Genomic DNA, 56,586 nt, shown 5'->3' with positions numbered 1-56,586 from the left:
AGGATCAGCCCGGCGCCGCGCACGACCGTGGTCGCCGGGTCGTCCGTGAGCCGGAGGCGGACGCCGAGGCGGAGCGCTATGCGGCGGGTGACGTCCGGGCGCAGCGCACCGCCTCCGGCGAGCAGGGGGCCCCTGCGCAGGGCTCCGAGCAGCGCGCCGTGCCGGTCCTGGTGCCACATCCCCATGACCATGTCGACGACCGCCCGGACGACGGCGGTGGGCGCCTCGCCGGGTTCCAGGTCGCTGGTTCCCGTCTCCGCCAGGCGCGCGTCACGAACTCTTCCGTCGACGAGGAGGGTCACCTCGGTCAGCTCGGCGCCGATGTCCACGACGAGGAGCGGGCCGCCGTCCTGCGGTCCGGCGCAGGCCGCGGCGGCCCTCGCGCTGTCCACGACGATGACGCTCGACGGGCCGAGCGCGGTGAGGAGGTCCCGGGCGGCGGCGCGGTGTCCGGATCCGGCGAGAACGGGATGGCTGAGGACGATCACCGCGTCGCTGCGGTCGGCGCCCAGCGCGGTGTCGGCGATCCGGCCGAGCATCCGGCCACAGGATTCCGCGTCGATGATGCGTCCGCGCCGGACCGGACGGCCTCCGTGCCCGTAGTCACCGGCGGGGTCCGACCCGGTGTCCGCGACGACGCCCTGCCCGGGGATCCAGGCCCGTGTACGGGAACTGCCGAGGTCGAGCGCGAGCCCGCGGGTGTGACCCCGGTGCTGCGGGTGCTGCCCGTGGTGCTTGTGAACGGAGCGGCCCTGCCGCTGTCCGTCGCGCAAAGAAGGCATCGTCCCTCACCCCCGGCCCGCTCACGCGACCGTTCACACACACCCGTTGACCCGCTGATAGCGAGGCATGGCCGAACCCTCACTATGCAATAGGGAGGCAAAGAAAGCCACTCCCGCACCGAATCGAAGGACGGAGCGCTGAGGGGGGAACGCGGCCCGGGCGGCCGGGTTCCGTGCCCGCGGGCGCCCCGGGACTCCGGACATGAGGGCCGGCGCTCCGGGGCTCCGGCCGCCGGACTGCCCCACGTGTCCGGCGGCCCCGAGCCGTCACGCCTCGGACGGCAGGAATTCCTCGATCAGTCCGGCGAACTCCTCCGGTGCGGCGATCCGCACGCCCAGGTCCTCCGCCTTGGTGCGCTTGGATCCCGCCTTCTCGCCGGCGACCAGGAGCGTGGTGCGCTTGGAGACGCTGGAGGACGACTTCCCGCCGGCGCGCTCGATCAGCTCGTTCATCTGATTGCGCGAGAGCTTCTCCAGGACCCCCGTCATCGCTCCGCTGACCACCACGGTCATCCCGTCCAGCGGCCGCCCCGCCACGCTGCCGCTCGCCGCCGCCTCGTCCTCCTCGCCCGGCTCCGGCGGCGGCGTCGCGCCCGGCTCGGTCATCGAGACCCCGGCGGCGACCAGCTTCTCGATCAGCGGGGCCAGCTCCACCAGCTCCGCGACGACGCCGGCCGCCTTCTCCTTGCCGATGCCGTCGACCCGCTGGAGCGTCTCGACGTCGGCGGCTCTGATCCGGTCCATGTCGGCGAAGTAGCGCGCGATCCGCCGGGACATGGAGCGCCCGGTGCCCCGGACCCCGAGGGCGCAGAAGACCCGGGACAGCGGCTGTGCGCGCGCCGCGTCGATGGCGGCCAGGAGGTTGTCGGTGCTGGTCTCGCCCATCCGCTCCAGGGCGAGCAGCTGGTCGCGCTCCAGGGTGAACAGATCGGCGAAGTCGGCGACCAGTCCGGCGTCGACCAGCTGGACCACCCGGGTCGCCCCGAGGCCCTCGATGTCGAGCTGGTCGCGCCCCGCCGCGTACGAGATGGAGGCCACCAGACGGCAGTCGCGGCCCCGGACGCAGCGCCAGCGCTGCTCGCTGGTGTCGATCTCGGAACCGCACTGCGGACATGCCTCGGGGAAGACGACCGGCTGCTCGTCACCGGTCCGCAGATGGGCGACGGGGGCCTCGATGCGGGGAATGATGTCGCCCGCCTTGTAGACCATCACATGGTCGCCGATCCGCAGATCGCGGCGGGTGATGTCGGCCGGGTTGTGCAGGGTGGCGTAGCCGACGGTCGATCCGTCGATCTCGACCGGCTCCAGCACGGCGCGCGGCGCGATGATGCCGGTACGGCCCACGTTCCACTCGACGCCGAGCAGGCGGGTGACCTTTTCGACAGCCGGCAGCTTGTACGCGATGGCCCAGCGCGGCGCCCGGGTGCCGGAGCCCGCGTCCCGCCGGTCGGCGGCGAGGTCCGCCTTGATGACGATGCCGTCGATGCCGAAGGGCAACGAGGCGCGCAGCGAGGCGACTTCCTCGACCCGCGCCTGGACCTCCTCGACGGTGGCGACGGTACGCGGCGCGACTGCCGTGTCCGCCGCGGTGTGCACGCCGAGGCCCGCCACATGTCCGAGGGTCTCGCTGTGGGGCAGCTCGGCCAGCCTGCCGGTCAGCTCGCCGGAGTCGGGCAGCGCCAGCGCGTCGTACGCGAAGAACGTCATCTCCACCGTGTAGGGCCGGTCCTTGGCGCGCAGGGTGCCCGCCGCGCCGTTGCGCGCGTTGGCGAAGGGCGCGCCGCCGTGCTCCGTGCGGAGCGTGTTGGCCTGCTCGAACTGCCCGGCCGTCATCAGGATCTCGCCACGCATCTCGATGGTGACCGGCTCGGCGAGCTGCCGGGGCAGCCCGACGACGGTGCCGATCGCGTGCGACACGTCCTCGCCGGCGGTGCCGTCGCCACGGGTGATGAGCTGCTCCAGCCGGCCGGCGCGGTAACGGGCGGCGACCGCCAGCCCGTCGAGCTTGGGCTCGACGCTCCAGGCGGTGACCGGCCGGCCGATCCGGCGCTCCAGCGAGGCGGTCCAGGTGACGAACTGCTCGGCAGAGAAGACGTTGTCCAGGGAGAGCATCGGAACCGTGTGCGGCACGTCCCCGACCGCCGCGCCACCGGCCACCTTGCCGGTCGGCGACTCGGCCAGCACGTCCTGGGGGTGGTCCTGTTCGTATGCGGCGATGCCGCGCGCCAGCCGGTCGTACGCATCGTCGTCGAGCGCGCTCTCGCCCGTGGCGTAGTACGCGGCGGCGGCCTGCGAAGCCTCTTCGACCGCGGCGGCGTAGGCGGCGGTATCGGCGAGCACAACAGCTGAGTTCGTCATGCCCCCATCCTGCCGCCCGCCACTGACAACGCCCTGGTCATGACCTCCGTGACCCGCTCCGGGGCAGCCGCGGACCACCGTCCGCCCCCTATGCGGCGCCATCCACCGATACCTCATACGAGAGAGCGCTCTCCCGGCCATGAAGCCCCACAACTAGGTTCAGAAGGAAGGGAATTGCAGGTCCGCGCCTTCTATTGACATGCCTCGGACACGCTTCTACGTTCCTCCGAGAGAGCGCTCTCTCGCATCGCCAAGGAACCCCACTTCCCCCGAACAGGAGTGCCGTGCTCTTCTTCCCTCATCGACGCACCGGCGAAGACAGCCACCGCAGAACCCTTCCGCCCCGGCGGTACCGAACCGCGGCCCTCGTCGCCGCCGCACTCGCCCTGTCCTTCCTCCAGGCCGCCAACGGCAGCGCGTCCGCCGGGCCCGCCACGGCGGCCGCGGCCCCGACCGCTCCCCGGGCGGCCGCCGACGTCGTACGGGTCGCCGAGTTCCTCGCCGAGTGCCCGTACACGCACCGGGCCCCCGACGACCCGATCGTCTTCCCGGGTCTGCCCGGGGCCTCGCACATGCACAGCTTCTTCGGCAACGACTCGACGAACGGCAACTCCGACCTCGCCTCCCTGGAGAGGGCCAGGACCAGTTGCGCCCCCGACACGGACCTGTCGTCCTACTGGGTGCCGACGCTCTACGACGGCGACAAGGAGGTCGAACCCACCGGCACGACCTTCTACTACCTGGGCGAAGGCGTCCGGGACGACGTCATCCGGCGGATCCAGCCCTTCCCCCGCGGTCTGCGCATCGTCGCCGGGAACGCGAAGGCTACCGGCCCCGACGACAACACCATCTCGCGCTGGTCCTGCCTGCACCACGGCGAGGTCAACCCGTCCCACGACTTCGTCAACTGCCCGGCGGGCGCGATGCTGGAGTCGTATCTGGACTTCCCGCAGTGCTGGAACGGCCGGGACCTCGACTCGGCCGACCACAAGAGCCACATGGCGTACCCCGTCGGCGGCGACTGCCCGTCCACCCACCCGGTGCCGGTTCCCAAGCTCCGCCAGGTCCTGCGGTACCCCGTCAACGGTGACCCGGCCCGGTTGCGACTGGCGTCCGGCCGGGGCTACACGATGCACGGCGACTTCTTCAACGTGTGGCCCGAGGCCGAGATGGCGCAGCGCGTCCGCGACTGCATCAACGCCATCGTGAAGTGCGGTGCCGACGGCACCCCCTGACCGCCCGCCACCCACCCGACGCCCGTCCGGGGCCGCGCCCCCGGACGGGCCTTCCCCGAGGAACCCGGAGCTTTCATGATGAAGCCGGCCCGCATCACCGCGGCACTGGCCCTGCTGCTCCTCCTCGCAGGCTGCGCGGCCCCGGCGGACGCGGAGCGGCCGGCCCGGCCGGGCCCCGCCACATCCGCTCCCCCGCTCTCCGTCCCGGCCGATCCGACGGATGCCGCCTGGGTCCAGCTGATGACACCCATGAACGAACAGGCCGTCGCGCTGCTGGCGCTCGCCGGGGACAGGGCCGCAGATCCCCGCGTACGGAGTTGGGCGGCCACCCTGCGTACGGCACAGAACGGCGAACTCGCGCGGCTGCGAGCGCTGTTGTCCCGGATGGGGCTGCCGGACACCAATGTGCACGAGGGCCATGACATGCCGGGAATGGTGACGGAGCACGATCTCGGACGGGCCCGCACCGTCCGCGGCGGGGCCTTCGACCGCTTTCTCCTGGCACAGATCGGCGACCATCTGCGCCAGTCCGCCCAGGTGTCGCGCTCCGAGACGAAGGCCGGAACCCGCCCGGACGCCAGGCAGCTCGCCGCAGCGCTCGTGGCGGCCCGCCGGGCCGGACTCGACCGGCTCGCAGGCCTCTCCTCACGCGTCGGTTGAGCCCCGGCCCCCGTACGGCCACGCTCTTCACGGCCGTTTCCACGCCTCTCGAACCACCCGGTATAAAGACTGCATGACTGCCGACGTGCCCCTGCCCGCCCGTCCCGCCACGCTGGAGGACGTCGCTCTGGTGGCCGGAGTGTCGCGGGCGACGGTGTCCCGGGTGATCAACGGGGCGACGACCGTGGATCCGTCGCTGCGGCGGCTGGTCGAGGAGGCGGTGGGCGCCACCGGGTACGTGCCCAACCGCGCGGCCCGCTCGCTGGTGACCCGGCGCACCGACTCGATCGCGCTCGTCGTGTCGGAGCGGGAGCGGCGCACCGTGTCCGAGCCCTTCGTCGGCCGGATGTTCTCCGATCCGTACTTCGGGCGGGTGGTCAGCGGACTGCTGGAGGTCCTGCGGCCGGCGGGTATCCAGCTGGTGCTCATGCTGGCCGACGACCAGGAGTCCCGCGACCAGTTGCTGTCCTATCTGCGTCACGGGCACGTCGACGGGGTGGTGCTGATCTCGTCGCACGCCGAGGATCCGCTCCCTGGGCTGCTGCACGACACGCGACTGCCCGCCGTGCTCGCCGGGCAGCCCCGCAGGCCCTCGCCGATCACCTATGTCGAGGCGGACCAGCGGGCCGGCGCCCAGCTGGCGGCGGATCACCTGGCGTCGCTGGGCCGCCGGCGCATCGGCACCGTGTCGGGCCCGCAGGACATGCCGGCCGGTCAGGCACGGCTCACCGGTTTCCTGGACGCGCTCGCCGCCCACGGCATCCGGGACGTGGCAACCGCCGAGGGCGACTTCACGCATGCGGGCGGGGCGGCCGCGATGCGGCGGCTGCTCACCGGCCGGCCCGACCTGGACGGGGTGTTCATCGCGTCGGACCTGATGGCCCTGGGTGCCATTCCGGTGCTGCTGCGGGCCGGCAAGGACGTTCCGCGGGATGTCGCGCTCGTCGGCTTCGACGACAGCAGCGCGGCCCTGGCCTGCGATCCGCCGCTGACGACCGTGCGGCAGCCGGTGGAGGAGATGTCCGCGGAGATGGCCCGGCTGCTGCTGAAGCAGATAGGCAAACCGGGTGCGCCGGCACCTTCGGTGGTCTTCCATCCGACGCTGGTCCGGCGGCAGTCGGCCTGACCGGAGCCACCGGGTGCGGTCAGGCCCCCGGGCCGGTGCCCGCCGCCTTCTCCGTCCCGGGGAGGCCGTCACCGGCCTCCCGTACAGGCTCCTTCGCCCGCACCGGAACCTGCGGCCCCGATACCTCGCGCAGCCAGCGCCTCAGGACCCGGTGCACGGCCTCCGCGCCGACCAGTTCGGACGCCCGCCGGCCGTCCTCGGCGGCCGCCTCCAGCGGGTCGGTCATGGCGCGCGGCGACAGCAGGAACGGCCGTGACTGCTCACCGCCGAGCCCGCCGTGGGAGCCGATCTGTTCCTCGAAGGCGTGCACCCTGCCGGTCCCGGGGTCGTACATCGAGTTGACCATCACATCGGCGACGTGCGGGAACGTGTCGGTGCGCCGGACCGCGTCGGCGGCGCCCGGGCCGAAGGGCGCGAGCGGGCCCTGCCCGTCCTTCAGATCCGCCACGGGGATCCGCGCGCCGTCCCGTCCCAGGACCACCGATCCGTCGCGCTCGCTGCGGACGAGGAGGAAGCCGATGCCCGGGTGGTTGGCGAGGGTGCCGAGCAGCGCCGGGTGGCGGCGGTCGATCTCCTCCTGCGAGGCGCGGCCTTCGATGTCGGGAAAGGAGATCAGACCGAGGTTGCCCGAGGCCAGGACGACCGGGTCGGAGGCCTTCGTCGTCTGCTTCTCCTCTCCGTCGGCCACCGGCCGGTGCAGGGCGATACGGACCGCGTCACGCGCCTCGGAACCGCTGCGCGTGCGCTGGGCCCTACGGGGGACCGGCAGCCCGCTGCCCGCCCGCACCAGGTCCTTGAGCGTCAGCCCGTACGCGCCGGCGAAGGTCTCCCCGGGGCTCTGTCCGTGGTCGGACAGGAGCACGACGCGGTAGTCGCGCGGTGTGTGTTCGGCGACCTTGACGATCAGGGCGAGCGAGCGGTCCAGCCTGGCGAGGACCTTCTCGGCGTCCCGGCTGCGCGGGCCCGAGTGGTGGGCGACCTCGTCGTACGCGACGAGGTCGGCGTAGACGGCGGTCCGTCCCCCGAACATGTCGCCGATGACGGCCGACACCACCACGTCGCGTTCGACGACGGTCGCGAAGGCCCGGATGAAGGGGTAGAGCCCGCCGCGCTTGATCCGGGGCGACTCCTTGCGGATCCTGGCCCGGGTCGACTGGCCGATCTCGCGTCCGGCCTCGGCGACGAACGAGAGCGCGGTACGGACGGCGTTGGCGGGGTCCGAGAAGTAGGCGAAGTAGCCGGCCCGGGAGCGGCGGCCCTTGCCCCGCCGGGCGGCCATGGATAGGACGAGGGCGAGCTGGTCGGCGCCGCCGCTGAAGAGGTTGCCGCGGCTGGCGCCGTCGACGGTGAGCAGTCCGCCGTCGTGGGTGCGCGTGATGGCGCGGCGCTGGAGTTCGAGGGCGCTCGCCGGTCTGCTGGAGACCATGATGTCGCCGGTCTCCTTCTCGTACCAGCGGAAGGCGGGGACGTCGTGGTTGCTGCCGTGCAGGATGCCGAGCTGGCTGGCACCGGTCTGGCTGGACCAGTCGGTGCGCCACGGGGTGAGCCGGTGGCCGTCGGAGTCGGCCAGCCAGTGCGCGACGGTCGGCATGACGCCGTCGGCCGCGGCCTGCGCGAGGACGTCGTGGCCGACGCCGTCGAGCTGGATGAAGACGGTGCCGGGCGGTCCTTCGCCGCCCGCACCGCCCGTGCCGCTGCGGCGGCGGCGCCGTTGGGCCAGGCGCGAGAGTCTTCGGCGGTAGGCGTTGTCGTCACGGACGGCCAGTGCCGTGGAGGTCGCGGACGCGACGGCGGACATGACGGCAGCGACGACGACGGCCGTCTCCGGGGCTGCGGCGCCCCGCCCGTCCGGGATGAGCCACAGGGCGATGAGGAGCAGCGAGCCGTTGAGGAAGAAGACCAGCATGCCGAGGACGAAGGCGGGCACGATGAGCAGGGCCCGTACGAGTACCGGCCAGACCAGTGCCGAGAGCAGACCGAACGCGCCCGCGCCCCACGCCGCGGTGAACGCGGTCTTGGTCACGCTGTCGCCGTCGTCCGACTGGAGCTGGAAGTCCGGCAGAATCCCGGCGAGCCCCAGCAGAGTGATCGTCGAGACCGCCCACACCATGATCACTCGCATCAGGGCGCTTCCGGCTGTCCGCCATCGCCCGTCACCCACGCCGCTGCCACCTCACGTCCGGGCCCTGCCGTTCCGGGCCCCGCTCCAGCCTTTCACAGCGGGCGCGGCGAGCCGTGACGCGATGGCCGGTGGGCCGCGCGGGAGGTCAGCAGCCGTCGTATCCGGCGGTCGGCATGGAGAGCCTGCGGTGCACGCTGGCCTTCGTACGGGAGCTGTACCGCGGTTCGTCGAGACCGGCGATCTCCAGGCGGACGCCGCGCCGCTCGCACTCCGCGGCGAACTGCGCAACCGAGGCGACGGCGCGTGCGAGCACCCGGTCGGTGGGGGCGACGAAGAGTTCGACCTCGCCGCCCTCCACGTCGGCCCAGAGCCCGTGGTGGTCGGGGCGCAGTCCGTAGAAGCGCAGCTGCCGGGTGACGACGTAGCCCTGGTCGGCGGCCCACCGGGCGCACATGGCGTGCTGGCTGCGGGTGTCGACGAGGAACGGATCGCTGTCGAGTTCCTCCAGCGGTGTGAGGCTGGCGATGGCCGCCACGCGTACGTCCCCCATTGGCTGTCCCCCGTGCTAGGCGTTCTGCGACCCTACCGGCAGGATTCCCGTTCCAGAAGGCGCACGTCAGGGCGGGAAGGGGCGCCCGTGGGGGCCCGGGAGTGCGCCGGAGGCCGTGGCGGGCGCCGTCCGCCCCGTAGGCTCGTGGGCAGGTCCGACGAGGAGGAGGCGGCACGTGCCGGTGGAGATCACCTGGTGGGGTCATGCCACGTGCACGATCGAGGACTCCGGGGTGCGGGTCCTGACGGACCCTCTTTTCGTACGGCGCTTCGCGCATCTGCGGCGGCGGCGCGGTGAGCTGCCCGGCCCGGCGGCGGCGGTGGCCGATGTGGTGCTGATCTCGCATCTGCACTCCGACCATCTGCATCTGCCGTCCCTGGCCCGCATCGCCCCGGGCGCCCGTCTGATCGTCCCGCTGGGGGCGGTACGGGCGGTGCCGGGGCTCCGGATGCTGCGCAGGATGCGGGGGCTGCGGATCACCGAGGTGGCGGCGGGCGACGAGGTGCGCGTCGGCGCGGTGCGGGTCAGGGCCGTGCCGGCCCTGCACGACGGGCGGCGCCTCCCGGTCGGCCCGCACCGCTCCCCCGCGCTCGGCTACGTCGTCGAGGGCGGGACCCGGACGTACTTCGCCGGGGACACCGGGCTCTTCGACGCCATGGCGGACGCGGTCGGTCCGGTGGACGTGGCCCTGCTGCCGGTCGGCGGCTGGGGACCGTATCTGGGACACAGCCATCTGGACGCGACGCGGGCCGCCGAGGCGCTGGTCCGGATCGCGCCGCGGGCCGCGGTGCCGGTGCACTACGGCACGTACTGGCCGATCGGGATGGACGGGATCCGGCCGCACGAGTTCCACTCGCCGGGTGACGAGTTCGTCCGCCAGGCGGCGCTGCGGGCGCCCGGGGTGGCGGTGCACCGGCTGGAGCACGGCGAGCGGGTACGGCCGGGGGCCTGCGGGTGATACACGAGTTCCTCCGGCAGACGACACAGCTGCCCCCCGAGTCGACGCAGCAGGCCGTCGGATATCCCTCGCTGTTCCTGCTGGTGGCGCTGGGCGCCCTGGTGCCGGTGGTGCCGACGGGGGCGCTGGTGAGTTCGGCGGCCGTGGTGGCCTTCCATCAGTCGTCACCGTTCTCGATGCTGATCGTCTTCGCGGTGGCGTCGTCCGCCGCGTTCCTCGGGGACATCTGCCTGTACTGGCTGGGGCAGCGCGGGGTGCGGTCGAAGAACGGTTCCAGGTGGCTGCGGGCGATCAGCGACCGGGCGGCGCCGGAACGGCTCGCGCAGGCGCAGCGGAAGCTCGACGAGCACGGAGCGATGGTGCTGGTGCTGTCCCGGCTGGTGCCGGCGGGGCGGATCCCGGTGATGCTGGCGTGCCTGCTGGGCCGGATGCCACTGCGGCGGTTCGCCCGGGGCGACGTGCCGGCGTGTCTGGCCTGGGCGGCCACGTATCAGCTGATCGGGATCCTGGGCGGTTCGCTGTTCCCCGAGCCGTGGCAGGGCGTCGTGGCCGCGGTGGGTCTGACGCTGCTGATCAGCGGGGCGCCGGCCCTGTGGCACCGGCTGCGCGGCCGGTCCGGCCGGTGACCCGCGGGGTGCGGGTCAGCCGCTGAGGGCCCGCGGTTCGCTCGTGGTGTCGAGGATGCGCGAGCCGCCGATGGGCAGGTCCCAGAGCCGCTCGCGCGGGTGGCCGGCCCGTCGCCAGGCGGTGCGCAGCCGGGTGAGCGGTTCGAGTACGGGCTCCGCGGAGAGCAGGAAGGTCGCCCAGTGCATGGGCGCCATCGCGTGGGCGCCGAGATCCTCGTACGCCTGCACGGCCTCCTCCGGGTCGGCGTGCACATCGGCGAGCCACCAGCGCGGTTCGTAGGCCCCGATCGGCAGCAGGGCGAGGTCGATGCCGGGGTGGCGGCGGCCGATCTCGGCGAACCAGTGGCCGTAGCCGGTGTCGCCGGCGAAGTAGACCCGCTGCCCCCGGCCGGGCCCGGTGGTGTCCTCGATGACCCAGCCGCCCCACAGCGAGCGGCAGGTGTCGGTGAGGGTGCGCTTGGACCAGTGGTGCGAGGGCACGAAGTCGAAGCGGACTCCGTCCAGTTCCGCCGACTCCCACCAGTCGAGTTCGGTGACGGGGCCGAAGCCTCGGCGGCGGCACCAGCGGCCCAGTCCGGCCGGGACGAACAGCGGGGTGTGCCGGGGCAGCCGGCGCAGGGTGGGTGCGTCGAGATGGTCGTAGTGGTTGTGGCTGATGACGACGGCGTCGATCGTCGGCAGGTCGTCCCAGGGCACGCCGACGGGGGTGATGCGGGCCGGGGTGCCGAGGATGCGGCGGGACCAGACGGGGTCGGCGAGCACGGTCAGTCCGCCGGTGCGGATGATCCAGCTGGCGTGCCCGGCCCAGGTGACGCAGGTGGTTCCGGCCGGGGTGCCGGGGAGCGGCTCGGGGGCGTACGGCAGCCGGTGGATGCCGCGCAGTCCCTCGGCGTTGGGCCGGATGGAGTGTTCGCGGGCCAGCCGGGGCATGCCCGTCAGGCCGGGGAGGGGTGCGGTGAGCCGGTCGGCGAAGCTGCTGGGCCAGGTCCGCACCTCGCCGAGGGGGCGCGGGGTGACGATCTCTCCGCAGGACACCGCGCGCCCGTCTCGGGCGGGGGAGCGCTCGGTCTGTTCCGTCATCGAGGGACTCCCGTCTCACAGAGCGTCGGAGCAGCGCGTCAGCGGAGTTCGTCGAGGGCCGCCCGGAACATGCTCAGCGCTGCCGTGACGTGCGGCAATCCGAGAGGGTCCGGTGAGGTGAGGGACTCCGTCTGCTGCTGCGGTGTCGAGCCGAGCAGCGGTCCGGTGCCCAGCCGCACCCGCAGGGCTCCCAGTTCGTCGCCGAACCGGTGACCGCCGGGGGCCGGGGCCCCGAGGCGGCCCGTCAGGTACTCCTCCAGCTCCAGCGAGTCCGTGACCCCGCGGGCGGCGAGCCGGGAGCGGAGCGGGCCGAGGTCCGCGTACAGGTGACGGCCCGCCTGCGGGGGCCGGGCCAGCGCGCCGGAGGCGAGGACCGCCTGGTGGGCGGCGGAGGCGACCCGGGCCTGGAGGGCGGCGGCCCGGCGGACGCGTGCGGTGACGGCGTCCGGTTCGTGCAGCGCGTGGGCCGCGGCGGCCGCGACCGGGCCCGCGACGAGGGCGCCGAGCGCGGTGAGGATGTCGAGCGTACGGGCGTGGCGCACCGCCGAGCGCTCGGTGTCGGGGAACCGGGCGACGGCGACCGGCCAGGCCGACGGGGTCAGCGCGCCCGCAAGATCGGAGACGACCGTCACGTCGTCGGGGCACATCTCGGCGGGGCTGAGCAGCACCGTGTCGTGCGGCCGGTGCAGGGTGTCGCGCCACGTCTCGTCGCTGACGATGTGCAGCCCTTCGGCGACGGCCGCCTCGCACGCCTCGCGCACCAGTTCCGGCGAGGCGACCGTGGCGGTCGGGTCGTCGGCCACCGAGATCAGCAGCAGCCGCGGCCTGCCGCCCTCGGCGCGCACGCGCCGTACGGTCTCCAGGAGCGCGTAGGGGTCGGGCACGCCGCCGCACTCGGCGGGGGTGGGGACCTGGTAGGCGGGCCTGCCCAGCAGCCGGGCCTGCGGGATCCAGGAGGCGGGGCAGGGGCGCGGCACCAGTACGTCGCCGCCGTGCGCGGCGATCAGGGCGAGGACCAGCGGGGAGGTACCCGGCGCGGCGGCGATGTGCCCGGGGCCGCCGTGCAGTCCGCGCCGGTCCCAGTAGGCACGGGCCGCCTCACGCAGGGCGGCCGAGCCGCCTGCCGGTTCGGGTGCGCCGCGGCCGGCCGCCGCGGCGAGCACCTCGGCCAGTTCGGGCAGCACGGGCAGGCCGGGGTCCGGCGCGGGCGGTCCGTACCGTACGGGCCCGCGGTCCTCGCGGACCCCTGGCCCGCCGTCCCCCTGACGTCCGGTCCGCTCCCGGCCCATCCGGGCCTCCTTCGCCGCCGCTCGGTCACCGTGCCCGTCGACCGGGCCGTGTCCGCCCCTTTATACGAGGGAATGGGGCGGGGCGCCTGCGCTACCGCGAAGCCGTCCGGAGGGAAGGGGCACGGCCCCGGCAGGCGCGCCGGACGGCCGGAGAACCGCACCGCGACACGACGGCCCCATTGACACTCGCCCCGCCGCGTCATTACGGTCACGCCAGGATTTCGAACGAGTGCCGAAATATCGAACAAGTCGAGGGGCAACTCCCGTGCGTATCACCGGAATCAGCACACATGTGGTCGGAACACCCTGGCGCAACCTCACCTACGTGCAGGTCCATACCGACGAGGGCCTCACCGGTGTGGGCGAGACCCGGATGCTCGGCCGCACCGACGCACTCATCGGCTATCTGCGCGAGGCGGAGGCCAACCACATCTCCGGTTCGGACCCGTTCGCCGTCGAGGACCTCGTACGCCGGATGAAGTACGGCGACTACGGGCGGGCCGGCGAGATCGTCATGTCCGGCATCGCGGTCGTCGAGATGGCCTGCTGGGACATCAAGGGCAAGGCGCTCGGCGTCCCCGTCTGGCAGCTGCTCGGCGGCAAGGTCACCGACCGGGTCAAGGCGTACGCCAATGGCTGGTACACCACCGAGCGGACCCCGGAGGCCTATCACAAGGCCGCCTCGGCGGTCGTCGCACGCGGCTACCGGGCACTGAAGATCGACCCGTTCGGCACGGGCCACTTCGAGCTGGGCCAGGAGGAGACCCGGTACTCCGTGTCTCTCATCGAGGCGGTCCGCGACGCCATCGGCCCCGACACCGAACTGATGCTGGAGATGCACGGCCGCTTCAGCCCCTCGACGGCGGTGCGGATCGCCCACGAGATGGCCCCGTTCCGGCCGGCCTGGCTGGAGGAGCCGGTGCCGCCGGAGAACCTGAAGGCGCTCGCCAAGGTCGCGGGCAAGGTCGACATGCCCATCGCGACGGGCGAGCGCATCCACGACCGCGTCGAGTTCCGCGAGCTCTTCGAGTCGCAGGCCGCCGACATCATCCAGCCGGACGTCGGCCACATCGGCGGCATCCTGGAGACCCGGAAGCTCGCCGCCACGGCGGAGACCCACTACACGCTGATCGCGCCGCACAACGTGGGCGGTTCGGTCCTGACGGCGGCCAGCCTCCAGGTCGCGGGCTGCACCCCGAACTTCAAGATCCTCGAACACTTCAACGACTTCGCGGACGCCGACATCAAGAAGGTCGTACGCGGCGCCCCGCAGGTCGACCCCGCCACCGGCTGCTTCGAACTCTCCGACGCCCCCGGTCTCGGGGTCGAGCTCGACGTGGACGCGGCGGCCGAATTCCCACAGCAGCAGGCCCGGTTCGACCTGTGGGCCGACGGCTGGGAGAAGAGGCAGCCCAAGTGAGCGACGGACCCGCCCGCTCGCGGGCGATCACGGTCGACCGGCCGGGCGGGCACCGGCTGACGGAAGGACCGGTCATGGAGCCCGGCCCCGGCGAGGTCCGGGTGCGGGTGGCCGCGGCCGGGATCTGCATGAGTGACCGCGAGGTGTACGACGGCCATCGCGACCCGGGTTACGTGCGCTACCCGGTGGTCCCCGGCCACGAGTGGTCGGGGACCGTCGAGGCGGTGGGCGCGGGCGTCGATCCCGCCCTGGCCGGCCGGCGCACGGTCGCCGAGGGCTTCCGTTCCTGCGGCAGCTGCGAGCGGTGCCGCAGCGGTGAGACCTCGCTGTGCACGGCGGGCTACGACGAGACGGGCTTCACCCGGCCCGGCGCGTTCGCCGACCACGTCGTGCTGCCCGCACGCCTGCTGCACCCGCTGGCCGACGACGCCGACCTGCGGGCCGCCGCGCTCCTGGAGCCCGCGGCCGTGGTCGCGGCGGCCGTACGGGCCGGGGCGCCGGAGCCGGGTGAGCGGATCGCGGTCGTGGGCGCGGGAACGCTCGGGCTGCTCGCGGTCCAGCTGCTCGCCGCGGTGTCACCCGGTGAACTCACGGTGATCGATCCGCGGGACGAACGGGCGCGCCAGGCGCTGCGCTTCGGGGCGAGCGAGGCCCTGGCGCCCAAGGATGCCGCTGAGGTGCACGGCCGGTACGACCTGGTGGTGGAGACGGCCGGGGCAGCGACCACCGCGGCCGACGCCTGCCTGCTCGCGCGGCGCGGGGGCCGGGTCGTGCTCACGGGCATGTTCGCGCCGGGAGCCGTCGGCATCGACCCGGTGCACCTGTCACTGAGCCAGCTCACGGTGCGCAGCGTGTTCGGGGCGTCCTCCGCTTCCTGGTCCTACGCGGTACGGGCGTTCACCGCGGGGCTGCTCGATCCGGCCGCGCTGATCACGCACGAGTTCCCGCTGGAGCGGTTCGCGGAGGCCGTGGCGCTGGTCGGGGGCGGCGGCGCGGGGACGGGCAAGGTGCTGATGCGCCCCTGAGGGCTGCTGTCCCGCGATTCCCCGGCTGGACAGCCCTCACGGCCTCTCGCCCGGATCATGCCGGGTTCACGGAGCCCGGTACGCGCTCCCGGGCTCCGCCTCCGGATCACGTCCGGCTCGCGGGCCCTGCACGCGCTCCCCGGCTCGGCCTCCGGCTCACGTCCGGCTCTCGGGCCCGTCCCGCCCGTCGCTCTTCCACCCGAACCTCGTCCGACCCACCGAACACGAAAGGTCGCTCATGACCTCCGTATCCCCTGCCCCGTCCGGATCCCGCACCGGCGTCCGGCGTCCGGGCGAGCCCGCGCTCAGCGCGGTCGGGCTCGGCGCCCCCGCCGCGGCCCCGGCCGACGCGTCCCCGCACACCTTTCCCGACGGCGGCACCTGGCGGACCGAGATCCCGTCCGTGGAGGGCCCCGAAGCGCTGTCCGTCGTGCTGGAGGAGAGCGCACGGCTCGGTGTCCCCGTCCACCGGATCAGCCAGGGCAGCGGCGTCTGGATGCTCAGCGACACCGAGATCACCGACATGGTCGAGGGCTGCGCCGAACGCGGCATCGAGCTCTGCCTGTTCACGGGCCCGCGCGGCAGCTGGGACACCGGCGCCTCGTTCCGTACCGATTCGGGCGGGGCCGGGCTGCGCGCCCGTGGCCACGATGCCCTGGCCGGCTGTGTCGAGGACGCGCTGCGCGCCTGCGAACTCGGCGTGAAGTGCCTGCTGGTGGCGGACGAGGGCGTGCTGTGGACGCTGCACCGGCTGCGTGAGCAGGGCGTACTGCCCGCCGACACGACGTTCAAGGTGTCCGCTCTGGTCGGGCCGGTGAATCCCGCGTCGTTCGCCGTCTACGAGCAGCTGGGCGCCGACTCGGTGAACATCCCGTCCGACCTGACGCTCGCTCACTTCACCGAGATCCGGCGCGCGTCGGCGGCTCCGATGGACCTGTACATCGAGGCCCCGGACGACCTCGGCGGATATGTGCGGATGTACGAGGCGGCCGAGCTGATCCGGCGCGGCGCGCCGCTCTACCTCAAGTTCGGCCTGTCCAGGGCGCCCGGGATCTACCCGTACGGCGCCCATCTGCGCGATGTCGCCCTCCAGACGGCCCGCGAGCGGGTCCGGCGCGGCCGGCTGGTCCTGGATCTGCTGGCCCGGCACGGCGCCGACGGGAACATGTCGCCGCTCGGCTCCCGGCTGCCGGGCCCCCTGCGCCGCTTCCCGGCGCGGTGATCCACCGCCGGGCGGGTCCGCGATCCGAACCCGCCCGGCTTCCCCGCGGCCCCGCCCCAGCCCGGCCTCAGCCCGCGAAGGCCGTGCCGGGAAGGCCCTGGCCGGCGTCCGGCAGGACCAGCAGCGAACCCGAGAGCGGATGCGGTGCGTCGAGGCCGGTGCGGGCGGTGGAGACGTAGAGATCGCGCAGGTCCCGGCCGCCGAAGGCGCAGGCCGTGGGACGTCGCACCGGCAGTCCGACGACGCGGTCCAGCCTGCCGTCGGCCGTGTAGCGGCGCAGCGCGGCGCCGTCCCACAGGGCGACCCACACGGCCCCTTCCGCGTCCACCGTCAGACCGTCGGGGTAGCCCGCACCCTCCTCCACGGTCGCGAACGGGCGGCGGCCGGTGACCTGGTGGCCGTCCACGTCGAAGACGTCGATCCGGCGGGTCGGCGTGTCGATGTAGTACATCAGCCGGCCGTCCGGGCTCCATCCGGTGCCGTTGCTGCAGGCCACCAGGGGCAGCACCCGGGTGGCCGTGCCGTCGGGGGCGACCCGGGTGAGGCTGCCGCCGACCTGCGACTCGTCGTAGCGCATGGTGCCCGCCCAGAGCGCCCCGTCCGGCGCCACCGCGGCGTCGTTCCCGCGCCGTCCCGGTTCGACGTCGTGGACGAGCCAGCGGAAGGCGCCGTCCGCGTCGTAGAGGCCGATTCCGTCGCGCAGATTGACGACGAGGCCGCCGCCGGCCCGTGGTTTGGCCGCGCCGACGTGCTGTTCGGTGGCCATGACGGTCCGCCGGCCGTCCGCGGGGTCGTAGGTGTGGATCCGGGAGGAGAGGATGTCGACCCAGATCAGCCGTTCGCCGGCCGGGTCCCAGGTCGGACCCTCCCCGAGTGCGGCGTGTTCCCGTACGGCGACATCGAGGCGGGGGCGGCTCACTTCTCCCTCCGGTGGTGTCCGAGCCGTCCGGAGAGCGCCTCGGCACCCTCGGCGGCGAGCGCGGCCAGTTCCGCCTCGCGCTCCTCGCTCCAGCGGATCATGGGGACGGAGACGGAGAGCGCGGCGACGACCCGGCCGGACCGGTCCCGTACGGGTGCGGCGACGCAGCTGACGTCGGGGTTGGACTCCCGGTGCTCCACCGCGACGCCCCGTTCCCGTACGGCAGCGAGCGCCACCCTCAGTTCGTCCTCGTCGGTGATGCTGTCGGGGGTCATCCCCGTGAGTTCGAGTCCTTCGAGGCGGGCGTCGAGCTCCCGTTCGGGGAGGGCCGCGAGCAGCATCTTGCCGACCGACGTGCAGTGGGCGGGCAGCTTGCGTCCGGCGGCCGACACCATGCGGACCGCGTGGGTGGAGTCCACCTTGGCGATGTAGATGACATCCGTGCCCTCCAGGATCGCCACATGGACGGTCTCGCCGCAGGTCTCGGCGACCTGCCGGGCCACCTGCCGGCCCTCGGCCGCGAGGTCGAGCTGTTCGGCGTACCGGCTGCCGAGCTGGTACGTGCGGACGCCGAGCCGGTAGCGGCCGGGCTGGTCGGGGACGGTGACCAGGTACGAGCGGGCGGCGAGCGTGGTCAGCAGCTCATGGACGGTGGTGCGCGGGAGCTGGAGCTTGCGGGTCACCTCGGGCGCGGAGAGCGTACCGTCGCCGTGGAGGAAGAGTTCGAGTACGTCCAGCGCCCGGGTCACCGCGGGGACGAGTCGCCCCATGGTCGTGCACCACCCTCTCGTGTTCGACATTCCGGCCAGTGACCGGCATCACGAACACAGGCTAAGCGTCGCGGACTTGCCGGGGCAATGACGGGGTGATGTGCGGCACCCGATACCTGGATGGGCGAGGTGGTTTCGTCCCGATATATGCACTCATGACCAACGGGTGACGGCGGCGCGCGGGTACCCACCCGCATGGTTCGGGCGCGCCTGCCGGTTCGGCGGGGGCGCGCAGGGTATTCGCTGTTCCATGTCTTCACCGAGCTTCCCCTCACCTCTGCCGCGGCCCGCCGGGCTGCGGGGCGTCCTGCACCGGCGCGACCTGGCCGTCTTCCAGAACCTGGCCGCCCGGCACTGGCCGGCCGCCGGCCCCGTACTGCCGCGGCTCAGCCGCAGTGCGAACCACGGGCTGCTGTGGGTCGGCGCGGCAGCCGGTATCGCCGCGTTCGGCGGCAGCGCCCGGGCCCGCCGGGCAGCGCTGCGCGGAATCGCGTCGCTGGCGGTGGCCTCGGCCGCGATCAACACGGTCGGCAAGGGCGCGGTACGCCGCGAGCGGCCGATACTCGACGCCGTTCCGGTGATAAGGCAGCTGAAGCGCCAGCCCGTCACCACGTCCTTCCCTTCGGGGCACGCGGCCTCGGCTGCCGCGTTCGCCACCGGGGTGGCGCTGGAGTCGAAGGGGTGGGGAGCGGTCGTCGCGCCCGTCGCGCTGTCGGTGGCCGCCTCCCGCGTCTACACCGGTGTGCACTACCCGAGCGATGTGCTGGCCGGTGCCGCGCTGGGGATAGGGGCGGCGTTCGCCCTGCGCGGCGTCGTGCCGACCCGGGGCCAGCTGCCCGCACCGGGCAGGCCGCCCGCCGATGCGCCCGCCCTGCCGGACGGCCAGGACCTGGTCGTCGTCGTCAACCAGGAGTCGGGGACGGCCACGGCCACGGCGTCGCTGGTGCGGGATGCCCTGCCGAACGCGGAAGTGGTGGAGTGCCCGCCCTCGGAGCTCGCGGCGGAGCTGGAGAAGGCGGCCGGCCGCGGCCGGGCGCTGGGGGTGTGCGGGGGCGACGGCACGGTCAACCGGGCGGCGGCGGTGGCCGCCGTGCACGGGCTGCCGCTCGCCGTTTTCCCCGGCGGGACGCTGAACCACTTCGCGTACGACCTGGGCATCGAGACCGTGTCCGACGTCTGCGCGGCGCTCGGCGCGGGCAGCGCGGTCCGCGTGGACGTGGGCAGGTTCCGGCCCGGACCGGACGGGCCCGGCGGCGCCCACGGCTATTTCCTCAACGCCTTCAGCCTGGGCGTCTACCCGGAGCTGGTGCGGACCCGTGAGCGCTGGGCCCCGCGGATCGGCGGCTGGCCGGCCGGTGTCGTCGCGGCAGCCGAGGCGTTGCGCGGCCAGCGTCCACTGGAGGCCGAACTGCAGGGCCGGAGACGGCCCCTGTGGCTGCTGTTCGTCGGCAACGGCCTGTTCCAGCGGGTCGGCCCCGCGCCCGGCCGGCGGCACAACCTCGCGGACGGACTGCTGGACGTACGCGTCGTCCATGGCGGCCGGACCCCCGGGCTGAGGCTGCTGGCGGCCGCCGTCGCCGGCCCCCTGACCCGCTCCCCCATCCATGCGGCGGAGCGGCGCCGGCGCATCCGCATCTCCGGGCTGAAGCCCGGAACCCCGTACGCGTACGACGGCGAAGTGGCGCACAGCACGGGGGACCTGATGATCGACAAGCTGCCGGAGGCACTGACGGTCTACTGCCCGAGACCGGCCTGAGACCGGCCGGAGCCGGGAGGATCCCGGAAGAGCTGAAGGAACGAGGGGCGGCCGACGCCGAGTCGGCCGCCCTTTCGCGTCGGCCCGCCCCGCCACTCACGTCCATATAGCAAGATGGCCATCTCATTATTCGGCATCGGCGCGTACGGTAGCCGTATCGATCAGCACGTCGCGGCCCGTGTCTCGCGGTCCGCGCTCGAGAGAGGATGCACGGTCATGCCGAAGGAGACCGCCGTCTACACCCATGGCCACCACGAGTCGGTGCTGCGCTCGCACCGCTGGCGCACCGCCGCCAACTCCGCGGCCTACCTCATCGGCGAACTCCGGCCCGGCATGAGCGTGCTGGACGTCGGGTGCGGGCCCGGCACCATCACCGCGGACCTGGCGGCGCTGGTCGCCCCGGGCCGGGTGACCGCGGTCGACACCACCCGGGAGATCCTCGCCGAGGCGGCCGACGCCGCGTCCGGACTCGGCCTGGACAACGTCGAGTTCTCCCTGGCCGATGTGCACGCCCTGGACTTCCCCGACGACTCGTTCGACGTGGTCCACGCCCATCAGGTGCTCCAGCACGTCGGAGATCCCGTGCAGGCGCTGCGCGAGATGCGGCGGGTCTGCCGTCCCGGTGGCATCGTCGCGGCCCGCGACAGCGACTACGCGGCCATGAGCTGGTTCCCCGAGTCACCTGTGCTGGACGGCTGGCTGGAGCTGTACCGCCGCGTGGCACGGGCCAACGGCGGCGAGCCGGACGCGGGCCGCCGGCTGCTCTCCTGGGCCCGCGATGCGGGCTTCACCGACATCACCCCGACGGCCGCCTCCTGGTGCTTCGCCACCCCGGAGAGCCGGGAGTGGTGGAGCGGTCTGTGGGCGGACCGCACCATCGGCTCGGTCTACGCGAAGCTGGCGGTCGAGGGCGGCCACGCCACCGCCGAGGAGCTCACCGCGATCTCCGAGGCGTGGCGCGCCTGGGGCGAGCAGGGTGACGGCTGGTTCATGGTGCCGCACGGCGAGATCCTCTGCCGGGCCTGATCGCACGGCCCGGGGGCCCGGCCGCATACGCCGGCCCCCGGACCACCCCGCTCCCTCCACCGAATCGATCACACACCGCTGACCGGCCAACTACCCTGTTCGGCATGGAAATCCTGGGAACCACGCTGCGTATCTGCGTCGACGACCTGGAGGCCGCAGTGGCCTTCTACGAGGACCTCACGGCCAGTCCGGCGCTGCGCTTCGAACGCGGCGGGGTGTCCGTCGCCGCCATCAGCTGCTTCCTGCTGATGAGCGGCCCCGAGTCCGAGCTGGAGATCCTGCGCAAGGTGACCGCGACGATCGCGGTGAAGGACGTCGACGAGGCCCACGCCTCCCTGACCCGGGTCGGCGCGCGGGTCATCGCGGGACCGGTTCCCACCCCGGTCGGCCGCAACCTGATCGCGGTGCACCCGGACGGCTCGGTCTTCGAGTACGTCGACCGCAACCGGGTGGCGGACTGAGGCTGTCCCGCCGTCAGCCCCGCGGCCGCATCCGGTAGTTGTACGTGTCGGGCAGCGGTTCTCCGGTGAGTTCGGTGAGTTCGGCCCACACCTCGTCCAGGACCTCCGCCCCCTCACGCAGATCGGCGACCTCGAATCCGTCGTCGAACACGGCGCGGGCCGCCGCCAGGTCTCCCTCGGCGAGCAGGAGGCGCGCCTCCAGGAGCCGGAAGCGGCCCCGGAGACGGATGGCCGGGAGCAGACCGGACCAGACCGCGCGGGCACCGGCGGTACGGCCCGCGGCCAGCAGGGCTTCGATCGCCTCCCGGCCGAGGGCCGCCGTGGCCGCCGTCCACGCCTCGCCGTCGTCGCGCCGCTCCGCGCACAGGTCGTCGAACGCCTCGGCGTAGTGGTCGGCCGCCCTGTCCCGCTGACCGCTCTCGTGGGCGGCGACGGCGAGACAGCGCAGCAGGGGCCAGCGGGACGGGGCGAGGGCCAGCCCGCGCTCCCAGCTGCGAACCGCCTGGGCCCGGTCGTCGGCATGCCACTGGGCGACGCCGAGGTGGTACTCGGTGAGCGGTTCGGCGGAGGCCGTCTCCAGCATGTCCCGCCAGTGCGGGGAGACGAGGCTGGGCCCGGGCGGTGCGACGTGGCCCGGTTCGGGGAAGGCGCCCTGTTCCAGGAGCTGGAGCCAGGGTTCCTGCTGTTCGCCGAGCGTGGACGGCGCGAACGGGGTGCCGGGCAGCTCGTATCCGGCGCGGCGTACTTCGAGGGCGCCCCAGCCCGAGCCGGTGGCGAGGATCTCACCCGGCTCCGTGTCGGCGCAGCGCCGCCATGCCTCGTACGCGGCGTCCACGTCGGCGCGCGGCAGTGCCGCGGCGAGCCGCTGCTCGGCCTCCGCCCGGGCCGCGGCCCAGTCGGCGCCGTGCACGGCGCCGGGGTCGGCTTCGAGCGGCCCGTACGACTCCAGCCAGCTGAACTCGCCGCCGGGCTCCAGCGGCACGTGCTCCAGCTGGGTACGGGCCAGCCCGGCCTGGATCTCCGCGTAGCCGGTGGTACCGGGTTCGGTGAGCCACTCCTGCCAGCGGCGGCCACCGGGCCCGCTGCCCCAGAGGAACAGCTTGCGGCCGCGCAACAGGTCGGTGGAGGTCTGCACGAGGCCGCGGCCGTGCTCGTCCAGGGAGGCGATCCAGCGGCGGGCGCCGTCGGGCACCTCGTAGAAGTAGTCCGCCGGAAAGTCGCCGCGCAGCGGGTACGTCCGGTCGACGCCACCGGTCTCGGGCATCGGGACCCGGGTCAGCGTCCGTTCGTACCCGAAGTGCCAGGCCTCGTCGGCGGGCGCCAGCACCCGGGTGCGTTCGCCCTCCGGGACGGCGATGTTGGACCACCAGTACACGGGGGCGGGGTGTTCGTGCGGGTTGCGTATCCGCACGCCGACGTGGAGGAAGTCGGAGTCCTCCGGCAGCCACAGATCGACCTGGAACGGCAGGTCGCGCAGCCGCTCCCACTCCCAGAGCCGGACCATCTCACCGCCGTCCGGCGCCGGGACCCGGGCGGCGTGCACCGGGGCGCAGGACAGGGTGGTGTGACCCGTCGCGCCGATGTTCCACTCGATGCCGCCGGAGAACCAGGCCCCGTTGAGCGCGAAGTCGGCGGGCTGCAGCACGGGGTTGGCGTAGACGAGGTCCCGGCCGGACGGCTTGTGGACGAGGGAGTGGATGCGCCCGCCGAGTCCGGGAAGCACGGTGGCCCGCAGCCGGTCGTTCTCGATGACGATCGCGTCGAGGTCCGTGGGGGTGCGCTCGCGCCCGTATCCGTCGAGGATCCGCACGGGAAGGACGGTGGCGAGGGGTTCGTGGCCGATCTGGCGTGCCATGTCCCGGGGCAGCCCCGCCCGGTCCCGGTCGTCGACGACATGCATCTCGTCCAGGGGCCGCAGCGCGGGCAGCGGATTCTCCGGCCCCGTCGCCGCTGCGGGCAGGGTCAGTACGGTGCGTCGTACGGTGGTGGCCACGGCAACCTCGCTCCCTCGCGCGGGCCGCCGCAGGTCCGGGCGCCCCCGATGACCATGGAACACGCTCGGCGCCGCCCGGACCAGGGGATCAGCCGTCAGACTTCGGCAAAAGCCGCGACCACCAGGTCGGTGAGCAGCGCGCCGGCCGTGCCGTCCGGGTCGAGATCGGGGTCGTAGACCGTCACGTTGAGGCCGGCGCAGCGGGGCGAGGCGACCAGTGTCCGCAGCAGAGGCCCGAGTTCGCCGGGCAGCAGTCCGCCGTCGTCCGGGCTGTCGACGGCGGGCATGACCGAGGGGTCGAGCACGTCGGCGTCCAGATGGACCCAGTACCCGCCGAGCGCCGGGCTCTCCAGGCTCCGCACGATCTCGCCCGCCAGTGCGGCGGCGCCCTGCTCACGGATCTCTCCGACGGTCGCCACCGGGATCTTCAGCTCGGCGAGCTCGGCGCGGTCCTCGTCGTAGTCGCGGATGCCGAGGACCCGCACGTCCTCGTCCCGGAGGTACGGCTTCAGCCCTTCCAGTGCGGCGAGGTCGTCCTGCCCCCGCCCGGTGGCGATGGCCAGCTCCTCGCCGGCCGCGGCGCCGACCCCGTCGCCGTTGCCCGTGTGCCGGAAGTCGGCGGACCCGTCGACCGACACCAGTCCGTAGCGCCCGATCCGGCGCAGGGCGAGCGAGGCGCCCAGCTGGATGGAGCAGTCCCCGCCCAGGACGAGGGGGAAGTCCCCGGCGCGCACATGGTGCTCGACGCGGTCGGCGAGGGTGCGGGTGTACCGGGCGATCGCGGCGGCGTTGAAGACCCCGTCGCCCTCCTGCCACGTACCGCGGTCGTAGCGGGGCGGTACGACGACCCCGCCCTCGGCCGCGCCGAGCCGTTGCACGATCCGCTGCTCACGCAGGGCTCCGGCGAGCTTGTAGCAGCCCGGGACGGTGCCGGGGGCGGGGGGCCGGAGCCCCAGGTTGGAGGGTGCGTCGAGCACCACGATATTCCGCATGCGCCCCATCCTCCGCGCCGTAGGCTGGCACCTCAATCGGTTTGCGGAATGCGACAGGAACGGCGGAACACAATGGTCACGCAGCACACGTACCGGGTGATCGTGCGCGGCACGTGGGAAGGGCTGACGGACGAGGCCCGCGAGCGGCTGCTGGCCGAGGTGGAGCAGCACGGCCTGGCCGGGATGCAGTTCAGCGAGGAGGGATCGCTGACCTACGACCGTGTGCTCAAGCACTTCAGCTTCCGGTACGTGGTGGTGTCGGACGCCGAGGACGGCGAGGAGATGGCCGCCGCGATCGCCGAGGACCGCGCGGAGACGGCGCTGCGGAAGGCCGGTCACGGGCACGGCGAACTGCGCTCCACCGCGACGGACATGGACACCATGAAGATCAACTTCAAGGGGCGGCGGGGGTAGGGGGTGGAGTGGCGGCCGGGGCAACTACAGCCACAGGGGCTCTGACCAGGCAGTTTTCCCCTTTCGGCTCTGTCATGGGCTTTCTGGTTCAGCCACCGGATCATCCCTCGAAAGTGCACCGTCCGTGACGTCATCCACCGCTTCAACCAGATTGGGCTGTCCTGCCTGGACCCTCAATGGGCGGGAGGCCGCCCCCGCCTGCTCAGCGATGACGAAGAGGATTTCGTCATCCAGACGGCCACCACCCGCCCCACCAAGCCCGGCAGGCCCTTCACCCGCTGGTAGATCCGCAAGCTCGCCGACCATCTGCGGCGCAACGCCGTCCGTCCGATACACATCGACCGCGAGGCGCTGCGCTGCCTGCTCGCGCGCAACGGCGTGACGTTCCAGCGGACCGAGACATGGAAGGAATCCAACGACCAGGGCTTTGACACGGATCTGGACCGGATCGAGTACGCGTCGACGAGCGCCCCGACCGCACCTTCGCCTTCGGCGAGTTCGGGCCGCTCGGCATGCGCCCGACCGGCGGATCCTGCTGGGCCGAAGAGTGCAGGCCCGACCGGCTGTCGGCGACCTGCCACCGCACCCACGGGGTCACCTATCCTCCGCGGCTGTTACTCAGTCGGGGACGACGCGCTCTGGGGCATCAACCGGCACCGCAAGGGCATCGATCCGACCTGGCCCGCACTCAAGACCATCCGGTCAGCACGCCCCGACGGCGCCCCGATCCACGTGGTCCTGGACAACCCCTCCGCCCACAAGAACGCGCGCATCCTGCGCTGCGCAGCCCAGAACAAGGTCGAGCTGTGCTTCACCCCGACGAACGCGTCCTGGGCGAATCCGATCGAGGCGCACTTCGGGCCACTGCGACAGTTCACCCTCGCCAACTCCCATCACCCAACCACACTGTCCAGAAACGGGAGTTGCGCCGGCAACTGCGCTGGCGCAACCAGAATGCCAGGAACCCCGACGTCTTGGCCGCACAACGACGCGAACGCGCCCGCGTCCGCGTCCGCGTCCGCGGCGAGAAGGGCATCCGCTGAGGCGGAACGTCTCCTCGCCGCCCCAGCTCGCCAGTCGTCGTCTCACACCGTCTTGATGCCGCCACCCTCAACGAAGTAATCAGCACCGGTCACGCTTGCCGCGCGGTCCGAGACGAGAAACGCGACGACGGCCGCGACCTCGTCGGCCTCGACCATGCGGCCAGTGGTCATACCCATCGCCGCGGGCACCCCGGCCACGAAGTCGCGGTGCCCGACACCGTTCACCTCCGCGAGGCGGGCACCGAAGCCGTCGGCGTCCTCCCACATGCCGGTACGCGTCGGACCGGGAGAAACGGTGTTCACACGCACACCTCGAGGGCCGAACTCCTCGGACAGCGCCTTACCGAACGCGTTCAGACCCGCCTTCGCGACGCCGTACTCGATCGGACCCGTGCCCGGCAGGCGGGCACTCATCGACGAGATGTTCACCACCGAACCACGGCGCTCCAGGAGGCTCGGCAGCAGCAGACGGGTGACCCGGACCGTCCCGAACAGGTTGACCTCGAAGCTCTGCGCCCACAGGGCGTCGTCGCTCGCGAGGAACCCGTTCAGGGTAAACGTGTCACCGCCGCCCAGATTGTTGACCAGGATGTCCACGCCGCCGAGTTCCACGAGCGCCTGAGCCCTCAACTCCTCGGCACCTTCCGGCGTGCTCAGGTCGACCGCGACCGGGTGGGCGCCGGCTCCCTTCAGCTCGGCCGTGATCGTGCGGGCCGCACCCACCACGCGGACCCCCTCGGCGACGAGGTGCCGTGTGATCGCGAGGCCCACGCCTCGGCTGGCCCCGGTGACGACCGCGGTCTTTCCAACGAGATCGAGCTCCATGTCAGACTCCTTGAACATATTTGAACTACAGGTACAAAATTAGGCTACAAAAAAGGAGGCCGGCGCCGACCTGTAGTGCCGGACTACAGCGAATCCATCGCCGCGTTCACGACCCGCCTCAACTGCGTGGCATCATCTGCGGTCTTCGCCAGCACTCGCATGCCGATCACTGTCGCGAGCAACCAGGCAGCCACCGCCGCCGCGTCGCGGCCACCGGCGATCTCGCCGGCCCGCTGACCTTCCTCAACGGTCGCCCGGAACGCTCTCTCCGTGCGCGCGAACATCTTGCGCACCGTGTCCGCCGTCCCGGCGTCCGAGGTGGCCAACTCCGCGGCGGTGTTGACCGCCATGCAGCCACGCCGATCCGGGTCACCCAGATCGAGCTCGACGAGCGCCTCCAGCGCACCCCGCAGCCGATCCTTCGCGGAACCGGGGTGATCGAGCAGCGCCTCCAGCCACGCGGCCTGTGAATCGCGGTAGCGCATAAGCGCCCGCTCGAACAAGGCGTGCTTACTGCCGAAGGCGTTGTACAGGCTGCCCTTGCCGATGCCAATCTCATCCACGAGGTCCTGCGGCGTCGTCGCCGCGTACCCCTTACGCCAGAACACGCCCATCGCGCGCTCCACCGCCACGTCCGGATCGAACTGCTTCGGCCTGCCCATGGCGCCACCGTAACACCATTTTTGACCTTGAGGTCAAAAGAAATGGACGATGCTGCTGTCGCGGATCCAGGCGGCCGAGGACACGGCGGGCCAGATCGACTGGGACGTCTCGGTGGACTCGACAGCTGTGCGGGTCCACCAGCACGCCGCCGGCGCGGAAGGTGCCAGCGGTCGCGAAGACATGTTTCACGTGCTGCGTCACACCTACGCCAGCGTCCAGTTGGAGGCCGGCGAATCCATCGCGAGCGTGGCCCAGTGGCTGGGCCACTCATCTGCAAAAATCACACTCGACACCTACGCACACTTCATGCCCGGAGCAGGGCTGCGAGGCGTTGCGGCCATGGACTCCTGGCTCAGCCGATAAGTCCCTCAGAAGTCCCTAGCGCTCCCCCGCAGACCTGATCTGCTCGCATAACGGCAGGTCAAAGCCATCGTTGCCCGTCGCCGCCTGCTGTAGATCAACTTCAAGAGGCGGCGGGGGCAGGGAGTGGGCCCCGGTCAAGGTGTGGACATCAGCTCCGAGGCCTTCTGAGCGCCTCCGGCAGCGGCCCCTGGTGCGGAGGCGCCTGCGGCCTGAGCGGCCTGCCGCTGTTCCGACAACGGCGGGTGGCTGTGCAGCCGTGTCAGTGGGTTCCTCTGCGGTGCGCGGGACGCGATCCTCGACCACCCCGGAGACGCGGTCCGCGTAGCGGTTCCGGGCCGGGCCAGGCATCGCCATCGCGGCGGCCGGGCAGTCGGTCCTGAGTCTCTCGACGGTGTACGCGGCGCGGTCCGTCGCGATCGGACTCGTCATGCTGCCGCGCTGCTTGGCTGTGTCAGGTGATGCCCCAGCCGTCGTCGGGCTTGCCGTTGGCATGGGTGAGCGCGGCCTCGTGAAAGGTCTTGAGCCGGGCGGTTTCCGCAAGAGGTCGCCAGACGAAGCCCCATTCGTAGGGCGGCGCGTCGCTGATCGGGATGTAGGCCACGTCGGGGCGGGCGTAATAGGCAGCGGCGTGGGCCGGGACAGGGTAGATGCCCTGCCCCGCGCCGACGAGGGCGATGAGCTCCTGAATGGTTTCGACGCTCTCGCCGCGTTCGACGGGACGGCCGTTGGGAGTGCGTGCCGGTACGTGGTGATCGTCCCAGTAGGCGGGGACACAGCGGGGCGAGCGCAGCACGGTGTCGCGGGCGAGGTCGTCGAGGCGTACGGAAGTGCGGCGGGCGAAGGGATGGCGGGCCGAGACGGCGAGTGCGTGCGGCTCGCGGATGAGCACCGGCCCAGCAGTCAGGTCAGGCTCCTCGACGGGCCGGGAGCACAGGAGGATGTCGATTTCGCCGCTGCGCAGCGGTGTGTGGGCCTCACTGAACTGCACCTCGCGGATGCGGACCTCGATGTCGGGGTGCCGACGCTGCATCGACTGCGCCACGGCGAGGATGAACGGGCCTCCCGGAGCTCCGACGAACCCTGCCCGCAGCATGCCTCCGACGGTGCGGCCGGCGGTCTCGGCGCGTCTTACGCCTTCGAGGATCCGGTCGTAGCCGGGGCGGATGTCGTCGTACAGGCGCTGTCCCACCGGGGTGAGCGCGACCCGGCGGCTGGTCCGTTCGAACAGCATCACGCCGAGGCGACGTTCCAGTTGCTTGACGGTCTGGCTGACCCGGGCAGTGGAGATGCGCAGCCGTTCGGCAGTGCGCCCGAAGTGCAGTTCCTCAGCAACGGTCAGGAAGATCTCGATGTCGCGACGCTCCATGTCACGCCCCCCTCGCGGCGACGCCCCGCCGCGTTCGTCAACGCTCAGCTTAACGAACTTGCCTGGATCGGGAGTTGGTCAGGGCTCGGCGCGGCCCGAGGCTGGAGGCACGGATCGACGCACCGATCGCAGCGAAGAGACCGAAGGAGTCCCACCGTGCGACATCACGCACCCATGCTGGTTCTGGGCGGCACCGGCAGGACCGGCCGCCGGGTGGTCCAGCGACTCGCAGCACTGCACCTGCCCGTACGGATCGGGTCCCGCTCGAGCGGGTTGCCGTTCGACTGGCAGCAGCCCACCACCTGGCAGCGGGTGCTGGCCGACGTCCGTGCGGCGTACATCGCCTACCAGCCCGACATCGCCGCCCCGGGCGCCGCGGAGGAGGTCGGTCGCTTCGCCCGCCTCGCAGTGGCGTCGGGGGTACGGCGGCTCGTGCTGCTCTCCCGCCGCGGTGAGCCCGAAGCAGAACGTGCGGAGGAGGCCCTGAGACAGTCCGGCGCGGAGTGTGCGGTGGTGCGCTCGGCCCGGTTTCACCAGAACTTCAGCGATGGCCCCCTCCGGGACGCGGTGCTCGCCGGTCGGATCGTACTTCCGGCCGATCATTTTCCCGAGCCGTTCGTCGACGCGGACGACGTCGCCGACATCGCGGCTGCCGCCCTCACCCGGGACGGTCACATCGGGCAGCTGTACGAGGTGACCGGGCCCGAACTGCTGACGCTCGCCGACGTCGCCGCCCGGCTCAGCGAGGCGACCGGGCGTCGCATTGACCACGAGTCCCTCACCGCCCAGCGAGCCACCCCGGCACTCGCCCGGGCGCCCGAGGACATCACCGGCCTGCCCGCATTCCCGCCCACCGCGGCCCTCGACGATCGCAACGCCCACCTCACGGACGGCGTCCGACGCGTCCTGGGACGCCCCCCGCGCGGCTTCGCCGACTACGCCCGCCGCGCCGCCGCTGCCGACATCTGGAACGAGAGGCGACACGCATGAAGAACCTCCAGCAGTTCACCCTGATACTGACCACCCTCGCCACCGGCTTGATGGCCGGCCTGTTCGCGGCCTTCGCCTACTCCGTCATGCCAGGTCTGGCGCGCTCCTCCGACCGCACCTTTGTCGAGGCGATGCAGAACATCAACAAGGCGATCCTCAACCCCTTCTTCATGCTTCCCTTCATGGCCGCGATCCCACTTCTCGGACTTGCAGTGGTCCTGGCCTGGCGCGGCCACGGCCGGGCCGCGCTGCCGTGGCTGATTGCCGCGCTGGTGCTCTACCTCCTCGCCTTCATGGTCACCAGCGGCCTCAACGTCCCCCTCAACGACCAACTCGCCAAGGCCGGCAGCCCCGACCGCATCAAGGACCCTGCGGCCGTACGCGAGAACTTCGAGAGCACCTGGGCCGCCTGGAACGTCGTCCGCGCCCTGCTCCACACCGCCGCCTTCGGCTGCCTGCTGTGGGCGCTGATCCTCTCCGGCGCAGACCGGACGCAGGAGACCGCAGCCAGCGCCTCCCCGACCCGACGAGCGCTCGCCGCGGAGTACCGCAGCAGCAGCACGTACCTCGGCCCCGGATGGGGCACGGAGAGCCGCACGGCGCAGCCGGGGCCGATGCCGCAGAAGCCGCAAGCTCGTTGGGCCGGCGAACGGCGCGGGTAGGCCGTCCGCACCGCCGTGGGCGACAGCAGCGCCGCGCACGCCGCGTCGTCATCCCGGTCGCTTCTGCGATCAGCAGGACCCGGCCCCGCGGCAACGTAAAGGCCCGACGACCGTACCGCCATGGCGTCGGCCGACAGCAGACGGTGGCCGTCTCGGACAGCCCCGTTCAGCGGGCCCGGCCAAGGCTGACCGGCAACGCGGTCAGCCCACGGAGCAGGGTGCTGGTCCGCCAGGTCAGGTCCGCCGGGTCGGCGGCGAAGGCCATCGGCCGGTGCTGTTCCAGGAGCAGCCGCAGGGCGACCACGGCCTCCGCCCGCGCCAGCGGGGCACCCAGACAGTGGTGCAGCCCATGACCGAAGGCGGCGTGGCCCGAGGTGCGGCGCGTGAGGTCGAAGCGGTCGGGGTCCGGGAAATGGAGCGGGTCCCGGGAGGCGGCGGCGAGGGAGACCTGGACCGCGTCGCCGGCGTGGATGCGGGTGCCGGCGAGGTCCAGGGGCTCGGCCGCGAAACGGAAGGCGGTCGCGTGGACGGGAGAGTGGTAGCGGAGCGACTCTTCCACGGCGGCGGATGCCAGACTCGCATCAGCGCGCAGCAGGGCCAGTTGCCCGGGGTCGGCGAGCAGGGCGTGCAGAGTCCCCGAGATCAGGTTGACCGTTGTCTCGTGGCCCGCGACCAGGAGCAGGAAGGCCATGCCGAGGAGTTCCTCGATGGTGAGGCCGGATGAGTCGGCTGCGAGGTCGCTGAGCAGGGTGCCGTCCGGGTCGGCGGCCTTCCGGGCGGTCAGTTCCGTGAGGTAGCCGCTCAGCTCGGCGGCCGCAGCGGCCGCCGCGGGCGGCGAGGTGGGCATGACCAGCTCGTTCGACCAGTCGTGGAAGGCGGAGCGGTCCGTCGCCGGCACGCCCAGCATGTCGCAGATCACGGTGACGGGCAGCGGCAGAGCGTACCCGCGCACCAGGTCGGCGGTCCCCTGCTCGGGCAGTGCGGCCAGCAGGTCCGCCGCGACCGCTTCGATCCCGGGCCGCAGGGCGGCGATCCGTCGTGGTGTGAAGTGCTCCGTCACCAGCCCGCGCAGGCGGGTGTGGAGCGGCGGGTCGCTCTGGAGCATGTTGCGGCCGAGGGCGTGGCCGCCGTCGGTCTGCCAGGACGAGGAGTGCTGTATGTCGTTGCGCAGCCGCGGGTCGGTCAGGGCGGCCCTGGCCGCGTCCCGCGTCACGACCAGCCAGCACTCCCCGCTGCCCGGAACGGTTATGCGGTGCACGGGTCCATTGACCCGCAGGGCTGCGTAGACGGGATACGGGTCCATGGCCAGGTCGTGGCCTTCGGGGGCCAGTTCTTCCAGGGTGGGCGCCTGCACGCTGTGGCCTTTCGGTGGGAGACGGATGCGGGGTTCAGCCGTGCCATACGCCGGCCACGCCGGCTGCCAGTGCCTCGGCCCTGGCGTATCCGGCGCGGGCGGCGGCGGGAACGCGGGCGTTCGCCGTCATGTCACGGCCCATGGCCCGACGGTCGGTGCGGTCGGGGTGCAGCAGGCAGACGCGGGTTCCCTCCGCGGCCAGCTCGGCTGCCTGTCGCTGGGCGCCGGGGTGTGGGCCGACGGCGTCCGGTATCGGCACGACGGCCAGTACCCGGTCATATCCGCGGGCCATGTGGATGTTGGCGGTGGACCGGCTGCCGCCGTCGATCCAGTGCCGGCCGTTGAGCGTGACGGGCGGCCAGACCAGGGGCACCGCGCAGCTCGCGGCGACCGCGTCGACGAGACCGGCCTCCGTGTCCGCGTCGAAAGTTCCCACCTCGCCGCTCACCGCGTCGACAGCGGCGATCCGCAGACCTCGCGCGGGCCAGTCCGTCGCCCCGCACAGCAGGGTCCGTACGGCGTCGAGCATCTCGGGCGCCGGTCCGGTGCGCGCCGCCAGCGCGGCACGGCCGAGGCGCCGCACGGAGCGCTCGGGGTCGCGGGAACCAAGGGCCGCCCAGAGGAAGCGGAGCGTCTGGGCCGCGGTGACGTGGAGATCGATGCGGTCCTCTCCGGCGAGCAGGCGTTCGTACAGCTCGCGGGGCGGCTGACCGCAGGCCAGCCGGGAGCCGAGGATCGCGCCCGCCGAGGTACCGATGACCACATCGGCCCGGCCGAGGTCGATGCCCGCGTCCGCCAGGCCGGCGACCACCCCCGTCAGCCATGCACCGCCGACCGGCCCTCCCCCGCCGAGTACGAGTGCGGTTCCGCTGCTGCTTCCGCTCATACCGAGCCCTCCCGAACGCACGAATGAACACGACGTGGGTAGTGGCCCCTTCCCCCGCAGGGCCACCACTCACGCGAAATGGGGAGTAGTCCCCACTTCGAGGTCGGACGATACCATCAGTACCGGGGAAGACTCCCCGCTTCTCTCGGAGGATGACGATGACCGTCGACGCAGACGATCCAACAGCCCCCCGGCGACGCGACGCGCGCCGCAATCGCCGGCTGTTGGTCGAGGCGGGCCACGAGGTGTTCACCGAGCAGGGGCTACAGGCACCGCTCGACGTGATCGCCCGCCGGGCGGGTGTGGGCAACGCGACGCTCTACCGGCACTTCCCCACCCGCGCCGCCCTCGTCGACACGGTCTTCCGCGACCAGCTGGCAGGTACGACGGAGGCGGGCGAACGGGCCAGGGCGGCCACGGATGCCTGGACAGGCCTGAACGACTATCTCCGGGCCGTCTTCTCCACGCTCGCCGCCGACCGCGGCACCAACGACCTCATGACCACGCACACCGAAGGCACGGGGGCACTGGACGCCGTGCACACGCACAACCGGGAAACGATGCGGCTCCTCCTGGAACGCGGGCGGACGCAGGGGACGATCCGCGCGGACGTCACCACCGAGGACGTCCTGTTCGCACTGGCCGCCCTGGGCCGCGCCGTACCGGCCCTGACGACCGCAACCACCCCGGACGCCTGGCACCGCCCCCTCGCCCTGCTCCTGGACAGCCTGCGCCCGGCCCCCGCGCCACTTCCGGAGCCGCCCCTCACCCCTGCCCAACTCGGCGACACACTGGCACAGTTGGGCCCACACCGGGCGCCCGAACGGAGCGTGAAGGGCCAGTAGACGACCACGTGTGCGGCTCCATGAGGGCCTCCACGAGGGCGCCCTCCTCAACCGCATTTCCGCCCGGGCCTGTTCTCGGGAGCGCTGAAGCGCACGATGGTCCGGCCCGGCCCGAGCTCATGATCCCCGCGCTCATACCGGTCGTCGCGTCGGCGCGTCGTACGACGGCGGGTCATGCCCCCTTGCGGAGGGTACGGGTGACTTCCAGGCCTTCGACGGCGGTGAGCCGCTCCTCGCAGGGGATGCCCAGGGCCGTCGCCAGGTCCCGGCCGTGCAGGTCGACGACCGCTTCGACGAGCTCGGCGAACTCGTGCACCGCCAGCCGGCCCTGCCGCCAGGCTCCGGTCCAGGTGACGGCCGCGATCAGGGCGGCGGGCCACCAGCACAGCGCGGGAAGTACGTACAGCAGCCCCCAGGCGGCACGGCGTGCCGCGCCGGTGAGCGCGGTCCGGGCAGCCCGTATCTCGCCGTGTGCGGTGTCCGGGAGCAGGAGCCAGAGCCTGGGCCAGGCCGAGGCGAGGTCGAGGGCGTAGGACCGGTGGACCCGGGCGTCCGCCGCCAGCAGCCGGTCGCCCATCCAGGTGGGACGGGCCGGGCGGGTGAGGGCGATGAGGTTGCGGGCCTCGCCCAGTTCGACGGTGGTCAAGGCCGTCGAACGCTCCGCCGTGCCGTCGAGGTCCGGGGAACCGCCAAAGGCGTCCGGGGCGAAGGATTCGCGGGTTTCCGCGGCGGCGCGCAGGGCCCTCTCCCTCAGCGCCTGCCGGTAGCGCGCGTCGGCTGCGCTCCACCTCCGTGCGCGACGCCGGGTCAGGGCGCGGGCGGCCGGCCGCAGCGGCCGCGGCCAGTCGCCGAGCCACAGCCTCTCGACGCCGCCACCGAGCGCCCCGGCCAGCCTGCTGACCCCGGCGGAGGCCACGAGGACGAGTGCGGCGACCAGGAACACCGTTCCCGGGGAATGTGTGGCGGGGCTACCTGCCATGGCGTCGATACGCTCGGTCAACAGGCCGTGGCCGAAGGGGTTCCGGTGACCGAGGACCGATCCGGCCGCGGCCACGGCGAGGTAGAGGAGACCGGGCAGCACGAGCAGCGACAGCCAGGTGTCGGCGAGCTTGCCGCCGAGCGTGGCCAGGAACGCGGTCATCGCTCACCACCTCACCAGGCGCAGAGGAAGGGCGAACAGCTCGCACCTGCCGGCGCCTTCGAGCACCACGCGGTCGCACCGGCCCTCCGGGCACACGTGCGCTTCCTCCAGGGGATGCCCGGGCCCCAGGTAGGGAAGAGCGACCCCGCCGGGTGCGCGCAGTTGGCCGAGGCCCCGGGCGATGCCGCACTGGCGGAGCAACTCGTCCACATCCGCAGCGAGTTGTTCCGCATCGCCGCCTGCACGGAGTTCGGTCAGAATCGCCTCAAGCGCCGGCAGCCGTCCACGACGGGCCACGACCTCCTGTACGCCCGCGAAATGGTGGCAGAGTTTGGCGAGTTGGGCTGATTCCGGACCCGTCATCCTGTTTCCCCTCCCGATGTCCGCCTCGCCTCGTACGGTAACTCCTGTGACCGGCACGGGGCGTGACGATCTGGTACGGGCCCTTGGCGCCCGGGTGCTGCTGTACCGGTCCTGCCTGGATCAGGACGCGGTTCTCTCCCCTCAGGCATTGGCCGAGGTTCAGGCGTTGATGCGACTGGTGGCCGACCCCTCGACCGATCCGGAGGCGGTCCGGGCCATAGCGGACCTGCATCTCTGCCGGAGCCTGGTGCTGGGCGCGGAACGCGGCCGGGAGGACGCCGTCGTCGCCGCGGCCCTGGCCCGGTACCTCGGCCCCGGCGGACCGCCGGACGCCGCGGCCGAGGCGGCGGACCGGCGTGTCGCCCTCCTTCATGAGCAGGCCGGTGACCGGGTCGCGGCGGCCGAACGTCACCGGGATCCCGCGCTGTTGGAGCAGGCCCTCGACGCGGCCAGGGCCGCGGTCGACAACACCCCCGTGCAGGCAGGACCGATCAGGGCGTCCGCGCTGGCTCTGTGGGCACTGGCCCTGCGGCTCCGGTACGAGCGCGAGGGCGATCCGCAGGACCTCGACACGGCCATCGGCGCCTTGCGCGAGGCCGCGACGGCAGCGGGCAGCCGGCACCCCGACCGCGCGGGGATCCTCAGCAGGCTCGCGGCGTCACTGCGAGAGCGCCATGAGCGTACGGGGGGTCTTGAGGACCTCCTGGAAGGGGTGCGGACGGCCCGCGCGGCCGTCGAAGCGGGCGGCCCGGCCGACCGCGGGGGCAGGCTGCACAACCTCGGTCTCGCACTCCGGCTGCGCCATGAACGGACCGGGGAGCCGGCGGACCTGGAGGAGGCCGTCTCCGTACACCGCGAGGCCGTCGCCCTCACACCACCCGGTCACCGCGACCACTCCCTGCTCCAGCAGGGCCTGGCCAACGCACTGGACGTCCGGTTCGAACGGACCTCCGCCGCCGAGAACCTCCGGGCGCGCATCGACGCCCTGGAGGCAGCGGTGGGCACGAGCGCCGGGGCGGCCCCGGGAACCGGAGGCGGGGCCGCCGCGGACGCCGGCAACAGGGGTACGGACGACGCCGTTACGCGGGTCGGCGCCCTGGTCAACCTCGCCTCCGCACTGACTCAGCGGTACGGGCTGACCGCCGACGACGGTGACGCGGACCGCGCCGAGAGCCTGCTCCGGACCGCGGCGTCCATCCTGCCCGCCCGGCACGCACGGCACGCCGCGATCCAGTACCAACTCGGCCTGGTACGTGCGGCCCGCGACCGCCCCGAGGCGACTGCCTGCCTGCGGGCCGCCGCCCTCCACCCCGCGGCCGCGCCCCGGCTACGGCTCCGGGCGGCCCGCGGCTGGGGGCACTCCGCGATGACAGCGGGCCGGCCGAAGGAGGCGGTCACCGCCTACGGCCGGGCGGTAGCCCAACTGCCCGCCCTCGTCCCCCGCCACCTGCACCCGGCCGACGCCGAACAGGCGCTCTCCGAGACCGGACTCCTGGCCGGCGACGCGGCGGCATGCGCGCTGTCCGCCGGCGACCCGGCCCTGGCGCTCGGCCTGCTGGAACTGGGCCGTGGCGTCCTGCTCGGGCAGGGCATGAAGTACGGCGACGAGCTGACGGAACTGCGCGATCGCGCCCCGCGGACAGCCGACCGGCTCGTGTGGCTGCGTACGAGACTCGACTCGGCGGACGAGGAGACGACCTCCGACGAACGCCACGAGCTGGCAGCGGAATGGGACCGGCTCCTGGCCGAAGTCCGCGCCCGGCAGGGCTTCGAGGACTTCATGAGCCCTCCGCGCCCCGACCGGCTGCTGCCCCGGGGCGCGGAGGGGCCTGTCGTCGTCGTCAACGTCAGCCGCTACCGCTGCGATGCGATCGCGGTCACCGCCGAAGGGCTGCGCGTCGTCCCGCTCCCCCGACTCGCCCTGCCCGAGCTCATCCACCGGACGGCGGACCTGCTCACCGTTCTCGACGGCCTCCAGGACCCCGCCGGAGCCGATCCGATGGCCCAGGTCTCGGCCGAGGACGAGATCGACGGACATCTCCGGTGGCTGTGGGACACGGTGACCGGTCCCGTGCTCGACGGCCTGGGCATCACCGGCCCGGCCGAGGCCCGGCCGCCCCGCGTGTGGTGGATCCCCACCGGACCACTGACCTTCCTCCCCCTGCACGCCGCCGGACACCACCACGAGAAGGCGGGCCGCACGGTGCTCGACCGGACGGTGTCCTCCTACACACCCTCCCTGCGCGTCCTCGCACGGAGCCGCATCCGCCCCGACGCGCCGGCATCCTCCTTCCTCGTGGTCGCCGTGCCCGAGCCACCCGCGGCCCCGCCCCTGCCCGGAGCCGCCAAGGAGGCCGCCGCGCTCACCCGGCTGCTGCCCGGGGCGCGGCTGCTCACCGGCGACGGCGCCACCCGCGATGCCGTGGTCGCCGCTCTCCGGGACCACGCCTGGCTGCACTTCTGCGGGCACGCCACCGCCGAACCGGGCACGGGCTCGGGAAGCCGACTGCTCGTTCACGACCACCTCGACCACCCGCTCACCGTCGCGGGGATCTCCCGCCTCGACCTGTCCGGCGCCGAACTGGCGTACTTGTCCGCATGCCACACGGCCCGGACGGGATTCACCGCCGTGGACGAGACGCTCCACCTCGCGGGCGGCCTCCAGATCGCCGGATTCCGCCATGTGGTCGGGACGCTGTGGAGCATCGACGACACGGTGTCCGTGCGTATCGCCGAGCGGGTGTACGCGGGCCTGGGCGTACCGCGGCCGGTGGCCGATCGCGCCGCGTACGCCGTCCGCGAGGCGGTACGGGACATACGCGACCGGTATCCGCTGACGCCGTCCCTGTGGGCGGCCCACATTCACGCAGGTCCGTGAAAACCCTTTACGCGTAGGGTAGTTAACCCTGGATTGCCCGGTCCGGGGATGCGGTGACGGGAAACCGACGTGGGGGGAGCGACATGGGCGCGTGGTGGAGGAGACGGGGAAGGGGCGGCAGCGCCGGGGGGCGGAGTACGCGGGGCGGTCCGGGTCCGAACCGGGACGACCTGATCAAGGCGGCCTACCAGCACGGCCATCCGGTGCCGGAGGATCTCGCCCGGGAGGCTGCGGAGGCGGGCGGAGTCGAGGCGATGACGGTCTACGGCATCGGTCTCGGCAACCGGGGGCTCCTCGACGAGGCCGAGATCTGGCTCCAGCGGGCGCGGGCGGCCGGTGACCCGATGGCGTCCATGGCGCTGGGCACGATCCGCATGGACCGTGGCGACCTCGACGAGGCGGAGCGCTACTTCCGGCCGGTCGCCGACACCGGGAACTCCATGGCCCGTCAGGCGATGGAGGAGGTACGGGCCCTGCGCGCCGCCGAAGCCCGCAGGGTCCCGCGACCCTCCGCGCCGACGCCTGCTCCCGGACCGCCTCCCCCGTCCGCTCGGGTGAGCACGGCACCGTCAGGCACTTCCGGCACTTCCGGCACTTCGGCAGCTTCGGAGGCATCGGCTGCTTCGGCTGCTTCGGGGGCTTCGGAGGCTTCGGGGGCTTCGGCATCCGAACCGGGATCCGCCGTGGAATGGGCAGGCCGCCTGCTGCTCCTCAACCTGGACGACGACCATCCCCATGTGCACCTGGCCATGGCCGTCCTTCAGGCCGACGCGGGGCACTGGGACCGGGCCCGGGCCCACTTCGCGGCCGCACTGAGCTCCGGCGACCCCGAGGTGCTCTTCTGGATCTCCCAGATGCACGTCGCCGAGGACGGGCTCCACGCGGCGGGACCGCACATCCAGCGGGCGGCCGACGCGGGGCACCCGGTGGCCCAGCACACCATGGGAGCGATGCTGGCCGAGGCAGGCGAGACAGCGCGGGCGGAGCACTACTACCGTCTCTCCGTCGCCGCCGGGCACACCGACTCCTACGTCAACCTCGGCGTCCTGCTGCGCGGGCGCGGCGACCTCACCGGCGCTGAGACCCACTACCGCATGGCGATCGAGGCGGGAGACGTCGACGGCATGAACAACCTCGGCAACCTGCTGCGTCAGCGCGGCGACCTGGCCGGGGCCGAGCAGTGGTGGCGCCGGGCGGCCGACGGCGGCAGCGCCGACGGGCTCGTCAGCTACGGCGCGGTCCACGCGGAACGCGGCGACTGGGACGCCGCGGAGGAACTGTGGCGGCGGGCGGCCGAGCAGGGCCATCCTGCGGCGAAGCTCAACCTCGCGTCGGCCCTGATGCGCAAGGGATATGCGGAGGAGGCGGAGCGCTGGGTGCGTTCCGCCGACATCCCCGCCGTGGCACCCTCACCGCCGACGGCGGACGCCCCGGCCGGTCCCGACCTCGTGGCGGTGGCGAACTGGCTCAGCGGCGCCGCCGGATCGGGCGACGCCGACGCCCGGGCGGCACTGGACCTCATGGGCAATCCGGACAGGAGATGATCCGTCGGCAACGCCGCCGACAGGCCCGAAGCGGCGGGCGGCTTCAGCCTCGGACCGGCCCGCGAACCTCTGCCGATGTCTCTGCCTCTGCCGATGTCTCTGCCTCTGCCTCTGCCTCTGCCTCTGCCAGACGAACGAGTGTGCCGTGACCACGATCGCCGAGGTGCCCGCACGGGCAGGCCCGGGAAACCCGCCACCGCTGGGCGAGGCCCCGGCGCCTGCGGTGGCGTCTTTGCTCAGCAGGTGAAGGTGCCGGCCGAGCGGTGGACCGCAGACGACCGGCACGGCAGGGGCACACCCACCGCCCCGGACGGCTACGCCGAGGCGGTTCGGCCGGTACGGCGGCGGGCATGCACGGTCGCCATTCAGAAGGTGAGCAGGATCTTGCCGAGCACTCCGCCCGCTTCGAACCGCTCGTGCGCGCTGCGGACCTCGTGGAAGGGGTAGCGGTGGGCGATGCGCAGCCGGAGTTCGCCTCCGTCCACGAGAGCTGCAAGCCGGGCGAGGTGATCCCGGTTTTCCTGGACGTAGCTCTTGGCGGCGCCGGGGATGTCGGGCAGGGGTTGGTCGGCGATGGAGACGTACCGTCCCCCTGGCGCGAGGGCGGGGCCCGTGTCGATGCCTGCGGTGTCCAGTACTGCCGTGTAGGTGCGGCGGGGCAGGTCGGCCGGGAGGTGCCAGACGCCTGTGGCGCCGAGTTCCCGGGCCGCGTCGAGGTGTTCGGGGCGTGAGACCAAGGCGTCGACGGTGGCCCCGGTGTGGCGGGCGAGCTGGACGGCGATGCCGCCCACGGCACCGGCCGCGCCGGTGATCAGAACGTTGTCTCCGTCAGTGACTGCTGCCCGGTTCAGGGCCTGCAGCGCCGTCACCCCGGCCAGCGGAAGTGCCGCGGCATCCTGCAGTGCGAGTGTGGTGGGTGCGGCCGCCAGCAGCCCGGCGGGCAGGCAGACCTGCTCGGCCCAGGTGCCGCGGCCGGTGGCGATCTGTGCGGACATCGCTATGACCTGGTCCCCAGGACGGTGGCGCGGGTGGTTCGAGGCGGTGACGACTCCGGCCAGATCCCACCCCAGAGTGGCGGGGAGTTCGGGCCCGACGTCCCAGGCACGAGTCTTCCAGTCCACCGGGTTCAAGCTGCTGGCGACGGTACGGATCAGGACTTCGCCGACTCCTGGAGTGGGCTCGGGAACCTCCCGGACGGAGAGGACTTCGGGCCCGCCGTGGCGAGTGATGCGGATCGCGCGCATGGCGATCTCCTTTGCGAGGTGAGTGGATGGGGAATCAGGCGTCGATCGCGGCGTCGTGTGCGGCGGTGTCCTTCGCCGACGTCGGTGTCCGGGGCAGGACGAGATGGGTCAGGGCCAGTCCGATCAGGCTCAGTACCGCGCCCGCCAGGCCGGTCCACCGCAGGGCACCGGCGGCGACGATGGCACCGCCGATGACCGAGCCGGCCGCCGCACCGAGGTTGAAGGCGCCCACGTTGACGGAGACCGCCAGGTTCGGCGCGGCGCCCGCGTGGTGCAGGATCAGTCCCTGCAGCGGGGCGATGGTCGCGGTGGCGAACAGACCGAGTACCAGGACTGCCGCCACGGCGGTGGGCTGCCACACCACGGCGAACGGGACGAGCAGAAGCGTCCCCGCCAACCCGCCGAAGACCCCGCGCACGGTGGCGCTCATCGACTTGTCGGTCAGCTTTCCGGCGATGAGGTTGCCAAGGAAACTACCCGCGCCGTAGGCAAGCAGCAGACCGGAGACCGCCGCGGCGGAGAAGCCGGAGACCCGGGTCAGCAGCGGGGCGATGTAGGTGAAGACCACGGAGACCCCGGAGAAGCCCACCGCGGTGGTGGCGATGGCGAGCATGACCGGCCGACGCGTGACCACCCGCATCTCGTCACGCAGCCGCGTGGACGGTGCTTCCTGCCGGGGCAGTACGGCGGCCAGGAGCACGGTGCCCACCAGGGACAGAACGGTCAGCGCGGCGAATGGAGCCCGCCATCCGGCGCCCTGCCCGAGCAGCGCCCCCAGGGGCACTCCGAGGAGTGTGGCCACGGTGAAGCCGGAGGCCACGGTGGCGACGGCCGAGCCCGTCCTGTCAGCCGGGACCACCCGAGTCACCGTCACCAACGCCAGCGCCAGGAAGGCGGCGTGACTCAGCGAGGACACGACACGGCCGATCAGGAGCAGGCCGAACGACGGCGCCGCGGCGCTGATCGCGCTGCCCGCCGCGAACAGCAGCATCAGCCCGACGGCGAGGCCCTTGCGCGGCAGACGCGAGGTCAGCAGGGCCATGAGCGGCCCTCCGACCACGACTCCGAGCGCGTATGCGGTCACCGCCTGTCCGGCCGTTCCCACGGAGACGTCCAGATCCTCGCCGACCTGGGGCAGCAGCCCGGCGATCAGGTACTCCGAGGTACCCACGACGAAGACGCTCGCGCACAATGCGGCGAGCGTCGCGAAACCCTTGTTCGCTTTCATGCCGCAGACGCTAAAGTCTCACATCGGTATGAGAGTCAAGCCGGACGGGCCATGTCCGCGCGACTATCAGGAGGACCACGTGCGTATCGGTGAGCTGTCCCGGCGGACCGGCGTGGCCGTGTACCTGCTGCGCTACTACGAGGAGCAGGGTCTGCTCCATCCGCAGCGTCGCCCCAGCGGTTACCGGGAGTACGCCGAGGAGGACGTTGCCGTTGTCCGCCGCATCCGCAGCCTGCTGGCCGCCGGCCTGAGCACCTCCACGATCACCGCGGTCCTGCCGTGCCTGCGGGATACCGGCGGCCGTCTCGTCCCCACCTGCTCGGACCTGGTCGCCGGCCTCCACCGGGAGCGCGACCGCATGGCGCAGGCGATCAGCGACCTGCGGGCTTCCATGGACGCGCTCAATGACGTCATCGCCGCAGCCCCGGCCGACGTCACCCGCAGGGCGCTGGCCGCACTCGACGTGTAGACGAATCGGCTCTCACGACCGACGGCCGCACTCGCCGATCACCTGACCGCCCTCGGCCTGATCCTGAGGACACCCACCGGCAACCGCAGGGGATGGACGGCCCCAGCGGGCCGGGGCGCCCGCCGTTCGGCTTCTGCGCGGCGATGACGGAGCGCGAGGACGTCCGGGAGTCCACCCTCGACGGGCCGCACGCCTGCGCGTAAGGGAAACCACGACGGCCGGCCGGCCGGTCACCACCGACGGCATATTGCACACCGTGCCCGCCGCGCGAACGGTGAGACGGTCGAGAAGATCCGGCCCGGCCTGCGCATTCCCACCGGCCATCGCAAGGCGCACAGCCCCAGCCTCCCCGGCACCTGTCGCGCGCTCTCCGAGCATGAGACGACCCGGAGATACCCGGGGGCCGCGGAACCGCCTATGCCGAATGCGCAGCCCTTCAGCAGCGAGACCGCAGCCCCCGGTAGTTACTCAGCGCTACACGAGGGGCGTCGGCAGCCATACGCGAGACGGCCGCCTCCACTTCCGACCGAAAGGCATTCCGAAAGTTTTCGATCGACAGGGCGTCATAACGGTTCCGGATGAATGAGATCACGATCGCATTCACCTGAGATCTCAACTACACCAGCACTGACCAGCGATGATGAAATTCACTGCCTCATCCACCTTTCGGAAACATTGCGGAAACCGTTGACAACTCCCGGACCGGGCCCGACTGTTGTGACGCCCCGGCCGTGCATGGGACGCGCACGACCGGGCCGTGCCACCTCACCAATGAACGCCGACGTGTGCTCGGCGTGCCCTTTGGTCACAGACCGCGCCGATCGCGAGGAGGAAACACCGAATGAGCGACACCTCCCACCACCCCGACCCACGACACATCAGCCGCAGGAAACTCGTCCTGGGCAGTGCAGGAGCGCTGGTGACAGCCGGGACGGCAGGGCTGCTCCTGCCCGGCACGGCACGCGCCGCAACGGTCCTCACCAGCAATGCGACCGGTACGCACAACGGCTACTACTACTCGTTCTGGACCGACACCCCGGGTTCCGTCAGCATGACGCTGTCGGACACGGCCGGCTCGTACAGCAGCCAGTGGGGCAACGTGAACAACTGGGTCGGCGGACTCGGCTGGAGCAACGGCAGCCGCCGGGCCGTCACCTACTCCGGCTCCTTCAACCCGGGCAGCAACGGCTACCTCGCGCTGTACGGGTGGACCGCCAACCCACTGGTCGAGTACTACATCGTGGAGAACTTCGGTCCGTACAACCCCGGTTCCGCCGGCACGAGGCGCGGCACGGTCACCGACGGCGGCGGCACGTACGACATCTACGAGTCCACCCGGACCAACCAGCCCTCCGTGGAAGGCACCAAGACCTTCCAGCAGTACTGGAGCATCCGGCAGAGCAAGCGCAGCAGCGGCACCATCAACACCGGCGCGCACTTCGACGCCTGGCAGGCGGCCGGGATGCCGATGGGCGCGTTCAACTACTACATGATCATGGCCACCGAGGGCTACCAGAGCACCGGCAGCTCCAGCGTCAGCCTGGGCGGCGGCGGGACCACGCCCACCACGCCGCCCACGGGCGGAGAGACCACTCCTCCCGCCGGGACAGGCGCCTGCACCGCCACCTACCGCACCACGAGCTCCTGGAACAACGGCTTCAACGGTGAGGTGACCATCAAGGCGGGCAGCGGTGGCGTCACCGACTGGAAGGTGCCGGTGACGCTGGACGGCGGCCAGACGGTCACTTCACTCTGGAACGGCACCTCGAGCCGGAACGGCAACGTTCTGACCGTGACGCCGGCCGGTCACAACCGCACCCTGAGCGCGGGGCAGTCGACGTCGTTCGGCTTCACCGTCAGCGGACCCAGCAGCCCGTCCCCGTCGGTCGGCAGCTGCGGCGTCGGCTGACGCCGGCGTCCCGTCGTCACCACACGCTCCGGCGCGGTGCCCATCGGGCACCGCGCCGTTCGGCTTCGGGCCGGCCGAAGCACGCAGCCTGTGGGCGACAGAGACGAAATTTGTCGATATAAGAGCAAACCTTCCCATCGGTGGCCTCGAATGCCTGGTAGAGAGCGTCCATGTACGGCTCCATCGAGTCGCATACGACGCGGTGCTCACCCTCCCAAGGGAGTTACCCATGCCCGGCGCACAGGTCACCGCCTTGTCCCCGTCTTCCGGGGGCGCCCCTGTCCGGCAGCCCGCCTCACCCGAACCGGTCGCCCGCACCGAAGCGCAATTCGCCGCGGTGCTGGCCGAGGTCATGCGCATCGATCACGTGGCGGCCGGCAGTCACTTCTTCCGGGACCTGGGTGCCGACTCGCTGGTGATGGCCCATTTCTGCGCGCGGGTGCGGAAGCAAGCCGGCCTGCCGCCGGTGTCCATGCGGGACGTCTATGCGCACAGCACCGTCCGGGACTTGGCCCTCGCCCTCACACCCGCCGCTCCCGACGCACCCGTCGAGCCGTCGCGTCCGGTCCCCGCTCCGTCCGCCCCGGCGCCGTCGGCCCCTTCGGGCAGGCCGAGGTTCGTCCTCTGCGGGGCGTTGCAGCTGCTGACGTTCCTCGTCTACTCCTGCCTCGTCGCGTTCGTCGGTGTCCGGGGCTACGCATGGATATCCGCCGGGTCCGGCGTGCTCGACGTGTATACGCGCGCGGTCGTCTTCGGCGGCACGGTGTTCGTGGGACTGTCCCTGGCGCCGATCCTCGCCAAGTGGGTCCTCGTGGGACGCTGGAAGCGTCGACGGATCCGTATCTGGAGCCTGGCGTACTTCCGGCTCTGGGTCGTCAGGACACTCGTCCGCTCGGATCCGCTCGTCCTCTTCGTCGGGTCGCCGCTCTACACGCTCTATCTCAGGGCGCTGGGTGCGCGGATCGGGTCGGGCGTCGCGGTCTTCTCCCGTCATGTACCGCTCTGTACCGACCTGCTGTCCATCGGCGACTCCTCGGTCATCCGCAAGGACTGCTTCTTCACGGGCTATCGCGCCCATGGCGGTCTCATCGAGACCGGGACCGTGACGCTCGGGAAGGACGTGCTCGTCGCCGAGGCCTCGGTGCTCGACATCGGGACGGCGCTCGGCGACGGCGCCCGGCTGGCCCATGCGTCGGCCCTCCACAGCGGACAGACGATACCCGCCGGTGAGAACTGGCACGGATCGCCGGCCCGGCGCGCCGACGGGAAGTACCCGGTCGTGGAACCCGCGTCCTGCGGCTCCGTACGCAGGTCGGTCCACAGCGCGACGCAATTGCTGAGCGCGCTGCTGGTGTACCTGCCGCTGGCCGTCGGAGGCCTCGGGATCCTGCTCGCCGAGGCCCCGCAGCTCTCCGCGGTGCTGGAACCGGGGCCCTCGGTCCTCATGACGTGGGTCTTCTACCGCGACGCGCTGGCCCTGTCCTTCGTGCTGCTCTTCGTGGTCATGCCGTTCGGCTTCCTCGCACTCGCCGTCGTCCCCCGGCTGCTCTTCCGCACCGTCGTTCCGGGCAGGGTCTATCCGCTCTACGGCTTCCACTACGCGGTGCACCGTGCGATCGCCCTGCTGACCAACCGGCCTTTCCTCACCCGCCTGTTCGGTGACAGTTCCGCCGTGGTCCCCTACCTCCGCCTGCTCGGGTACGACCTCTCCCGGGTGGAGCAGACGGGATCGAACTTCGGGACCGAGGTGAAGCACGAGACGCCCCATCTCAGTGCCGTCGGTACGGGGACGATGGTCGCCGACGGACTCTCGGTCAACAACGCGGAGTTCTCCAGCACATCCTTCCGCGTCTCCCGCACCGCCATCGGTCCGCGGAACTTCCTGGGCAACCGGATCGCCTACCCCGCCGGGGGCCGGACGGGCAGCAACTGCCTGCTGGCGACCAAGGTCATGGTCCCCGTGGACGGAAGCGTCCGCGAAGACGTCGGGCTCCTGGGCTCGCCCAGCTTCGAGATACCCCGGTCGGTCCAGCGGGACAGCGGCTCCGACCTCCAGAAGACCGGTGAGGAGCTGCGTACCGGCCTGGCCGCCAAGAACAGGCACAACGCCGCCACCATGGGGCTGTACCTGCTGGTCAGGTGGGTCTACGCGTTCCTGGTCACCCTGGTCGTCTCGGCTTCGGCCGAGCTCTACACCTCGGTCGGCGGCGCGGCCGTCGCACTGGGCAACGTGCTGGTCCTGATCGTCAGCGCCGCCTACTTCGTCCTCGTGGAACGCGTGGTCATCTCCTCCCACCCGCCGGGCCCGCTCTTCTGCTCGATCTACGACCTCCGCTTCTGGCGGCGCGAGCGCTTCTGGAAGGTGCCGTCGGAGCTGTTCCTCAAGACCTTCGACGGAACTCCCTTCAAGGGGCTGATCTGGCGGCTGCTCGGTGTGCGGATCGGCCGCAGGGTCTTCGACGACGGTTGCTTCCTGACGGAACGCACGATGGTCACCATCGGGGACGGCTGCGTGCTCAACACCGGCAGTGTCGTCCAGTGCCACTCGCAGGAGGACGGTGCCTTCAAGTCCGACCGCTCCGCCATCGGTGCCGGCTGCACGCTCGGGGTCGGAGCCTTCGTCCACTACGGCGTCACGATCGGCGACGGCGCGGTACTCGCACCGGACTCCTTCCTCATGAAGGGTGAATCGGTGCCGGAGAACGCCCTGTGGGGCGGAAACCCTGCTCGCGAGATCGAGCGGGAGGCCGCCCGGAGCGAGGAGGCGGCACGATGAACACGCCGGCACGCGACGATAAGGAGTACTGGCGCGCTGTGCTCGTCGCCGGAGGATCCACCTCACCGGCACGATGGACCCGCGACCCGGTACCCGGCACCTCGGTGGTCGAGGCAGCCGTCCCGGGAGCGCTCGTCACCGCACTGGACCGTCTGACGACGTCGATGGGTGTCGGCCCCGCCTCTCCGATGCTGGCCGCCCATGCCAAGGTGCTGGCGACGCTGACCGGGGAAACCACCGTCACCACCGGGTATGCGGCAGGCGTGGCCTCCGGTCCGTTGCCGTGCCGGCTGACGACGGACGGCATCTCGTGGCGGGCGCTGGTGCTGCACGCCGCCCGTACGGAATCGGAACTGCTGGCCCACAAGGACTTCCCGGTGGAAACTCTCCGCTCGGAACTCGGTCTCCCCGCCGCCGCGCCCGCAGTGGTGTTCGATCCGACCGGCGGGTGCGGCCCCGCACGGAACGCGGTGCTTCAGGTGGCCGTCATCCGCCGCGGCTGCGGGGCCGTGCTCCGGCTGCGCTACGCGACCGAGGTCCTCGACGAGGCGGCCGCCACCAGAATCGCCGGCTACCACCTCACTGCGCTCGGGCTCATCGCGGCCGGTCCCGACGCGGCGCACGGGCGGCAGAGCCTGTTGTCGCCCGAGGAGCTCCGCCATCAGGTCGACGGGCTCGCCGGACCGCACCGGGAACTCCCCGGCCTGCGCTTTCATGAACTCTTCGCCCAGCGGGCGCAGAGTCACCCGGATGCTGTCGCGGCCGTTCACGGTGACAGGCAGTGCACCTACCGGGAGCTCGACCGCCGCGCCAACCGACTGGCACACGCCCTGCTGGACTCGGGCCTCGGCAGGCAGGACGTCGTCGCCGTGGTGACCGAACGGAACCTGGACTGGCTGACTGCGGTCCTCTCGGTCCTCAAAGCCGGCGGCGTCTACCTGCCCGTCGAGCCGCACTTCCCCGCCGACCGCATCACCGCCATGCTCACCCGGGCCGGCTGCTCACGGGTGCTCACCGAACCCGGCAGCACCAGCACGCTCGACCGGGCCACGGCCGCTCTGCCGGGGGTACGGACATCGTTCATCAGCACGCTCTGCGAGGAGAACCACCAGGAGTCCGACCCCTGTGTGCCGGTCGGCCCCGAGGATCTGGCGTACGTCGTCTTCACCTCCGGGTCCACCGGCGAACCCAAGGGCGTGATGGTGGAGCACGCGGGCATGCTCAACCACCTCTTCGCGAAGATCGACGACCTGCGGATCGGGGCGGGCGACGTGGTCGCCCAGACCGCACCCCAGTGCTTCGACATCTCCCTGTGGCAGCTCCTCTCGGCCCTGCTGACCGGCGGACGCACGCTGCTCGTCGGCCAGGAGGCGATCCTGGACGTCCGGCGGTTCATCGACACCCTCACCGACGGCCGGGTCGGCGTGCTGCAGGTGGTTCCGTCCTACCTCGACGCCGTCCTGGCCTTCCTGGAACGGCACCCGCGCGAACTGCCCCGGCTGCGCTGTGTGTCGGTCACCGGCGAGGCCCTGAAGAAGGGGCTCGTCCGGCGCTGGTTCGCCACCGTGCCCGGGACCGAGCTGGTCAACGCCTACGGACTGACCGAAACGTCCGACGACACCAATCACGCGGTCATGGACCGGGTGCCGGAGACGGACAGCGTGCCGCTCGGCCGTCCGGTCGGCAACGTACGTATCTATCTCCTCGACGAACACCTCTCACCCGTGCCGCTCGGCGCCCCGGGTGCCATAGCCTTCGCCGGGCTCTGTGTCGGCCGGGGGTACATCAACGACCCGGACCGGACACGGGCGGTCTTCCTGCCGGATCCGTTCCACCCGGGCGAGCGGCTCCATCTGGGAGGGGACTACGGACGCTGGCTCCCCGACGGGCAGTTGGAGTTCCTCGGCCGCCGGGACTCGCAGGTCAAGATCCGCGGGTTCCGGATCGAGACCGGTGAGATCGAGAACGCTCTGCTGCGGGCACCCGGTGTGCGCGACGGTGCCGTGGTGGTCGCCGAACGGGCCGGGCGGGGGCGGCATCTGACCGCCTTCTACAGCGGCGCACGTCCTTTGCGGGCCGGTGTCCTGCGCGACCTGCTCGCCGCCACTCTCCCCGCGTACATGCTTCCGTCGGCCTTCCACTGGCAGGAGGCCCTGCCACTGACCGCCAACGGGAAGATCGACCGCCGAGAACTGACCGCGCAGGCAGCCGAGCCGGATCCCGTCGCGCATGAGGACGGCGGCGAGCCGCCCCGTACGCCCACCGAGCGGCGTGTGGCGTCGGTCTGGTCCCAGGTGCTCGGCGTGCCGGCGGACCGCGTGGGCCGGCGGGACAACTTCTTCGACTGCGGTGGCACCTCGCTCTCGGCGGTCAGGGTGGCGATCCTCCTGGACCGGGAGGTCGCGCTCAGGGACCTGGTCCGTCACCCCGTACTCACCGACCTGGCCTCGCTCGTCGACGAACGCTCCACCCCGTGAACCGATCGCAACCCGAGGAGATCACGATGACTTCCATGGAGATGACCGTCTCGCCGCCGGCTCCGGACGGGCCCGCCACCCTGCGGGCGCCGGCGGTCGAGGACCCTGCCCGTTGGACGGCCGGGGCGCGGGACGAACTGCACACCGCACTCGTCGAGCACGGGGCAGTCCTGGTCCACGGGCTGGGCCTGCGCGACCCCGAGGGTGTCGCCGCGGTCCTGGAACGGCTGGAGGTCGAGCCGGTGGCGGAGAGGGAGGCCTTCGCGCCCCGGCAGAGCTACTCCCCCGGCGTCCACTCGTCCTCCGCCTGGCCACCGAACCAGCCGATGTGCATGCACCACGAACTGAGTTACACGCTCGGCTTCCCCCGTCTGCTGCTCTTCGCGTGCCTCGCCGCCCCGGCCACCGGCGGCGCCATCGGCCTCGCCGACGCGGCGGACGTGCTCGAAGCGCTGCCGAGCGGACTGACCGACCGGTTCGAACGGGAGGGATGGCTCCTGGCACGCAGCTACAACGGCGAGATCGGAGCCACCGTGACCGAGGCGTTCGGCACCGACGACCGCGACGCGGTGGAGCGTTACTGCGACGCCCACTCCATCGCCTGTTCCTGGCAGCCCGACGGAGGGCTGCGCACCGGGCAACGGCGCGGCGCCGTGATCCGCCATCCCGCCGACGGACGGCGATGCTGGTTCAACCAGATCGCCTTCCTGAACGAGTGGACGCTCGCCCCCGAGGTACGCGCATACCTGGTCGACGAGTACGGACCGGACGGCCTTCCGTTCAACACCCGGTACGGCGACGGCGAGGCCATCGGCGAGGACGTCGTCCGGATCATCAACTCGGTCTACGAGGAGCACACCGTGCGCCGGCCGTGGGAGGCCGGCGATCTGCTCCTCGTCGACAACATCCGTACCGCGCACAGCAGGGAAGCGTACGAGGGGCCGCGCGACGTCGTCGTCGCCATGGCCTCACCGGCCCGGCCGGACACCTGCTCGCCGACGACCGAGGTGGGACCGCTGTGAACACGTACCGCACTGCCGACCCCGTGTCCGACACGGCTGAGGGCGTCACCGTGCCCTCGTTCGCGGTGATCCCCGGGGGCCAGGTCCGACGCGCTCTCGAGGGGCGGGAGAAGGAGATCGTGGAGGTGGTCGAGGCCGCCTACCGGCTGCACGGGGCGGGCCGCACGGTGAACCCGCCGTCCTCGTTCCTCCGTTTTCCCGACCGCGCGGCCTCCCGGATGATCGCGCTGCCCGCATCCCTGGGTGGCGGGTCCCCGGTGGACGGTCTGAAGTGGATCTCCAGCTTCCCGGAGAACGTGCGGTCCGGTGTCCCCCGCGCGTCGGCCGTCCTGATCCTCAACGACCCCGGCACGGGTTACCCGTTCGCCTGTCTGGAGAGCTCGATCATCAGTGCCACGAGAACGGCCGCGTCCGCGGTCTCGGCGGCCGACCGGCTGAGCCGCGACCGGGCACGTCCCACCCGCGTCGGCTTCTTCGGCACGGGCCTGATCGCCCGGTACATCCACACGTTCCTCGAAGGCTCCGGCTGGACGTTCGACGACATCGGCGTGTACGACGTCTCCGCGGACAGCGCGGCCGGATTCCGGCTGTACGTGGAACAGTCCGGCAGCGCGGCCCCCGTCACGGTGCACCACACCCCGGAGGAGCTGATCCGCACCAGCGACCTCGTGGTCTTCGCGACCGTCGCCGCCGAACCCCATGTCGAGGATCCGGCGTGGTTCGACCACGACCCCGTGGTGCTGCACGTGTCGCTGCGCGATCTGGACCCGCGGGTCCTGCTGGCCTCCACCAACATCGTGGACGACATCGAGCACTGTCTCAGGGCCGCCACGTCCACCCACCTGACCGAGCAGCTGACGGGCAACCGGGACTTCGTCCACGGCACGCTGGAGGACGTGATGGCGGGGCGGGTGACCGTGCCCGCGAACCGGCCGGCCGTCTTCTCCCCCTTCGGTCTCGGCGTGCTCGACCTCGCGGTCGGCAGCTTCGTCTACGAACGGGTCGCCCGCTCGGGCGAACTGCGGATCGTCGACGACTTCTTCCACGAACGGCGCCGCTACGGATGACCGCGGCCGCATCCGGCGCCGGCCGCCGCCCACAGAAGACGTTCGAACCATTCGGAATCGGAAGAGGAGTCCACCGTGTCTGTCATCACTGTTCCTCAGGCCTTCGACGAGGAGGAGCTCTATGTGGACATCGAGCGGATCTTCGGGCAGGCGCTGCTCCTCAAGTGCGAGGGCTTCAACTTCGCCGGCTCGATCAAGCTGAAGGCCGCTGCCGAGATGGTGGCCGCGGCCGAACGCGACGGCTCTCTGACACCCGACTCCGTGCTCGTCGAGTCCTCCTCCGGCAACCTCGGTGTGGCGCTCAGCATGATCGCGGCGAGCAAGGGCTACCGGTTCGTCTGTGTGACGGACTCACGCTGCAACCTCACCACACGGCTGATGATGGAGGCGCTGGGAGGCGAAGTCCATGTGGTGGCCGGCCAGGAGGCCGACGGCGGTCTCCTCGGTGCGCGGCTGGACCACGTCCGGCGCCTGTGCGCCTGCGACGACCGGTACGTGTGGCTGTGCCAGTACTCCAACCCGGCCAACTGGAGGGCGCACTTCCGGACTACGGCTCCGGAGATCGCCCGTTCCTTCCCGCGGCTGGACGCCCTGTTCGTGGGAGCCGGGACGACAGGGACGCTGATGGGCTGCGCACGGTACTTCCGGAACTGGCACCGTCCGGTACGGATCGTCGCGGTGGACACCGTCGGCTCCGTGGCGTTCGGGGGCGACCCCGGCCGCCGGATGATCCCGGGGCTGGGCATGAGCACGCGTCCGCCGCTCCTGGACGAGTCGTACGTGGACGAGGTGGTACGGGTCGAGGAGGCGGACACGATCCGTGCCTGCCGCCGCCTGGCCAGGAGCGGCTTCCTCTTCGGCGGCTCCACCGGCACCGTGGTGAGCGGCGCGATCGACTGGCTGGCACGGCACGGGACACACGGCCTCACGTCGGTGGCCGTCGCACCCGACCTAGGCGAGCGCTATCTCGACACCGTGTACCAGGACAACTGGGTGCAGGACCTGTACGGCGAAGATCCGTTCGACGGCCCACGGCCGCCCACGCAGACCGCGCAGACCTCGCAGACCGCACAGCAGGCACACGCGGACGGCCGCGACGCCGTCGGCCCCGCACGTGCTCGGGGCGCGACCTTCTGATCATCGATGGATTCACCGCTTTGATGCGCGTGGATCGCCCCGGGAACCGCAGGATGCTTGTATCGCCCTGGAACGGTCTCGGTCCCCGGTGTCGACAGGTCAGCGAGGTGTCCAGGTGCAATCCGCCGATCGCGGACGGGAAGCCGCTGAGCAGATGGGCGAGCCCGATCTCGACGAGCTGATGCTCCGGACGGCCGACGGCGACCGGGATGCCTTCACCGGTGTCTACGACCGGGCCGCCGGACCCGTGATGGGTCTGGTCCACCGGGTTCTGAGGGACCCGGCGCAGTCGGAGGAGGTGGTCCAGGAGGTGCTGCTGGAGGTATGGCGTACGTCCGGCCGGTTCGAGCCCGGCCGTGGCAGCGCGATGACCTGGATCATGACGCTGGCGCACCGCCGCGCCGTGGACCGGGTCCGGGCGTCGCAGGCCGGAGCGGACCGCGAGCGACGGGCGGCGCTGCTGGACCCCGGACCGCCTTTCGACGACGTGACCGAGCAGGTGGAGAACCACCTGGAGTGGCAGCGCGTACGCCGCTGTGTACACGCGCTCACCGACATCCAGCGCGAGGCTGTGGCCCTCGCCTACTACGGAGGTCTCACCTACAAGGAAGTGGCTCAGTCGCTGTCCGTACCGCTGGGCACGGTCAAGACCCGCTTGAGAGACGGGCTGATCCGGCTGCGCGCCTGTCTGGGAGGGGCACCGTGAACGCTGGGGATCCGCACGAGGCGAGCGGCGCCTACGCCCTGCACGCGCTTCCCGAGGACGAGCGTCTGGCCTTCGAGCAGCACCTGGAGGGCTGCGCGCCGTGTCGCGAGGAGGTCTCGGGGCTCGAGGCCGCTGCCGCGCTGCTGGGGCGCTCCGCAGCGGTGACTCCGCCGGCTGCCCTGCGCGAGGAGATCCTGCGCAAGGTGGCACTCACGCCGCAGGATGCGCCTGTCCGGGCCCGGGAGGCGCCCGCGCCGCCGCGGCGGGCGCCCGCGCCGGAGCCCGTACCCGTCACGTCTTCGGCCGGCGGCCGGGCCCATGCCCCGTCGCGGCGTCCGCCCCGCCTGGCGCTGGCAGCCTCCGTGGCGGCCGTGCTGACCGGTCTCGGCGTCGCCACCTGGCAGTACCGGGAAGCGGAGGACGCCAGAACCGCTGCCCGACGCTCGCAGGGGCACCAGGAGGAGGTGGCGCGCGTGCTCACGGCGCCCGACGTCCGGCTCGAAAGCCAGCAGTTGCGCGGCGGTGGCACCGCCACGGTGGCCGTCTCGCGCAGCGAGGACGCGGCCACGCTCGCCGTCTCCGGCCTGCCGCGGCTTCCTGCGGGCAAGGTGTACGAGGCCTGGTTCATCGAGGACGGGGAACCCGTACCTGCCGGGCTGCTCAGCCGTGACCCCGGGCGTCGGCTGGCCCTGCTGGACGGGCCGCTGGACGATGCCACGGCAGTGGCCCTGTCGGTCGAACCCGCCGGGGGCTCCGCGCAGCCCACCACCGACCCTCTCGGCGCGGTCGGGCTCCCCGCCTGACGCAGCGCCCGCATTCGCTCCGGTTCACCCCAAACCGTCTCGCCGGTGCCTACGAATCCCTTGTGCAAGCCGCTCACGAGCCGAGGTCGCAGCCGTCAGGACCGGGACCTCCCTCACCGTCGACTCCACGCACTCCGTCCGGCGCCCGAGAGGCCGCCGGGTCCTCGTCTGGACACTGCCATGGCCACAACGACCGCACACCCGCGCCTCACGACCGGCACGCTCGGCACGCAGACCGTCGCCCTGCCGTCCGGACCCGAAGCCCCCTCGCACGCCCGCCGGGCGGCTGTCGCCTTCCTCCACCGGACCCGGCCGGCACTCGATCCCGAACGCGATGGCGATGTCCTGCTGGTCGTGTCCGAACTGGTCACCAACGCGGTCCGGCACGCCCCGGGCGGCCCCAGGGCCCTGACGCTGACCACCACCGCGGACACCCTGGACATTGCCGTGACCGACCACTCGTGCCTCCCGCCCGCCCCTCGCGCCCCGGATCTGACCGACGGCACGGGCGGCCTGGGCCTGCACATCGCCGAGGACCTGGGGGCCCGGGTGTTCACCGAACCGCTGCCGGGCGGAAAGTGCGTGCACGCAGCCTTCGACGCGGAGGTGTCCGGGGCAGCCGGGCAGGGGACGGTCGCCGATGACGTCCTTGACGGCCCCTCCCGGGCGGTCACCCGCTTCGACGAGGTTCAGCCGTCCTGAACCGCGCAACGGGCGGGGCCGTGGCCGCCGCTCGCCCGCCGACCTCCATCGCACGCCATCTGCCCGCACTTGTACGATTTCGAGTCGGCGGGCGAGGGACGATATGCCTGCCGTTCTTCGAGCTGCGACAAGGACGGATCATGGCGCGCGTACAGACCGGCTGCCCCGACTGCAAGCGATGCACCAACAGTGCCGTCGGTGAAGGTGCCAGGAAGGCGGGCCGCTGGACCGCGGGCATCGCGACCATGGGTCTCAGCGAGGCCGGCATGGCCTTCACGCGCAACTGCCGCGGGTGCGGGCACGCCATGTCCCTGCATGACCGCAGGGACAACAACGCGCTCACGCGGGACCCGGACCACCGGGGCGCACCGGTCGTTCCCGGCCACGCGGCCCCTTACCCGCCCGCCCCGGCTCCCGCGTGGGGCGCACCGCCCCCGGCGCCCGCTCCCGTGTGGGGCGCACCGCCCCCGGCCCGGACTCCCGCGTGGGGCGCAGCGCCCGAGCCCCCGGCCCCGGCGCCCGCCCCGGCTCCGGCGGCTCCCGCTCAGAGTGCGCAGGAGATCATGGATCTCCTGCGACAGCTCGGCGAACTCCGCGACGCGGGTGTCATCACTCCTGCCGATTTCGAGGCGAAGAAGGCCGACTTCCTCAGCCGGCTCTGACTCCACGGACGCCCCGGCACAACCGCGCCACCCGTCAGGCCGGGGCCTCTTCGGTCAGCGGGGGCATCGGGTGTGGACGCAGAACCATGAGCGAGCCTTCCGAGGTCGCCACCATGGCGAAGGGGAACCGGTCGAGTTCCAGGCAGAGTTCGACGTCATCGGGGTGAACGCCTTGACGTACCCCGTCCGTCAGCTCGGTGGCGGCGCGTGACGCGGCACCGCGGCGGAGGAATTCGGCAGCGTCCGTCGCGGTCCCGTCGGCCCGTCCGGCGATGTACTGCGCGCACGCGAGGTCCTCGTCGGCCTGTCCGTCCTCACCGGTGACGACGAACGTGACGCTGTCGCTCCCCCGTGCCCGCAGCAGCCCGGCCGTCGCCTCCGCCACGACGAAGCCGGCGCACAGCACCAACCGGGCGTCCTTCACCGCGAGTGCGCCGACCGTCCCTGCCGTGGTCTTCTGCACCACGGTCCGTCCACCGAGGTCGACGGACCGCAGCAGGCCCGGCGAGTTCACGACGTCGAACCCCGGCGCGGGCGGGCCGTCCTTGAGCGCGATCCAGTCCGGGTGTTGCGCCTTGAGTGCCAGGGCTTCGTCCAGCGACCCGGCGAGAACGATCTTCTCCGCCCCACGGGCGAAGGCCCAGGCGGCCACGGTGTAGGCACGCATGACGTCAACG

The 56,586-nt window shown here is 72.1% G+C and carries 48 protein-coding genes and 2 pseudogenes (2 of these 50 cut by a window edge); 31 read left to right on the top strand and 19 right to left on the bottom strand.

Annotated features, from left to right (window positions below; genetic code table 11):
• Both ACIQMX_RS14990 and ligA read right to left on the bottom strand, forming a co-directional pair.
• Window positions 1-782: the 5' portion of a rod shape-determining protein gene (locus ACIQMX_RS14990; RefSeq protein ID WP_402478011.1), read on the bottom strand. Its footprint begins 58 nt before the window's first position; the window shows 782 of its 840 coding nt (coding positions 1-782); it begins with the start codon at window positions 780-782; its stop codon lies beyond the left edge, outside the window.
• 267 nt (window positions 783-1,049) lie between these two features.
• Window positions 1,050-3,140, bottom strand: a complete 2,091-nt coding sequence (ligA, locus tag ACIQMX_RS14985; protein ID WP_402478008.1) for an NAD-dependent DNA ligase LigA — start codon at window positions 3,138-3,140, stop codon at window positions 1,050-1,052.
• Between the two features lie 284 nt (window positions 3,141-3,424).
• Between ligA and ACIQMX_RS14980 the strand changes: the two genes are divergently transcribed.
• The 3 genes from ACIQMX_RS14980 (at window position 3,425) to ACIQMX_RS14970 (ending at window position 6,161) form a co-directional block, all read left to right on the top strand.
• Window positions 3,425-4,375, top strand: coding sequence for a DUF1996 domain-containing protein (locus ACIQMX_RS14980; protein WP_402478005.1), 951 nt, complete (start codon window positions 3,425-3,427; stop codon window positions 4,373-4,375).
• A 78-nt stretch (window positions 4,376-4,453) separates the two neighbouring features.
• Entirely contained in the window at window positions 4,454-5,035 is a 582-nt protein-coding gene (locus ACIQMX_RS14975; protein ID WP_402478477.1) for a DUF305 domain-containing protein, read from the top strand.
• A gap of 73 nt (window positions 5,036-5,108) precedes the next feature.
• On the top strand, window positions 5,109-6,161 hold the full coding sequence (locus ACIQMX_RS14970) for a LacI family DNA-binding transcriptional regulator (RefSeq protein WP_402478003.1): 1,053 nt from the start codon (window positions 5,109-5,111) through the stop codon (window positions 6,159-6,161).
• A 19-nt stretch (window positions 6,162-6,180) separates the two neighbouring features.
• Here the strand turns inward: ACIQMX_RS14970 and ACIQMX_RS14965 are convergent, their stop codons facing one another.
• Together ACIQMX_RS14965 and ACIQMX_RS14960 are read right to left on the bottom strand one after the other, a co-directional pair.
• Window positions 6,181-8,322 (bottom strand): alkaline phosphatase family protein, encoded by a 2,142-nt coding sequence (locus ACIQMX_RS14965; RefSeq protein ID WP_402478000.1) that lies wholly within the window; start codon window positions 8,320-8,322, stop codon window positions 6,181-6,183.
• 106 nt (window positions 8,323-8,428) lie between these two features.
• A complete protein-coding gene (locus ACIQMX_RS14960) occupies window positions 8,429-8,833 on the bottom strand; it encodes a hypothetical protein (protein ID WP_402477998.1) in 405 nt (134 codons plus the stop codon).
• Between the two features lie 175 nt (window positions 8,834-9,008).
• Between ACIQMX_RS14960 and ACIQMX_RS14955 the strand changes: the two genes are divergently transcribed.
• Both ACIQMX_RS14955 and ACIQMX_RS14950 read left to right on the top strand, forming a co-directional pair.
• Window positions 9,009-9,791, top strand: coding sequence for an MBL fold metallo-hydrolase (locus ACIQMX_RS14955; protein ID WP_402477996.1), 783 nt, complete (start codon window positions 9,009-9,011; stop codon window positions 9,789-9,791).
• Complete coding sequence (locus ACIQMX_RS14950; protein ID WP_363066119.1) at window positions 9,791-10,417, top strand: DedA family protein; 627 nt, start codon at window positions 9,791-9,793, stop codon at window positions 10,415-10,417. The genes ACIQMX_RS14955 and ACIQMX_RS14950 overlap by 1 nt, the downstream gene beginning before the upstream one ends.
• A gap of 15 nt (window positions 10,418-10,432) precedes the next feature.
• Here the strand turns inward: ACIQMX_RS14950 and ACIQMX_RS14945 are convergent, their stop codons facing one another.
• A complete protein-coding gene (locus ACIQMX_RS14945; protein WP_363065539.1) occupies window positions 10,433-11,497 on the bottom strand; it encodes an MBL fold metallo-hydrolase in 1,065 nt (354 codons plus the stop codon).
• Between the two features lie 38 nt (window positions 11,498-11,535).
• A complete protein-coding gene (locus ACIQMX_RS14940; protein ID WP_402477994.1) occupies window positions 11,536-12,786 on the bottom strand; it encodes an aminotransferase class I/II-fold pyridoxal phosphate-dependent enzyme in 1,251 nt (416 codons plus the stop codon).
• Window positions 12,787-13,051: 265 nt separating this feature from the next.
• Between ACIQMX_RS14940 and ACIQMX_RS14935 the strand changes: the two genes are divergently transcribed.
• From ACIQMX_RS14935 to ACIQMX_RS14925, 3 genes are all read left to right on the top strand, one after another.
• A complete protein-coding gene (locus ACIQMX_RS14935) occupies window positions 13,052-14,206 on the top strand; it encodes a mandelate racemase/muconate lactonizing enzyme family protein (RefSeq protein ID WP_363065535.1) in 1,155 nt (384 codons plus the stop codon).
• A 74-nt stretch (window positions 14,207-14,280) separates the two neighbouring features.
• Window positions 14,281-15,231, top strand: a complete 951-nt coding sequence (locus tag ACIQMX_RS14930; RefSeq protein ID WP_402478474.1) for a zinc-binding dehydrogenase — start codon at window positions 14,281-14,283, stop codon at window positions 15,229-15,231.
• Between the two features lie 238 nt (window positions 15,232-15,469).
• Window positions 15,470-16,453 carry a hypothetical protein gene (locus ACIQMX_RS14925; RefSeq protein ID WP_402477991.1) on the top strand — a complete coding sequence of 328 codons (984 nt, stop codon included), beginning with the start codon at window positions 15,470-15,472 and terminating at the stop codon, window positions 16,451-16,453.
• Between the two features lie 67 nt (window positions 16,454-16,520).
• Here the strand turns inward: ACIQMX_RS14925 and ACIQMX_RS14920 are convergent, their stop codons facing one another.
• Both ACIQMX_RS14920 and ACIQMX_RS14915 read right to left on the bottom strand, forming a co-directional pair.
• A complete protein-coding gene (locus ACIQMX_RS14920) occupies window positions 16,521-17,372 on the bottom strand; it encodes an SMP-30/gluconolactonase/LRE family protein (RefSeq protein WP_402477988.1) in 852 nt (283 codons plus the stop codon).
• On the bottom strand, window positions 17,369-18,142 hold the full coding sequence (locus ACIQMX_RS14915; RefSeq protein WP_363065527.1) for an IclR family transcriptional regulator: 774 nt from the start codon (window positions 18,140-18,142) through the stop codon (window positions 17,369-17,371). Before ACIQMX_RS14915 ends, ACIQMX_RS14920 begins: the two co-directional genes overlap by 4 nt.
• Before the next feature lie 250 nt (window positions 18,143-18,392).
• On the opposite strand from ACIQMX_RS14915, the gene ACIQMX_RS14910 reads away from it, so the two are divergent.
• The 3 genes from ACIQMX_RS14910 (at window position 18,393) to ACIQMX_RS14900 (ending at window position 21,385) form a co-directional block, all read left to right on the top strand.
• Window positions 18,393-19,898: a bifunctional phosphatase PAP2/diacylglycerol kinase family protein gene (locus ACIQMX_RS14910; RefSeq protein ID WP_402477985.1), complete on the top strand. Its 1,506-nt coding sequence runs from the start codon at window positions 18,393-18,395 to the stop codon at window positions 19,896-19,898.
• Between the two features lie 216 nt (window positions 19,899-20,114).
• Window positions 20,115-20,924 (top strand): methyltransferase domain-containing protein, encoded by an 810-nt coding sequence (locus ACIQMX_RS14905; RefSeq protein WP_363065523.1) that lies wholly within the window; start codon window positions 20,115-20,117, stop codon window positions 20,922-20,924.
• 104 nt (window positions 20,925-21,028) lie between these two features.
• Window positions 21,029-21,385, top strand: coding sequence for a VOC family protein (locus tag ACIQMX_RS14900; RefSeq protein ID WP_363065521.1), 357 nt, complete (start codon window positions 21,029-21,031; stop codon window positions 21,383-21,385).
• 13 nt (window positions 21,386-21,398) lie between these two features.
• On the opposite strand, the gene ACIQMX_RS14895 is transcribed toward ACIQMX_RS14900, so the two are convergent.
• Both ACIQMX_RS14895 and ACIQMX_RS14890 read right to left on the bottom strand, forming a co-directional pair.
• A complete protein-coding gene (locus ACIQMX_RS14895) occupies window positions 21,399-23,378 on the bottom strand; it encodes a DUF5107 domain-containing protein (protein ID WP_402477981.1) in 1,980 nt (659 codons plus the stop codon).
• Between the two features lie 95 nt (window positions 23,379-23,473).
• Window positions 23,474-24,370: an arginase family protein gene (locus tag ACIQMX_RS14890; RefSeq protein WP_402477979.1), complete on the bottom strand. Its 897-nt coding sequence runs from the start codon at window positions 24,368-24,370 to the stop codon at window positions 23,474-23,476.
• Between the two features lie 72 nt (window positions 24,371-24,442).
• Between ACIQMX_RS14890 and ACIQMX_RS14885 the strand changes: the two genes are divergently transcribed.
• The gene (locus tag ACIQMX_RS14885; RefSeq protein ID WP_402477977.1) at window positions 24,443-24,784 is read left to right on the top strand and encodes a DUF6204 family protein; all 342 of its coding nucleotides are present in this window, start codon (window positions 24,443-24,445) and stop codon (window positions 24,782-24,784) included.
• A gap of 69 nt (window positions 24,785-24,853) precedes the next feature.
• Window positions 24,854-25,827 (top strand): annotated as a pseudogene (locus ACIQMX_RS14880) (IS630 family transposase).
• Between the two features lie 42 nt (window positions 25,828-25,869).
• On the opposite strand, the gene ACIQMX_RS14875 reads toward ACIQMX_RS14880, so the two are convergent.
• Entirely contained in the window at window positions 25,870-26,652 is a 783-nt protein-coding gene (locus ACIQMX_RS14875) for an SDR family oxidoreductase (protein ID WP_402477976.1), read from the bottom strand.
• A gap of 83 nt (window positions 26,653-26,735) precedes the next feature.
• Entirely contained in the window at window positions 26,736-27,314 is a 579-nt protein-coding gene (locus tag ACIQMX_RS14870; protein ID WP_402477974.1) for a TetR/AcrR family transcriptional regulator, read from the bottom strand.
• A gap of 163 nt (window positions 27,315-27,477) precedes the next feature.
• Between ACIQMX_RS14870 and ACIQMX_RS14865 the strand changes: the two are divergent.
• Window positions 27,478-27,678, top strand: a pseudogene (locus ACIQMX_RS14865) (tyrosine-type recombinase/integrase); the annotation flags it as partial.
• A gap of 451 nt (window positions 27,679-28,129) precedes the next feature.
• Here ACIQMX_RS14865 and ACIQMX_RS14860 read toward each other — a convergent pair.
• Window positions 28,130-29,044, bottom strand: a complete 915-nt coding sequence (locus ACIQMX_RS14860) for a LysR family transcriptional regulator (protein WP_402477972.1) — start codon at window positions 29,042-29,044, stop codon at window positions 28,130-28,132.
• A gap of 156 nt (window positions 29,045-29,200) precedes the next feature.
• Between ACIQMX_RS14860 and ACIQMX_RS14855 the strand changes: the two genes are divergently transcribed.
• Both ACIQMX_RS14855 and ACIQMX_RS14850 read left to right on the top strand, forming a co-directional pair.
• Window positions 29,201-30,034: an NmrA family transcriptional regulator gene (locus ACIQMX_RS14855; RefSeq protein ID WP_402477969.1), complete on the top strand. Its 834-nt coding sequence runs from the start codon at window positions 29,201-29,203 to the stop codon at window positions 30,032-30,034.
• Window positions 30,031-30,696, top strand: coding sequence for a DUF1772 domain-containing protein (locus ACIQMX_RS14850; RefSeq protein ID WP_402477966.1), 666 nt, complete (start codon window positions 30,031-30,033; stop codon window positions 30,694-30,696). The genes ACIQMX_RS14855 and ACIQMX_RS14850 overlap by 4 nt, the downstream gene beginning before the upstream one ends.
• A gap of 166 nt (window positions 30,697-30,862) precedes the next feature.
• Here ACIQMX_RS14850 and ACIQMX_RS14845 read toward each other — a convergent pair whose 3' ends face one another.
• A complete protein-coding gene (locus tag ACIQMX_RS14845; RefSeq protein ID WP_402477963.1) occupies window positions 30,863-32,050 on the bottom strand; it encodes a cytochrome P450 in 1,188 nt (395 codons plus the stop codon).
• Between the two features lie 34 nt (window positions 32,051-32,084).
• Entirely contained in the window at window positions 32,085-32,936 is an 852-nt protein-coding gene (locus tag ACIQMX_RS14840) for a patatin-like phospholipase family protein (RefSeq protein ID WP_402477960.1), read from the bottom strand.
• Between the two features lie 158 nt (window positions 32,937-33,094).
• Here ACIQMX_RS14840 and ACIQMX_RS14835 point away from each other — a divergent pair, with 158 nt between their 5' ends.
• Window positions 33,095-33,781 carry a TetR/AcrR family transcriptional regulator gene (locus ACIQMX_RS14835; RefSeq protein WP_402477958.1) on the top strand — a complete coding sequence of 229 codons (687 nt, stop codon included), beginning with the start codon at window positions 33,095-33,097 and terminating at the stop codon, window positions 33,779-33,781.
• Window positions 33,782-33,953: 172 nt separating this feature from the next.
• On the opposite strand, the gene ACIQMX_RS14830 is transcribed toward ACIQMX_RS14835, so the two are convergent.
• Window positions 33,954-34,922 (bottom strand): hypothetical protein, encoded by a 969-nt coding sequence (locus ACIQMX_RS14830; RefSeq protein ID WP_402477956.1) that lies wholly within the window; start codon window positions 34,920-34,922, stop codon window positions 33,954-33,956.
• Window positions 34,923-35,084: 162 nt separating this feature from the next.
• Here ACIQMX_RS14830 and ACIQMX_RS14825 point away from each other — a divergent pair, with 162 nt between their 5' ends.
• The 3 genes from ACIQMX_RS14825 (at window position 35,085) to ACIQMX_RS14815 (ending at window position 39,707) form a co-directional block, all read left to right on the top strand.
• Window positions 35,085-35,270 carry a hypothetical protein gene (locus ACIQMX_RS14825; protein ID WP_402477954.1) on the top strand — a complete coding sequence of 62 codons (186 nt, stop codon included), beginning with the start codon at window positions 35,085-35,087 and terminating at the stop codon, window positions 35,268-35,270.
• Window positions 35,271-35,331: 61 nt separating this feature from the next.
• Window positions 35,332-38,163, top strand: coding sequence for a CHAT domain-containing protein (locus ACIQMX_RS14820; RefSeq protein ID WP_402477952.1), 2,832 nt, complete (start codon window positions 35,332-35,334; stop codon window positions 38,161-38,163).
• A gap of 203 nt (window positions 38,164-38,366) precedes the next feature.
• The gene (locus ACIQMX_RS14815; RefSeq protein WP_402477949.1) at window positions 38,367-39,707 is read left to right on the top strand and encodes a tetratricopeptide repeat protein; all 1,341 of its coding nucleotides are present in this window, start codon (window positions 38,367-38,369) and stop codon (window positions 39,705-39,707) included.
• Window positions 39,708-40,072: 365 nt separating this feature from the next.
• Here the strand turns inward: ACIQMX_RS14815 and ACIQMX_RS14810 are convergent, their stop codons facing one another.
• Window positions 40,073-40,951: an NADP-dependent oxidoreductase gene (locus ACIQMX_RS14810; RefSeq protein ID WP_402477946.1), complete on the bottom strand. Its 879-nt coding sequence runs from the start codon at window positions 40,949-40,951 to the stop codon at window positions 40,073-40,075.
• A gap of 34 nt (window positions 40,952-40,985) precedes the next feature.
• Window positions 40,986-42,179 carry an MFS transporter gene (locus ACIQMX_RS14805; protein WP_402477945.1) on the bottom strand — a complete coding sequence of 398 codons (1,194 nt, stop codon included), beginning with the start codon at window positions 42,177-42,179 and terminating at the stop codon, window positions 40,986-40,988.
• 79 nt (window positions 42,180-42,258) lie between these two features.
• On the opposite strand from ACIQMX_RS14805, the gene ACIQMX_RS14800 reads away from it, so the two are divergent.
• The 11 genes from ACIQMX_RS14800 to ACIQMX_RS14750 all read left to right on the top strand — a co-directional run bounded on the left by ACIQMX_RS14800 (window position 42,259) and on the right by ACIQMX_RS14750 (window position 55,909).
• The gene (locus ACIQMX_RS14800) at window positions 42,259-42,648 is read left to right on the top strand and encodes a MerR family transcriptional regulator (protein ID WP_363065373.1); all 390 of its coding nucleotides are present in this window, start codon (window positions 42,259-42,261) and stop codon (window positions 42,646-42,648) included.
• Between the two features lie 841 nt (window positions 42,649-43,489).
• Window positions 43,490-44,557 carry a glycoside hydrolase family 11 protein gene (locus ACIQMX_RS14795; RefSeq protein WP_363065371.1) on the top strand — a complete coding sequence of 356 codons (1,068 nt, stop codon included), beginning with the start codon at window positions 43,490-43,492 and terminating at the stop codon, window positions 44,555-44,557.
• Between the two features lie 229 nt (window positions 44,558-44,786).
• Window positions 44,787-47,333, top strand: a complete 2,547-nt coding sequence (locus tag ACIQMX_RS14790; RefSeq protein ID WP_402477941.1) for a Pls/PosA family non-ribosomal peptide synthetase — start codon at window positions 44,787-44,789, stop codon at window positions 47,331-47,333.
• On the top strand, window positions 47,330-49,810 hold the full coding sequence (locus tag ACIQMX_RS14785; RefSeq protein ID WP_402477938.1) for an amino acid adenylation domain-containing protein: 2,481 nt from the start codon (window positions 47,330-47,332) through the stop codon (window positions 49,808-49,810). Before ACIQMX_RS14790 ends, ACIQMX_RS14785 begins: the two co-directional genes overlap by 4 nt.
• A gap of 26 nt (window positions 49,811-49,836) precedes the next feature.
• Window positions 49,837-50,832, top strand: coding sequence for a TauD/TfdA family dioxygenase (locus ACIQMX_RS14780; RefSeq protein ID WP_363065365.1), 996 nt, complete (start codon window positions 49,837-49,839; stop codon window positions 50,830-50,832).
• On the top strand, window positions 50,829-51,899 hold the full coding sequence (sbnB, locus tag ACIQMX_RS14775) for a 2,3-diaminopropionate biosynthesis protein SbnB (protein ID WP_363065363.1): 1,071 nt from the start codon (window positions 50,829-50,831) through the stop codon (window positions 51,897-51,899). The genes ACIQMX_RS14780 and sbnB overlap by 4 nt, the downstream gene beginning before the upstream one ends.
• 75 nt (window positions 51,900-51,974) lie before the next feature.
• Window positions 51,975-53,036: a 2,3-diaminopropionate biosynthesis protein SbnA gene (gene sbnA, locus ACIQMX_RS14770; protein WP_402477935.1), complete on the top strand. Its 1,062-nt coding sequence runs from the start codon at window positions 51,975-51,977 to the stop codon at window positions 53,034-53,036.
• Between the two features lie 154 nt (window positions 53,037-53,190).
• Window positions 53,191-53,742, top strand: a complete 552-nt coding sequence (locus tag ACIQMX_RS14765; RefSeq protein WP_363066103.1) for a sigma-70 family RNA polymerase sigma factor — start codon at window positions 53,191-53,193, stop codon at window positions 53,740-53,742.
• Window positions 53,739-54,545, top strand: a complete 807-nt coding sequence (locus tag ACIQMX_RS14760; RefSeq protein WP_402477932.1) for an anti-sigma factor domain-containing protein — start codon at window positions 53,739-53,741, stop codon at window positions 54,543-54,545. Before ACIQMX_RS14765 ends, ACIQMX_RS14760 begins: the two co-directional genes overlap by 4 nt.
• A 180-nt stretch (window positions 54,546-54,725) precedes the next feature.
• Window positions 54,726-55,247, top strand: coding sequence for an ATP-binding protein (locus ACIQMX_RS14755; RefSeq protein ID WP_402477929.1), 522 nt, complete (start codon window positions 54,726-54,728; stop codon window positions 55,245-55,247).
• Window positions 55,248-55,387: 140 nt separating this feature from the next.
• Complete coding sequence (locus ACIQMX_RS14750) at window positions 55,388-55,909, top strand: SHOCT domain-containing protein (protein ID WP_363065355.1); 522 nt, start codon at window positions 55,388-55,390, stop codon at window positions 55,907-55,909.
• A 34-nt stretch (window positions 55,910-55,943) separates the two neighbouring features.
• On the opposite strand, the gene ACIQMX_RS14745 is transcribed toward ACIQMX_RS14750, so the two are convergent.
• A protein-coding gene (locus tag ACIQMX_RS14745) for a 2-phosphosulfolactate phosphatase (protein ID WP_402477925.1) crosses the window boundary here: on the bottom strand, window positions 55,944-56,586 show its 3' portion. 59 nt of this gene lie beyond the right edge of the window; 643 of the gene's 702 nt are visible here — the last part of the coding sequence; the start codon falls outside the window, past its right edge; the stop codon is at window positions 55,944-55,946.

It is taken from the genome of Streptomyces sp. NPDC091416 (assembly GCF_044756845.1).
In the GTDB taxonomy this organism is placed as follows: Bacteria; Actinomycetota; Actinomycetes; order Streptomycetales; family Streptomycetaceae; genus Streptomyces.
The sequence above is the reverse complement of the archived record's forward strand: the minus strand, read 5'-3'. Positions and strand labels throughout refer to the sequence as shown.

What these genes read in the sequence shown, in the direction of transcription:
- ligA (WP_402478008.1), bottom strand. Translation starts at nt 3,140, where the DNA reads ATGACGAACTCAGCTGTTGTGCTCGCCGATACCGCCGCCTACGCCGCC.
- ACIQMX_RS14755 (WP_402477929.1), top strand. Translation starts at nt 54,726, where the DNA reads ATGGCCACAACGACCGCACACCCGCGCCTCACGACCGGCACGCTCGGC.
- ACIQMX_RS14765 (WP_363066103.1), top strand. Translation starts at nt 53,191, where the DNA reads ATGGGCGAGCCCGATCTCGACGAGCTGATGCTCCGGACGGCCGACGGC.
- ACIQMX_RS14795 (WP_363065371.1), top strand. Translation starts at nt 43,490, where the DNA reads ATGAGCGACACCTCCCACCACCCCGACCCACGACACATCAGCCGCAGG.
- ACIQMX_RS14975 (WP_402478477.1), top strand. Translation starts at nt 4,454, where the DNA reads ATGAAGCCGGCCCGCATCACCGCGGCACTGGCCCTGCTGCTCCTCCTC.
- ACIQMX_RS14750 (WP_363065355.1), top strand. Translation starts at nt 55,388, where the DNA reads ATGGCGCGCGTACAGACCGGCTGCCCCGACTGCAAGCGATGCACCAAC.
- ACIQMX_RS14860 (WP_402477972.1), bottom strand. Translation starts at nt 29,044, where the DNA reads ATGGAGCGTCGCGACATCGAGATCTTCCTGACCGTTGCTGAGGAACTG.
- ACIQMX_RS14835 (WP_402477958.1), top strand. Translation starts at nt 33,095, where the DNA reads ATGACCGTCGACGCAGACGATCCAACAGCCCCCCGGCGACGCGACGCG.
- ACIQMX_RS14970 (WP_402478003.1), top strand. Translation starts at nt 5,109, where the DNA reads ATGACTGCCGACGTGCCCCTGCCCGCCCGTCCCGCCACGCTGGAGGAC.
- ACIQMX_RS14900 (WP_363065521.1), top strand. Translation starts at nt 21,029, where the DNA reads ATGGAAATCCTGGGAACCACGCTGCGTATCTGCGTCGACGACCTGGAG.
- ACIQMX_RS14780 (WP_363065365.1), top strand. Translation starts at nt 49,837, where the DNA reads ATGACTTCCATGGAGATGACCGTCTCGCCGCCGGCTCCGGACGGGCCC.
- ACIQMX_RS14830 (WP_402477956.1), bottom strand. Translation starts at nt 34,922, where the DNA reads ATGACCGCGTTCCTGGCCACGCTCGGCGGCAAGCTCGCCGACACCTGG.
- ACIQMX_RS14945 (WP_363065539.1), bottom strand. Translation starts at nt 11,497, where the DNA reads ATGACGGAACAGACCGAGCGCTCCCCCGCCCGAGACGGGCGCGCGGTG.
- ACIQMX_RS14840 (WP_402477960.1), bottom strand. Translation starts at nt 32,936, where the DNA reads ATGAGCGGAAGCAGCAGCGGAACCGCACTCGTACTCGGCGGGGGAGGG.
- ACIQMX_RS14940 (WP_402477994.1), bottom strand. Translation starts at nt 12,786, where the DNA reads ATGGGCCGGGAGCGGACCGGACGTCAGGGGGACGGCGGGCCAGGGGTC.
- ACIQMX_RS14805 (WP_402477945.1), bottom strand. Translation starts at nt 42,179, where the DNA reads ATGAAAGCGAACAAGGGTTTCGCGACGCTCGCCGCATTGTGCGCGAGC.
- ACIQMX_RS14870 (WP_402477974.1), bottom strand. Translation starts at nt 27,314, where the DNA reads ATGGGCAGGCCGAAGCAGTTCGATCCGGACGTGGCGGTGGAGCGCGCG.
- ACIQMX_RS14890 (WP_402477979.1), bottom strand. Translation starts at nt 24,370, where the DNA reads ATGCGGAATATCGTGGTGCTCGACGCACCCTCCAACCTGGGGCTCCGG.
- ACIQMX_RS14875 (WP_402477976.1), bottom strand. Translation starts at nt 26,652, where the DNA reads ATGGAGCTCGATCTCGTTGGAAAGACCGCGGTCGTCACCGGGGCCAGC.
- ACIQMX_RS14925 (WP_402477991.1), top strand. Translation starts at nt 15,470, where the DNA reads ATGACCTCCGTATCCCCTGCCCCGTCCGGATCCCGCACCGGCGTCCGG.
- ACIQMX_RS14785 (WP_402477938.1), top strand. Translation starts at nt 47,330, where the DNA reads ATGAACACGCCGGCACGCGACGATAAGGAGTACTGGCGCGCTGTGCTC.
- ACIQMX_RS14885 (WP_402477977.1), top strand. Translation starts at nt 24,443, where the DNA reads ATGGTCACGCAGCACACGTACCGGGTGATCGTGCGCGGCACGTGGGAA.
- ACIQMX_RS14960 (WP_402477998.1), bottom strand. Translation starts at nt 8,833, where the DNA reads ATGGGGGACGTACGCGTGGCGGCCATCGCCAGCCTCACACCGCTGGAG.
- ACIQMX_RS14905 (WP_363065523.1), top strand. Translation starts at nt 20,115, where the DNA reads ATGCCGAAGGAGACCGCCGTCTACACCCATGGCCACCACGAGTCGGTG.
- ACIQMX_RS14910 (WP_402477985.1), top strand. Translation starts at nt 18,393, where the DNA reads ATGTCTTCACCGAGCTTCCCCTCACCTCTGCCGCGGCCCGCCGGGCTG.
- ACIQMX_RS14850 (WP_402477966.1), top strand. Translation starts at nt 30,031, where the DNA reads ATGAAGAACCTCCAGCAGTTCACCCTGATACTGACCACCCTCGCCACC.
- ACIQMX_RS14790 (WP_402477941.1), top strand. Translation starts at nt 44,787, where the DNA reads ATGCCCGGCGCACAGGTCACCGCCTTGTCCCCGTCTTCCGGGGGCGCC.
- ACIQMX_RS14810 (WP_402477946.1), bottom strand. Translation starts at nt 40,951, where the DNA reads ATGCGCGCGATCCGCATCACTCGCCACGGCGGGCCCGAAGTCCTCTCC.
- ACIQMX_RS14915 (WP_363065527.1), bottom strand. Translation starts at nt 18,142, where the DNA reads ATGGGGCGACTCGTCCCCGCGGTGACCCGGGCGCTGGACGTACTCGAA.
- ACIQMX_RS14930 (WP_402478474.1), top strand. Translation starts at nt 14,281, where the DNA reads ATGGAGCCCGGCCCCGGCGAGGTCCGGGTGCGGGTGGCCGCGGCCGGG.